The sequence below is a fragment of the Novosphingobium sp. genome (assembly GCF_025351285.1).
In the GTDB taxonomy this organism is placed as follows: Bacteria; Pseudomonadota; Alphaproteobacteria; order Sphingomonadales; family Sphingomonadaceae; genus Novosphingobium.
The window spans coordinates 1-57,671 of record NZ_JANXWG010000068.1 but is presented as its reverse complement, the minus strand read 5'-3'; the positions used below and the strand labels follow the sequence as shown (position 1 = coordinate 57,671).

43 protein-coding genes and 1 tRNA gene (1 of these 44 running past the window's edge) are annotated in these 57,671 nt (G+C 63.4%); 38 read left to right on the top strand and 6 right to left on the bottom strand.

Annotation, left to right across the window (positions count from 1 at the left end):
- The 5 genes from Q0R16_RS08400 to Q0R16_RS08380 all read left to right on the top strand — a co-directional run.
- On the top strand, positions 1 to 1,258 hold the 3' portion of the coding sequence (locus tag Q0R16_RS08400) for a mannitol dehydrogenase family protein (RefSeq protein ID WP_295634919.1). The gene continues 116 nt to the left of window position 1, outside the view; only the last 1,258 of its 1,374 coding nucleotides appear in the window; its start codon lies beyond the left edge, outside the window; its stop codon occupies positions 1,256 to 1,258.
- Positions 1,255 to 2,535: an MFS transporter gene (locus Q0R16_RS08395; RefSeq protein WP_295634916.1), complete on the top strand. Its 1,281-nt coding sequence runs from the start codon at positions 1,255 to 1,257 to the stop codon at positions 2,533 to 2,535. The genes Q0R16_RS08400 and Q0R16_RS08395 overlap by 4 nt, the downstream gene beginning before the upstream one ends.
- Positions 2,532 to 4,877: a glycoside hydrolase family 31 protein gene (locus Q0R16_RS08390; protein ID WP_295634914.1), complete on the top strand. Its 2,346-nt coding sequence runs from the start codon at positions 2,532 to 2,534 to the stop codon at positions 4,875 to 4,877. Before Q0R16_RS08395 ends, Q0R16_RS08390 begins: the two co-directional genes overlap by 4 nt.
- Positions 4,878 to 4,968: 91 nt before the next feature.
- Positions 4,969 to 5,625, top strand: coding sequence for a flavin reductase family protein (locus Q0R16_RS08385; RefSeq protein WP_295634911.1), 657 nt, complete (start codon positions 4,969 to 4,971; stop codon positions 5,623 to 5,625).
- A gap of 156 nt (positions 5,626 to 5,781) precedes the next feature.
- Positions 5,782 to 6,621, top strand: a complete 840-nt coding sequence (locus Q0R16_RS08380) for a type II CAAX endopeptidase family protein (RefSeq protein WP_295634908.1) — start codon at positions 5,782 to 5,784, stop codon at positions 6,619 to 6,621.
- Between the two features lie 24 nt (positions 6,622 to 6,645).
- Here the strand turns inward: Q0R16_RS08380 and Q0R16_RS08375 are convergent, their stop codons facing one another.
- Complete coding sequence (locus Q0R16_RS08375) at positions 6,646 to 7,974, bottom strand: M23 family metallopeptidase (RefSeq protein WP_295634905.1); 1,329 nt, start codon at positions 7,972 to 7,974, stop codon at positions 6,646 to 6,648.
- A gap of 138 nt (positions 7,975 to 8,112) precedes the next feature.
- Between Q0R16_RS08375 and Q0R16_RS08370 the strand changes: the two genes are divergently transcribed.
- The gene (locus Q0R16_RS08370) at positions 8,113 to 8,871 is read left to right on the top strand and encodes a protein phosphatase 2C domain-containing protein (protein WP_295634959.1); all 759 of its coding nucleotides are present in this window, start codon (positions 8,113 to 8,115) and stop codon (positions 8,869 to 8,871) included.
- Between the two features lie 281 nt (positions 8,872 to 9,152).
- Positions 9,153 to 10,973 (top strand): serine/threonine-protein kinase, encoded by a 1,821-nt coding sequence (locus tag Q0R16_RS08365; RefSeq protein ID WP_295634902.1) that lies wholly within the window; start codon positions 9,153 to 9,155, stop codon positions 10,971 to 10,973.
- Positions 10,974 to 11,048: 75 nt separating this feature from the next.
- On the opposite strand, the gene Q0R16_RS08360 is transcribed toward Q0R16_RS08365, so the two are convergent.
- Together Q0R16_RS08360 and Q0R16_RS08355 are read right to left on the bottom strand one after the other, a co-directional pair.
- On the bottom strand, positions 11,049 to 11,663 hold the full coding sequence (locus Q0R16_RS08360; protein ID WP_295634898.1) for a hypothetical protein: 615 nt from the start codon (positions 11,661 to 11,663) through the stop codon (positions 11,049 to 11,051).
- Positions 11,664 to 11,848: 185 nt separating this feature from the next.
- Positions 11,849 to 12,802 carry a type VI secretion system-associated FHA domain protein gene (locus tag Q0R16_RS08355; protein ID WP_295634895.1) on the bottom strand — a complete coding sequence of 318 codons (954 nt, stop codon included), beginning with the start codon at positions 12,800 to 12,802 and terminating at the stop codon, positions 11,849 to 11,851.
- A 198-nt stretch (positions 12,803 to 13,000) separates the two neighbouring features.
- Between Q0R16_RS08355 and Q0R16_RS08350 the strand changes: the two genes are divergently transcribed.
- The 19 genes from Q0R16_RS08350 (at position 13,001) to Q0R16_RS08260 (ending at position 43,066) form a co-directional block, all read left to right on the top strand.
- Positions 13,001 to 14,338: a class I SAM-dependent methyltransferase gene (locus tag Q0R16_RS08350; RefSeq protein ID WP_295634892.1), complete on the top strand. Its 1,338-nt coding sequence runs from the start codon at positions 13,001 to 13,003 to the stop codon at positions 14,336 to 14,338.
- 240 nt (positions 14,339 to 14,578) lie between these two features.
- Positions 14,579 to 15,736, top strand: coding sequence for a type VI secretion system ImpA family N-terminal domain-containing protein (locus Q0R16_RS08345; protein WP_295634889.1), 1,158 nt, complete (start codon positions 14,579 to 14,581; stop codon positions 15,734 to 15,736).
- A gap of 78 nt (positions 15,737 to 15,814) precedes the next feature.
- Positions 15,815 to 16,330, top strand: coding sequence for a type VI secretion system contractile sheath small subunit (tssB, locus tag Q0R16_RS08340; RefSeq protein WP_295634886.1), 516 nt, complete (start codon positions 15,815 to 15,817; stop codon positions 16,328 to 16,330).
- Between the two features lie 4 nt (positions 16,331 to 16,334).
- Positions 16,335 to 17,831, top strand: coding sequence for a type VI secretion system contractile sheath large subunit (gene tssC, locus Q0R16_RS08335; RefSeq protein WP_295634883.1), 1,497 nt, complete (start codon positions 16,335 to 16,337; stop codon positions 17,829 to 17,831).
- Positions 17,832 to 17,880: 49 nt separating this feature from the next.
- The gene (gene tssC, locus Q0R16_RS08330) at positions 17,881 to 19,377 is read left to right on the top strand and encodes a type VI secretion system contractile sheath large subunit (protein WP_295634880.1); all 1,497 of its coding nucleotides are present in this window, start codon (positions 17,881 to 17,883) and stop codon (positions 19,375 to 19,377) included.
- Positions 19,377 to 19,844 (top strand): type VI secretion system baseplate subunit TssE, encoded by a 468-nt coding sequence (gene tssE, locus Q0R16_RS08325; protein WP_295634877.1) that lies wholly within the window; start codon positions 19,377 to 19,379, stop codon positions 19,842 to 19,844. The genes tssC (Q0R16_RS08330) and tssE overlap by 1 nt, the downstream gene beginning before the upstream one ends.
- Positions 19,841 to 21,667: a type VI secretion system baseplate subunit TssF gene (gene tssF, locus Q0R16_RS08320; protein WP_295634873.1), complete on the top strand. Its 1,827-nt coding sequence runs from the start codon at positions 19,841 to 19,843 to the stop codon at positions 21,665 to 21,667. Before tssE ends, tssF begins: the two co-directional genes overlap by 4 nt.
- The gene (tssG, locus tag Q0R16_RS08315; protein WP_295634870.1) at positions 21,664 to 22,785 is read left to right on the top strand and encodes a type VI secretion system baseplate subunit TssG; all 1,122 of its coding nucleotides are present in this window, start codon (positions 21,664 to 21,666) and stop codon (positions 22,783 to 22,785) included. The genes tssF and tssG overlap by 4 nt, the downstream gene beginning before the upstream one ends.
- A gap of 171 nt (positions 22,786 to 22,956) precedes the next feature.
- Complete coding sequence (gene tssH / locus Q0R16_RS08310; RefSeq protein WP_295634867.1) at positions 22,957 to 25,608, top strand: type VI secretion system ATPase TssH; 2,652 nt, start codon at positions 22,957 to 22,959, stop codon at positions 25,606 to 25,608.
- 74 nt (positions 25,609 to 25,682) lie between these two features.
- Positions 25,683 to 26,159: a type VI secretion system tube protein Hcp gene (locus Q0R16_RS08305; protein WP_295634864.1), complete on the top strand. Its 477-nt coding sequence runs from the start codon at positions 25,683 to 25,685 to the stop codon at positions 26,157 to 26,159.
- 76 nt (positions 26,160 to 26,235) lie between these two features.
- Positions 26,236 to 28,131 carry a type VI secretion system tip protein TssI/VgrG gene (gene tssI / locus Q0R16_RS08300; RefSeq protein ID WP_295634861.1) on the top strand — a complete coding sequence of 632 codons (1,896 nt, stop codon included), beginning with the start codon at positions 26,236 to 26,238 and terminating at the stop codon, positions 28,129 to 28,131.
- Positions 28,132 to 28,229: 98 nt separating this feature from the next.
- On the top strand, positions 28,230 to 28,754 hold the full coding sequence (locus Q0R16_RS08295; RefSeq protein ID WP_295634858.1) for a hypothetical protein: 525 nt from the start codon (positions 28,230 to 28,232) through the stop codon (positions 28,752 to 28,754).
- A 4-nt stretch (positions 28,755 to 28,758) separates the two neighbouring features.
- Positions 28,759 to 30,243 (top strand): type VI secretion system-associated FHA domain protein TagH, encoded by a 1,485-nt coding sequence (gene tagH / locus Q0R16_RS08290; protein WP_295634855.1) that lies wholly within the window; start codon positions 28,759 to 28,761, stop codon positions 30,241 to 30,243.
- A gap of 27 nt (positions 30,244 to 30,270) precedes the next feature.
- Positions 30,271 to 31,614 (top strand): type VI secretion system baseplate subunit TssK, encoded by a 1,344-nt coding sequence (gene tssK, locus Q0R16_RS08285; protein ID WP_295634852.1) that lies wholly within the window; start codon positions 30,271 to 30,273, stop codon positions 31,612 to 31,614.
- Positions 31,611 to 33,044, top strand: a complete 1,434-nt coding sequence (icmH, locus tag Q0R16_RS08280) for a type IVB secretion system protein IcmH/DotU (RefSeq protein WP_295634849.1) — start codon at positions 31,611 to 31,613, stop codon at positions 33,042 to 33,044. The genes tssK and icmH overlap by 4 nt, the downstream gene beginning before the upstream one ends.
- Before the next feature lie 13 nt (positions 33,045 to 33,057).
- Entirely contained in the window at positions 33,058 to 36,498 is a 3,441-nt protein-coding gene (gene tssM / locus Q0R16_RS08275) for a type VI secretion system membrane subunit TssM (protein WP_295634846.1), read from the top strand.
- An 83-nt stretch (positions 36,499 to 36,581) separates the two neighbouring features.
- Positions 36,582 to 37,172 carry a hypothetical protein gene (locus Q0R16_RS08270; RefSeq protein WP_295634843.1) on the top strand — a complete coding sequence of 197 codons (591 nt, stop codon included), beginning with the start codon at positions 36,582 to 36,584 and terminating at the stop codon, positions 37,170 to 37,172.
- Positions 37,173 to 37,446: 274 nt separating this feature from the next.
- Positions 37,447 to 41,379, top strand: a complete 3,933-nt coding sequence (locus Q0R16_RS08265; RefSeq protein ID WP_295634840.1) for a CHAT domain-containing tetratricopeptide repeat protein — start codon at positions 37,447 to 37,449, stop codon at positions 41,377 to 41,379.
- An 886-nt stretch (positions 41,380 to 42,265) separates the two neighbouring features.
- Entirely contained in the window at positions 42,266 to 43,066 is an 801-nt protein-coding gene (locus Q0R16_RS08260) for a DNA methyltransferase (RefSeq protein ID WP_295634838.1), read from the top strand.
- Between the two features lie 668 nt (positions 43,067 to 43,734).
- Here Q0R16_RS08260 and Q0R16_RS08255 read toward each other — a convergent pair.
- Positions 43,735 to 43,950, bottom strand: coding sequence for a helix-turn-helix transcriptional regulator (locus Q0R16_RS08255; protein ID WP_295634835.1), 216 nt, complete (start codon positions 43,948 to 43,950; stop codon positions 43,735 to 43,737).
- 589 nt (positions 43,951 to 44,539) lie between these two features.
- Between Q0R16_RS08255 and Q0R16_RS08250 the strand changes: the two genes are divergently transcribed.
- From Q0R16_RS08250 to Q0R16_RS08240, 3 genes are all read left to right on the top strand, one after another.
- Positions 44,540 to 45,085 carry a recombinase family protein gene (locus Q0R16_RS08250; protein WP_295634831.1) on the top strand — a complete coding sequence of 182 codons (546 nt, stop codon included), beginning with the start codon at positions 44,540 to 44,542 and terminating at the stop codon, positions 45,083 to 45,085.
- A gap of 1,835 nt (positions 45,086 to 46,920) precedes the next feature.
- A complete protein-coding gene (locus tag Q0R16_RS08245) occupies positions 46,921 to 47,397 on the top strand; it encodes a hypothetical protein (protein ID WP_295634829.1) in 477 nt (158 codons plus the stop codon).
- The gene (locus Q0R16_RS08240; RefSeq protein WP_295634825.1) at positions 47,394 to 47,897 is read left to right on the top strand and encodes a hypothetical protein; all 504 of its coding nucleotides are present in this window, start codon (positions 47,394 to 47,396) and stop codon (positions 47,895 to 47,897) included. The genes Q0R16_RS08245 and Q0R16_RS08240 overlap by 4 nt, the downstream gene beginning before the upstream one ends.
- Here Q0R16_RS08240 and Q0R16_RS08235 read toward each other — a convergent pair.
- Positions 47,873 to 49,306, bottom strand: coding sequence for a DUF6538 domain-containing protein (locus Q0R16_RS08235; RefSeq protein ID WP_295634822.1), 1,434 nt, complete (start codon positions 49,304 to 49,306; stop codon positions 47,873 to 47,875). The genes Q0R16_RS08240 and Q0R16_RS08235 overlap by 25 nt on opposite strands.
- An 83-nt stretch (positions 49,307 to 49,389) precedes the next feature.
- Positions 49,390 to 49,464: transfer RNA gene (locus Q0R16_RS08230), tRNA-Thr, on the bottom strand.
- Positions 49,465 to 49,659: 195 nt separating this feature from the next.
- On the opposite strand from Q0R16_RS08230, the gene Q0R16_RS08225 reads away from it, so the two are divergent.
- Genes Q0R16_RS08225 through Q0R16_RS08185 form a run of 9 tightly spaced genes read left to right on the top strand, consistent with a single transcriptional unit; the run spans position 49,660 to position 57,614 of the window.
- Positions 49,660 to 49,854 carry a hypothetical protein gene (locus tag Q0R16_RS08225; RefSeq protein ID WP_295634819.1) on the top strand — a complete coding sequence of 65 codons (195 nt, stop codon included), beginning with the start codon at positions 49,660 to 49,662 and terminating at the stop codon, positions 49,852 to 49,854.
- Between the two features lie 50 nt (positions 49,855 to 49,904).
- Positions 49,905 to 50,591: a 2,3-diphosphoglycerate-dependent phosphoglycerate mutase gene (gene gpmA, locus Q0R16_RS08220; RefSeq protein ID WP_295634815.1), complete on the top strand. Its 687-nt coding sequence runs from the start codon at positions 49,905 to 49,907 to the stop codon at positions 50,589 to 50,591.
- A 21-nt stretch (positions 50,592 to 50,612) separates the two neighbouring features.
- Positions 50,613 to 51,119 (top strand): 5-(carboxyamino)imidazole ribonucleotide mutase, encoded by a 507-nt coding sequence (gene purE / locus Q0R16_RS08215; protein WP_295634811.1) that lies wholly within the window; start codon positions 50,613 to 50,615, stop codon positions 51,117 to 51,119.
- Positions 51,120 to 51,132: 13 nt separating this feature from the next.
- Positions 51,133 to 52,191 (top strand): 5-(carboxyamino)imidazole ribonucleotide synthase, encoded by a 1,059-nt coding sequence (locus Q0R16_RS08210; protein WP_295634808.1) that lies wholly within the window; start codon positions 51,133 to 51,135, stop codon positions 52,189 to 52,191.
- Entirely contained in the window at positions 52,188 to 52,673 is a 486-nt protein-coding gene (locus tag Q0R16_RS08205; RefSeq protein ID WP_295634805.1) for a dihydrofolate reductase, read from the top strand. Before Q0R16_RS08210 ends, Q0R16_RS08205 begins: the two co-directional genes overlap by 4 nt.
- On the top strand, positions 52,670 to 53,614 hold the full coding sequence (locus Q0R16_RS08200; protein ID WP_295634801.1) for a bifunctional riboflavin kinase/FAD synthetase: 945 nt from the start codon (positions 52,670 to 52,672) through the stop codon (positions 53,612 to 53,614). Before Q0R16_RS08205 ends, Q0R16_RS08200 begins: the two co-directional genes overlap by 4 nt.
- Positions 53,611 to 56,664, top strand: a complete 3,054-nt coding sequence (ileS, locus tag Q0R16_RS08195) for an isoleucine--tRNA ligase (RefSeq protein WP_295634798.1) — start codon at positions 53,611 to 53,613, stop codon at positions 56,662 to 56,664. The genes Q0R16_RS08200 and ileS overlap by 4 nt, the downstream gene beginning before the upstream one ends.
- Positions 56,661 to 57,170, top strand: coding sequence for a signal peptidase II (gene lspA, locus Q0R16_RS08190; RefSeq protein ID WP_295634794.1), 510 nt, complete (start codon positions 56,661 to 56,663; stop codon positions 57,168 to 57,170). Before ileS ends, lspA begins: the two co-directional genes overlap by 4 nt.
- Before the next feature lie 33 nt (positions 57,171 to 57,203).
- Positions 57,204 to 57,614: a DUF3035 domain-containing protein gene (locus tag Q0R16_RS08185; RefSeq protein ID WP_295634792.1), complete on the top strand. Its 411-nt coding sequence runs from the start codon at positions 57,204 to 57,206 to the stop codon at positions 57,612 to 57,614.
- Positions 57,615 to 57,671 lie beyond the last annotated feature (57 nt).

The following is a 57,671-nucleotide window of genomic DNA, read 5'->3' as shown; positions in this document are numbered from 1 at the left end:
CCAGGCGGCTTACACCGACGACGCGATGAACGCTGGAGACCGCGACTGGGCGATCACAGGAGTATCGCTGCGATCGGCGGGGGTGGCCGATCAGATGAACCCGCAGGACGGCCTTTATACGCTGTCCGAACGATCGGGCGAGCAGACTTCGGTGCGGCTGATCGGTGCGGTGAAGCAGGTGCTGGTGGCTTCGCAGCAGCGCGAGGAGGTGCTTGCCGCGATTGCTTCGTCCGACACGAAGATCATCAGCTTCACGATCACCGAGAAGGGCTATTGCCGCGCTCCCGATGGCAGCCTTGATTTCGCGTTGGCGGGACTGGGGAGCGTTTACGATTACCTTTACGCCGGTCTGGCCCGCCGCATGGCATCGGGGCGTGATGGATTGACCCTGTTGTCATGCGACAACCTTGCCGACAACGGCGCGCAACTGGCGCGGCTGCTTGCGGCGCACTTGCAGGCCCGCGATCCGGCGCTTGCAGAGTGGGTGCAGGCGCGATGCAAATGCCCGGCCACGATGGTCGACCGGATCGTTCCCGCCACCACCGACGCCGATCGCGACGGGCTCGAAAAGCTGGCCGGATTGCGTGACGAAGCCGCGGTGCTGACCGAACCGTTCACGCAATGGGTGATCGAGGACAGCTTCGCCGGCCCCCGCCCACGCTGGGAGATCGGCGGCGCGCAGTTCACCGCCGACGTGCGCCCGTTCGAGACCGCCAAGCTGCGCATGCTCAACGGCGCGCATTCGGCGCTGGCCTATCTCGGGCTCGCGCGCGGCCATACTTATGTTCACCAAGCCATTGCCGATCCAGCACTTTTGCCACTGATCGAGCGGCTGATGCGAACCGAAGCCGCCACCAGCCTCACCCCCGCACCGGGGCAGGACCTGGCGGCTTATGCCGCCTCGCTGGCTACCCGCTTCGGCAACACCGCGCTCAACCACAAGCTGCGCCAGATCGCGATGGACGGCAGCCAGAAGATCCCGCAACGCTGGCTCGAAACGCTGGCGTTCCACCAGCGCGAAGGCCGCCAATGCCCGGCGATCCTCGCAGCGATTTCGGCGTGGGTCGGCTTTGTCGGGAAGGAGGGCCTCAAGCTCGACGATCCGCTGGCCGAGGTGTTGCACCGGCTGTGGCAGGCGGAAGGCGCCAGCGGAATGCCGCTCGCGCTGTTCGGCGATCGTGGTCTGTTCGCGCAGCATTGGGTGGCGACCAAAGCCGACCTGGACCTGATCTGCGCCACGATCGGCCAGCCGGCATGATCGCCCTGCTGCGCCGCAATGTGCGCTGGCAGATCATCGCGGTGATTTTCGTCGGCACCGTGCTCAACTACCTTGCGCGCAATTCGCTCGGCGTGCTGGCACCCACGCTCAAGGCCACATTGTCGATCACGACCGCGCAATACAGCTACGTCGTAGGCGCGTTCCAACTGGCTTACACGCTGATGCTGCCCGTGTGCGGCCTGGTGATCGACCGCATCGGGCTGCGGGCCGGGTTCGCGCTGTTCGCGGCGATCTGGTCGCTGGCCAACATGCTCCACGCCTTCGCCGGCGGCTGGCTGAGCCTCGCGCTGTTCCGCGGAATTCTGGGGATGAGCGAAGCCGCGGTGATCCCGGCCGGGGTCAAGGCCTCGACTGAATGGTTCCCTGCACGCGAACGCTCGATGGCGATCGGCTGGGTCAACGTGGGCACCGCGATGGGCGCGGTGCTGGCGGTGCCGCTGGTTTCGGCGCTGGCGATCTGGTTCGATTGGCGCGCCGCGTTTCTGGTAACCGGCGGGCTGGGGCTGGTGTGGGCCGCCGCATGGTACTGGCTGTACCGCACTCCGGCCGAGCACCAGCGACTGACTGCGGGCGAGCGCGATTATATCGAGGCCGGGCAATTGCACTCCAGCCGGCGCAAGAAGCACAGCCTGGCCGAAGTGCGCGTGCTGCTGTCGCAACCCAAGTTCTGGACGATCGCGATCCCGCGCATGCTGGCCGAACCGGCGTGGCAAACCTTCAGCTTCTGGATCCCGCTCTATCTCGCCAAGGAGCGCGGCATGGACATCGCGCATATCGCCATGTTCGCGTGGATGCCGTTCCTGGCCGCCGATCTGGGCGGGTTGTGCGGCGGTTATGTCTCGCCGTTCATCGCGCGGGTGTTCGGGGTGCAACTTATCCGCAGCCGCGTGATCGGGGTGGGTCTGGCGGCGGTGTTGATGATCGCGCCGGGCTGCATCGGGCTGGTCGCTAGCCCCTATTGGGCGATCGTGTTCCTGTGCATCGGCGGGTTTGCGCACCAGACATTATCGGTGCTGATCAACACGCTGTCTGCCGATTGTTACGCCGCCGACGAAGTGGGCGTGGCCAATGGCTTCGTCAGCCAGGCGGGCTGGATCGGCGGGCTGCTGTTCAGCCTCGCGCTCGGGCAATTCGCCGACACCGTGGGCTATGGGCCGCTGTTCGGGTTCCTGGGCGTGTTCGACCTGATCGGCGCGGCAATCCTGTTCATTTTCATCCGCCAACTGATCGCCGCGCAGGAAGCGCGCGACGCATGAGGCGCGCCACGCTGACGCAGCCGCCGATCTTCGCAGTTTCCGAGCGGGGGCCGGGCCGGGTGACGCTTGCTTCGGACACCGGCGCGCTGGCGCACATTTTCGTGCTCGAACAGGATATTGTCCGCTTGCTGCTGCTCCCCGACGGTACGCTCCACGGCGGACCGAGCTGGTCGATCGCACCGGGCGCCGAAGACATTGCCGAACCCGGCCGCGACCGGATGAGTGTCGAAGGCTTTGCCTGCCCCGAGTTTGCGCTGAGCGAAAACGAGGGCGCGTTGCGGATCGAAACCACGCAACTGCGGCTCGATGTGATGTTGCGCGGGCTGCACTGCTCATGGTCGCTAAAGCAGGGAGATGGTTGGCAAGTCATGGCCGCCGATCGCCCCACGCAAGCCTATGATTTCGGTTGGTGGGACGGCGCGGTGCACCATTATCTCACCCGCCAACCCGGCGAGCGGTTCTATGCGCTGGGCGAACGCAGCGGGCCGATGGACCGCAGCGGGCGGCGCTTCCGGCTCACCAACCTCGACGCGATGGGCTACGATGCCGAGACCGGCGACCCGCTCTACAAGCACATTCCTTACGTGCTCGCCGCCGACGAAAGCGGCGCGTGCCATGGCGAATTCTACGACAACACCAGCGACATGGTGTTCGATTTCGGCGCCGAATTGGACAACTACCACGGCCACTATCGCCACGTCCGCGCGACGGCGGGCGATCTCGACTTGTGGATGATCGCCGGCCCCGATCCACTGGCGGTGACGCGGCGCTTCACCTGGCTGACCGGCCGCCCGGCGCTGATGCCGCGCTGGTCGCTCGGCTATTCGGGCTCGACCATGAGCTACACCGATGCGCCCGATGCGCAGGTGCAGATGGCGCAGTTCCTCGCGCATCTGGAAGAACAAGATATCGGGTGCAGCTCGTTCCACCTGTCGTCGGGCTACACCTCGATCGGGGCGAAGCGCTACGTGTTCCACTGGAACCGCGACAAGTTTCCCGATCCCGCTGCCTTCGTGCAATCGTACCTCGACGCGGGCGTGCGGCTGGTGGCGAATATCAAACCGGCCCTGCTGCTTGATCACCCGCGCTTTGCCGAAGTGGCCGCCAAGGGCCTGTTCATCGCGGATGATGAGGGCGCGCCGACCGAGATCCAGTACTGGGACGAGACGGGCGGCGCGCTCGATTTCACCAATCCCGACACCGCAGCATGGTGGCGCGATCAGGTGACCGATGCGCTGCTGCGCTATGGCATCGCCGCGACGTGGAACGACAACAACGAATGCGAAGTGTGGGACGCGCGCGCGCAGATTGCGAGCTTTGGCAAGGCTCGCCCGGCGTCCGATTCGCGCCCGCTCCAGCCGCTGTTGATGATGCGCGCCAGCCGTGCGGCGCAGATCGCGCACGCGCCGGACAAGGCGCCGTACGTGGTCACGCGTTCGGGCATGGCCGGGCTCCATCGCTACGCGCAGACCTGGACCGGCGACAATTGCACCAGCTGGAAGACGCTGCGCTACAACCTCAAGATGGGGCTGGGCCTGGCGTTGTCGGGCGTGTCCAACATGGGCCACGATGTCGGCGGATTTGCGGGACCGAAGCCCGATCCCGAACTGTTCTTACGCTGGGTGCAGGCGGGCGTGCTGATGCCGCGTTTCAGCATCCATTCGTGGAACGATGACGGCGCGGTCAATGAGCCGTGGATGCACCCCGAAGTGCTGCCCGCAATCCGCCGGCTGATGGCACTGCGGCAGACATTGGTGCCGTTTTTCGACGACCTGGCGTGCCGCTACGCGCATGATTTCGAGCCGATTGTGCGCCCGCTGTGGCTTGACCATCCGTCCGATCCGCCGGCATGGGCCGAAGGCGATGACCATCTGCTCGGGCGCAATCTGCTGGTGGCGCTGGTTGTGGAGCCGGGCGCGACGTCGCGCACCGTTCGCTTCCCGGGGACCGACCCTTGGTACGATGTGTGGACGGGCGAAACCTTCCAAGGTGGCAGTACTGCCGTCCTGCCCGCGCCACTCGATGGCTTGCCCTTGCTGTTCGCCCGCGCCGGATCGGCGATGATCGTCGATGCCGCAAGCCAAGGCTTCCGCCCCGAACCGCTCAAGCCCGCGCTGTGGCTGTTCCCTCCGGTGGGCGAGGGGGCGTTCCAGAGCGAGTGCGTCGATCCCGTCGCGCGATCGGGCGGGGGCCCTGCGCCGGTCGGCCAATGGCTGTTCGAAGGTTCTGCCAGCGCCGACACGATCACGCTGCACGTGCGGGGGCCGGGTTCGGCCGATCGGCTGGCGTTTGTCCTGCCGCCGACCGAAACGCGCCGGCTGGAGGTGACATTCCTGCAATAGCAGGCCCGCACCTTGATCCGCCTTCCGGTCAGCCGGGCAGGATGGTAGGCGCGGGGCCGGACGGGTGATTTCGCCTGGGAGTGTTGCGGGAATGCGCTACGACATGCAGGAATTGCCGCTGGCCCAGCGGTACAAGTTGATGACTTCGACCATCACGCCGCGGCCGATCGCGTGGGTTACCAGCCTGTCTGCCGACGGGGTGGTCAACGCGGCGCCTTACAGCTTCTTCAACGCGGTGGGCGTGGAGCCGCCGCTGGTGGTGCTTGGCCTGCTCAAGGACATGCGCACCGGCGCGCTCAAGGACACCGCGCGCAATGTGCTGGCCAATGGCGAATTCGTGGTCAACCTGGTCAGCGAGCACGATGCCGCGGCGATGAACCTGACCAGCGTCGACGCGCCGCCCGACGTCAGCGAGGTTGCTTATGCCGGGCTGGAAACCGTGCCCTCAAGCGTGGTGAAACCGCCGCGCATCGCCACTGCACCGGTCAGTTTCGAATGCCGCAAGGTGGTTGCGATGGACATCGGTGCGCTGCAGACCGTGCTGATCGGCGAAATTCTGGTGACTCACGTGGCCGACGAGTTAATCGCCGATCCGGAAAAGTTCTACCTCGATACCCCGGCGATGAACCTGATCGGCCGCACCCACGGTGCGGGCTGGTACGTGCGCAACACCGACAGCTTCGCGCTGGAACGGCCCCGGTTCGATCCCGAACTGGCGGCGCGCACATCGGGCGATGGAAGCAACTGACTTCGCCTGCCGGCATGGATCTTGATTGGATTGAACCGGATCGCGATCGCCTCTAACGTTTGCGGTGCGGCGCCTGCCGGTGTGAGCGCGGGCTGCTGTCATGCGGAGGTCAGGAATGGCGGCAGGCAGCGAGACGCATTTCGCCACGACCGTGCCATGCTGAGGGCAATCGGCCGACTGCTGCTGGCGCTGGGCCTTGCTATCGGTATGATATTTCTGGCGACGCACACCTTCAACCTGGCGCTGGCAAGCCCCGCGATCGGCGCGCTGCACCCGGCATTGCTGGAAAGCCTGTTCGATCTTGCCGTGTTCGGCCTGTTGGCGCTGGTCGCGTGGACCGGCCTCCGGATTGAAAAGCGCAAGGTCGGGTTCGGGCGGCCGTTGCCGGGCCTGGGCGCGATCGGGCTGGCGCTGGGCATCGCCGGTGTCGGCGCTGCGCTCGTGCTGTCCGGGATCGCCGGCGTCAACCATCGTGGGGCCAGCCACGCACCGGTCGTGCTGGCTTTTCTGGCGGGCATCGTAGCCACATTGGGGCAGACTGCCGCCGAAGAGTACTATTTCCGCGGCTGGCTCCAGCCCGGACTTCAGGCCGTCTGGGGTCGATGGCCGGGGATCGCGGTTTCGGCGATCGGGTTTGCGGCGGTGCACTTCTATGCCGCGGCAAAGGAACCGCTCGCCTTCGTCAATCTGGTGCTGGCCGGACTGTGGCTGGGGGTGCTGGCCAACCGGAGCGGTGGGCTGATGCTGCCGATTGCTGCGCATTTCGGCTGGAACGGGGCTGAGGAGCTGCTGTTCGGCGCCGCGCCCAACCCGGGCGTCGGCAGTTTCGGTGCGCTGTTCGATGTCGATCTGATCGGCAATCCGCTGTGGGGTGGCAGCGCGGAAGGGCTCAATGCCAGCTTGTCGACGGTGTTCGTGCTGGCGGCATTGCTGGCGGCCTGCGCCACCTGGCCGGCGTTCACGGCAAGGCGCGGGCGAAAGTTCGCGCTCGGCTGACGCGACGGAGAGCGTCCGGATCGATCATTGCTGCTGCTGCGCCCGCCCCACATCGACCCGATCGCGCATCGCTTCGAACGCAAGCAATTCCGGACCCGCCAGCACCTTGCCCGAATTGTCGGTCGGGATGCCAAGCGGATCGACGTGTTCGCCGTTGACCAGCGTTTCGTAATGGAGGTGCGGGCCGGTGGTGCAGGTCCCGGTCACCCCGACATAGCTGACCGTCTGCCCCTGCATCACATGCTGCCCGGCATGCAGCCCTTCGGCATAGCGGCTGGCATGGAAATAGCGCGTTTGCAGTCCCTTGTCGTGCTGGATCACCACCATATTGCCGCCGCACCCGGTCGGCGTGGCGCCGGTTACCGTGCCATCAGCCGCGGCATAGATCGGCGTTCCGATCGGCGCGGCGAAATCCACACCCTTGTGGAGACGGTTATAGTGCAACGTCGGGTGATAGCGCATGCCGAACTTCGAAGTGATGCGCGCGCCATCGATCGGCGTGCGCATCAGCGAACGGACGGCGCTGCGGCCCGAAGCGTCGAACCATTCCTCCTGCGCGCCGGGCGGTACGAAGCGGTAGACCGATGCCGATTTGCTGGCCGTTGTCAGCGAGGCGTACAGCAGCGTCGGCGCGCCGACAGCCTCGCCCGAGGCATTGACCTTTTGCGTATAGGCGGTCTCGAACGCATCGCCGGCGGCGACTTCGCGCTGGAAGTCGAAATCGAACGCCAGCGCCTTGGCAAAGACCGGGATCAGGCTGTTCGGGATGCCGACAGCGACCGCCGAGGAATAGAAGCTGTCCCCGTCCATCACACCGTGCTGGACGAAGATTTTCTCCGAAACTTGCGCAACCACGCGCGCAGTGGTGATCTGCCCGGCCGGATCGCGCCGGACCACGACCCCCGAACTGTCGGCATTCGATGCCTCGAGCCGGACAAAGCGCGGCTTCGGCGATGACGTATCGAGCACCAGCACCGCACGGACCTCGCCCGCGGGATCGAGCGCGGGCAGCGCGCTTGCGGCCAGTTGCTGCGACAGCGCGGGATCGATGCCTTGTGCCGTCAGCAGTTGCGGCAAGTCTGTTGCGCGCGAAATCACCAGCGTGCGCCGCACTTCGCCAGGGCCGGTCTGTTTCGCAGGAGTAGCGGCGGTGGTGGCACGCACCGGCGCGGCGGACGGCGCTTCGTGGAACATCCAGGCGGTTAGCGCGCCGGTTGTCAGGATGGCCGCGGCAAGGCCAAGCGCCAGCATTGGACTTGGGCGAGGGCCGTTGCCATGCGCCTGCGACTGGCGCAGTTCCCAGCTTTTGGCCCATTCACGAGGATCATAGGAATCGACGATGCCGCTTTGCACGGACCACGCTCCCTCACTCCGCGTGCTATTTGCCACGATTTAGCATCGCGCCAACAATCCAACCAAGTGAAAAAGTTGCAGGCAAGAGAATTCGGTGTCTATTGTTCGCAAGCATCATGGAAACGAGGCGTGACATCCATGCGACTGGAATGGCATGCGGCAACCAACGTCGGGGCCGTCCGCAAAGTGAATGAAGACGGCTATTTTGCTTCGGAGGCGCTTGGCCTGTGGGCGGTGGCCGATGGCATGGGCGGCATGTCGCGCGGGGATTGGGCTTCGGCGCAAGTGGTGGCGGCGCTCGGCGCCGTTTCCGACCAACCCGAACTCGAACCGATGATGGCGCAAGTGGCGCGCGCGCTGCAGCAGGCGAACGATACCATCCTGCGCGAAACCGAAACGAGCGGCGCCAGGATCGGTACGACTGCGGTGGCGTTGCTGGTGCGCGACGATCAGTTCGGCGTGTGCTGGGTGGGTGACAGTCGTGCCTATTTGCTGCGAGGCCGCCAAATCCATCAGCTTACCAAGGATCACAGCCAGGTTCAGGAGATGGTCGATCACGGCATCCTGGCGCCCGAGCAGATGGACACGCACCCCTTGCGCAACGCGCTGACGCGGGCGGTAGGCGTCATGCCCGAACTGGTGGTCGACGCGATCGTCGACCGGTTGGAGGATGAAGACGTGTTGTTGCTGTGCAGCGACGGCCTGCATGGCGTGATCGGCGATGACGAATTGCGCGACGTGTTGACGCAGATGCCGCTTTGCGATGCGGCGGAGGAGCTGATCGCCCGCTGCCATGCTCACGGAGCGCCTGACAATATCACCATGATCCTTGTTGCCAACGACGAAGTCACGCTGGTCAAGTTCGCCGAAAACTCGGATATCGGGCAAGGGCTGTGACCGACGTGAGCGACGACGAAAACGACCGCGACGATACGGTTTTCCGACCATCGGGCGCAACGCCGCCGCCGTCTCCCCCTGCTGGCACCGCCCACGCAATGCCCCCGGAATTTCCTGCGCCAGGGGGCTCGTCCCACCATCCCGGCGGCGGTCCCGCTGCCTATGGCGAGGGGGAGACCGTATTTTCCCCGAGCAACCCGCCGCTTTCGGCAATTTCCGGTCCGGCGCCCGAACCGGCGCCATACCCGGCTGCGACGCACCCGCCGCTAACGATGGCCGGCATGTCGAATACCGGTTTCGCGCCTGGAGCCGGCCGCATCAAGGAAGGCGACGTGCTCAACCACATGTTCGAGGTCACGCGCTTTATCGCGCGCGGCGGCATGGGCGAGGTGTTCGAAGGCCGCAACATCATGAGCGGCGAGCGGATGGCGATCAAGGTCATCCTGCCGGCGCTGGCGGCGGACCCCAAGGTTGCGGCGATGTTCCGCAAGGAAGCCAATGCGCTGCAAAGCGTGCAGCACGAAGCCGTGGTGCGCTACGTGGTGCAGGCGCGCGAACCGCAACTGGGCTGCGAATACATCGTCACCGGCTTCATCGAAGGCATAAGTTTGTCGGATGCGCTGGGCAAAATCCAGCCCGGGGTCGACGAACTGATCGCCCTGACCCGCCGCATCGCATCGGGGCTCAAGAAGGCGCACGACGTCGGCGTGGTGCATCGCGACATTTCGCCCGACAACATCCTGCTCGAAAACGATCGCCTCGATCGTGCGCGGGTCATCGATTTCGGCATCGTCAAGGACACCAATGCCGGCGCCCACACGATCATCGACAACGGCTTTGCCGGCAAGATGAAATTCGTGGCGCCCGAGCAATTGGGCGATTTCAGTCACTCGGTGGGCAACTGGTCGGACGTCTACAGCCTGGCGCTGGTGATCCTGGCGCTGGCGCAGGGCGAGCCGGCCGATCTTGCCGGCTCGCCCGTCGATGCGATCACCAAGCGCCGCAACGGCATCGACACCAACGCGGTGCCCGAACCACTGCGCGGTGTGCTCGATCGGATGCTGGTGCCCGATCCGGCCAATCGCCTGCGTTCGATGGACGAAGTCATCGCCGCGCTCGATCAGCTTGTGCTGCCGCAGGGCGGTGGCAAGGGGGCCCATCAGCGAGGCTCGGCCGCTGGTTTGGTGGCTGGCAAGGTCGTGGGCCAGAAGCCGGGCATGGCGGCTGGCGCGCTTGGCGCCGCGGTTCATGTGCCCCCGCGCAAGGTGTTGATCGGCGGCGGCGTTGCGGTGGGGGTGGCACTGCTGGCGGCGGCTGGTTTCATCGCATTCGGCGGAAAATCCCAATCTTCACAGTCGACGCCGACCGCGCTGCCGGCGGGCAAAACCGTAGCCTTAGGCGATGTCCAGCAAGCGATCCTGGCGAGCCTGCCCAATGTCACCTGTTCGTGGGTGGATGTTGCTGCACGCGCCGATGGAGGGGGTTTCAGCCTTGCCGGCGAAGGCGTTTCGAGCCAGCCGGCGCAAGTCGAAAGCCAGGTGTTCGACGCGGTCCGCCAGACGGGTGCCAAGTTGACCTCGTCCGATTTTGCCAAGGTTGCGCCAATCGATGCATCGTACTGCTCCACGCTCGATGCGCTGCGCGGGATTCGCGATACTGGCGCGCCGCGCCTGATGGCTTCGCAGCCGCGTTATGAACTCGCCAAAATCACGGAAGGCGAATTTACGGGAAAAGTCGGTGCGCAGATCGTCACCGATATATCGCTGGGCGGCGTAACCGACGACTTTGCTATGTATACGATCGAGAAGTCGAATGAAGTGTCCCTGCTCTTCGGATCCCGAGCGCAGTTCGTGGAAACGGCAAAAAGCAATTTTCCGCTCACCCAGATCGGCAAGGACAAGTACCGACTGACCATAATCGGCACAGTGCAGCCAGGCTGGTCCGGCGTGGTCCTGATCACCGGACGCGGCGGCTTTTCTGACAAGCTGCTCAGCGACCTCAGCTCAGTCGAGGGCCGGGCCCGGTTCAGCAAGGTGGCGCAGGCTAATGGTTGGAAAGCCAGCATCGCTTGGTACAAGTTTATCGACGATGTGCCGAATTGACCAAAAATCGAGCGATAGTGCCAATTTTACCCGAGGCCGTAACCTTAAGAAATGCAATTAGTTCAAATAGATATATTACTCTGAACAATAATTAATATCTTTTTGACTTTGCTTTGCGGTGAAATTAAATAGACCCACCGAACTACTGCTTAGCAACACAGCGCTTACACGCAATTGCGTATTTCCTGCCTTTGTGTTTTCGCTTGATTTTACAGCTTCTTGTATTGCATCTTGGCACGTGTTATTTGCAGACATGGCTTGCATAGTAAGGTATGCACTAGCCACCATTGCGGATGCGATAACTGAAAGTCCGATCGGTGCGCCCGCCCCAGAGGCGGTTGCCGCAGCGCCGATGCCAATGGCCGCATCAATGGTGGGGGCCAAAATTGCGGTATCCACTGCGAATCCTGCAAGTGCAAATACACAATCGACTGTTTTATTGCCAAGCATGGCAAATTGCTTCGAAAATTTCGTAACAAGAAAATCTATAAGCACTTGTTTTTCGACATGACCACCACTTTTTGCTGTGTCGATCATAAATACGACTGACGCGTAGATCATTTCAGTTAATAAAGCTAGACATTCTTTCGTCTTTTCGTCCTTAGGAAGTCCGGATTTGATTGCTGCCTCTACGACCAGTTCTGCAATCTTGTCGCGAACTTTGTCAGCAATTGGTTTGGCTAGGGGCATAAATATCCTCCCTAAATATCACCCATGACTTACGGCAGTCTAAATTACAGTTAGACCGTCAGGCGTTTAATGCGTTAACGGGTGTGCAAATGTCAACGAAAATGGCAATTTTGCAACCTGCGTTTTCGTGGACTATGAGTGAATCTGAATCTTCTCGAATTAATTGACTAATTATTCTTATGTTTTTAAATAGTTAAACCAGCATAGCTGCTCGCCAGTTCCTTAGCAAATACCTCAACAAACCCATCGTTGGCAGCAAAAGCCTTTTCATACGCCTTCCATGCCGCAGCGTCGCTCGATGCGCGCTGCTTGATGGCAGCCGGGGCGAACTGGTCGAGCGCATGGCCGAATGCCCCCTGCATCGCGCCGAGCGTTGCGCGCTGGTGCGCATCGATCTCGCGCGTTGCCACGGTCACGCAGTCGACCGCCTGGGCGGGCGGCAGTGCCAACAGACGCGCCAGCATGGCTTCCGCCTGATCGCTGCCAGCCAACAGCGGATTGCCATCGGCCGGCACGTCCGGGAGTTTGAGATCGCGCCGGGCTTGCTGCCGGTCGTGCGCCAGTTGGACGATGCCCGCGGTCATTGCGCGAAGAACCAGGCCAAGCGTCGTCGCCAGCGTGCCGCTGTCGTGGGCGATGGCATGGCGCGGAATGCCCGCCGATTGCAGCAACTGCGCCATCAAATCCGCAGGTTGCCCGCCGGTTTCGGCCATCGCCGGCGCCGCCGGGGCCGTGCCATGGCCAGCCGAGCGGCCCCAATTGTCGAGGTTCAGGTTGCGGGCACGGGCTGGTTCCGGTGGCGCCGCCGCCCGATTGCCCGACTGGCTGGCCGGCTGGCTGGCCAGTTCCACCACCAGTTCGGCATCGGCTACGGTGATGATATCCCCATCCCGCAGCAGCGGGCTGCCGACCACACGGCGCCCGTTGAGGAGCGTTCCGCTCGTGCTGGTATCGATCAATTGCCAGATCGCGCCGTTGCCACCGATCGTGCAATGCCGCCGCGAAACCATCGGATTGTCCAGTATCAGGCTGCATTCGGGTGCTCGTCCGATCACCAGGTCACCCGCGTCCAACCGCGCCATCGGAACGGCGCCCGCTGGGTCGGTGGCATTGGCGCGACGCTTGATGATCAGGGGCATCCGGATTCCACCTCCACGGCATCGTGATCTTATCCTCGCGGATCGGGTTGACAAGAGAACGATTACAAGCCGGATAAGCGGCACACGAAAGTTGGTGGCGAATGCGCCCGGTTTGGAGACCAGATGTCGGAACTGCCAACACACTACGATGAAGTTGCTTACCCTTCGGGCACGTTTTTCGCCACGGAGCCTGCGCACATGGCAGCGTTGGCCCGCATGCACGGACTGACCGCGCCTGCACCCGAAACGGCGCGCGTGCTCGAGATTGCGGGCGGCGACGGTGCCAACCTGATCGCCATGGCCGCGGCCTGGCCGAATGCACGGTTCCACAGCTTCGACCTGGCCGCAACCGCCATTGCCAACGGTGTGAAGCTGGCGGCGGAAGCCGGGTTGGACAATATCCGCATCACCGTAGACGACGTGCTGGCCGCCGCCGAAACACTCGAAGGTCCGTTCGACTACATTATCGCTCACGGCCTCTATGCGTGGGTGCCCGAACCGGTGCGCGAAGCGACGGTGCGGTTGATGGGCAGGCTGCTGTCGCCGGACGGGATCGCTTTCCTGAGCTATAACGCCAACCCTGGCGGCCACATGCGCACCGCGATTCGCGAGATGCTGCTGCACCGGCTGCGCGGCATCGTGGAGCCGGCAGAACGCATCGCCGGCGCACGCCAATTGCTGGGGGATTTCGCGATTGCGCGTGAGAACGATCCGCCGGTCCTTGCCGGGATGCGGGCAGTGGCCGCACCGATGCTGGACAAATCCGATGCCGTGCTGTTCCACGATGAACTGGGTGAGGTTTACGCGCCGCAATCGCTTTGCGACGTGGTTGCAGCGGCGGAGCGGCACGGACTCGCCTTTCTCAACGATGCCAATCCGTCGATGGTCCATGATGGTCTGCCCGGCGAAAATGTGGCCGAGGAGGACGTGGTCGCAATCGCGCAAGCTGATGACTACGCGGTGCTGGCGTTCTTTCACCAGACTTTGCTGGTCCGGCCCGGCCGCGCGCCGCGGCGCGGGGTCGGCGCCGGTGCGCTTGCGGGGATCTACGCTTCGACGCGGGTGCGGCGGACCGGGCCCGGGGCGTTCGCGCTCGACGGGCAGGAAGTCGAGCTGGACGATGCAGACATGGCCGAACTGCTGGGCCACCTTGTCGACATTGCCCCGCTGCGGCTGCTGCTGGACGAAATTGAGCTGTCCGTCGAACATTGCGTGGCGATCGTCCAGCTTTACCAGCGCGGCGTGATCTGGCTTTATGCGGTGCAATCTCCGTGTAGCCTCGAGCCGGGGGAGTTCGTTCGCGCCAGCCCCCTGGCGCTTGCGCAGCTCGCGCGGGGGCTGGCGACGGTGCACACGCTGGAATTGCGATCGATCGCATTTGTCGAGCCTGGCCCGCGGGCTTTCCTGGCGCTGCTGGACGGCACCCGCGACCGTGCCGCGCTGGCGCGCGATTGGGCCGGCAGCGGGCATGGCGACGAAGTGACGGTCGATGTTGCGCTGGCGCAACTGGCGGGCGCGGGGATGATTTCAGGCTGAGCAGCGGGCCGTGGGCTAGATGGTTGCCCGGTCGGCCGCCGACGATTCCCGTCGGGCAAGTGCGCCTGTCGTCAAGTCGCGAAGCTGGCGGCCTGATTGTCGTCGTCTGTTCCAATATGACCAGATAATCGTGGCGGGCTGTAAAAAAATGTGGAGTGCCGGGGCCAAGCCTGTAAGTTGCTGCCTGAACAGGTGGGAATGGGGCATCTTGTGCTGATCGATGAAGACACCCGGCTGGCGGTGCTTGCCCCGATCGATGATTCGGTCGGGATCGATGGGCGTGAGGATGAAGGCGCCGCCGGCAATCTTCTGAGGGAGATCCGTTCGCAACGCAAAGCACTGGTCCGGCTGGAGCAGGCCGCGGCGATGGTCGATGAAGACGTTGTGATCCCCGACGGCAGTTGGGATTGGGATACCATTGGCGAGAACGCCATCGAATACTTGAGCACGTTCGGAAAAGACCTCGAAGTCGCGGCCGTGCTGATCGAAGTTGCGGCCCGCAGAAAAGGCCTTGGCGATCTTGCGGAGGCGACCGAGGCGGTCGCCGACCTGGTCGAGGCGTTCTGGGACCAGGGCCTTTATCCGGCAGAGGATGAAGACGGCGTGGAAACGCGCTTCCAGCCGCTTTCGGGATTGAGCGGGAGCAGCCAGAGCGGTGACGGCGCGCTGATCAATCCGTTGCGCCGCAACGTGATCCTGCCCTCCGGCTTGCGCATGCTGGACAAGGTGAGGGGGGATTCGCTGATGCAATCGGCGCAGACCCTGACCGGCGATTCCAAGCGGGCCAAATCGGATGAAGCACGACAAGCTTATGCCGATGTCGAAGCGGCGGTGCGTCGGTCTTCGCCGGCCGGGCTTGCCGCCGCCGCCGCCTTGGCAGCACGGATCGAACTGGCGTGGAAGCGGTTGATTGCCTCCATTTCTGAACGAACCAAGCCGAAATATCCGTCCGCGTCTCGGTTGAACGAGGAATTGCGCACGCTCAATACCTGGCTTGCCGGGCTGGCGCCGAACGACGAGGCAGGTGGCGCGCCGGCCGGCGACGGTGCCGCAACGGACGATGACGGATCGTTCGGCCTGGGATCGTTCGGCCTGGGATCGTCCGGCTTGGGGTCGGCCGTTGGTGGCGGGGCCGGCACGGCTGGTTTCGTATCGGGCAGGATCTCGCGCAGGGAAGATGCGCTCAAGGCGGTTGCGGCTGCGGCCGAGTATTTTCAGGTGCATGAACCATTGTCGCCGATCGGGACAACCTTGCGTGAGGTTGACCGCCGGGCGAGAATGAGTCTTCATGAGTTGCTATCCGAATTGATTCCCGACGATTCGGCTCGGAATGATTTCTACTGGCGGTCCGGGATCCGGCCACCAGCCCCCGCAGAAGACGATGACAGCGGTAATTAGCGAGGGATTTTTGGGCTTGGTTATTGCAAACTGCCGGATCACCGGTCGTTGCAAGCGATGATGAAAAAGGAGGCTTAGATGGCTGACTCGGTACACGACAAGCTCAAGAGGGTTCGCAAACCGCGCGTCCACATTACTTACGATGTCGAAACCGAAGGGGCGCAAGTCTCGAAGGAATTGCCGTTTGTCGTGGGCGTTTTGGGTGATTTTTCGGGCGACAGCGAAATTGCCAAGAAGTCGCTGAAGGAACGCAAGTTCATCGACCTCAAGAAAGACAAGTTCGACCAGGTCATGTCGCGGATCGAACCCGGCGTGAAGATGAAGGTCGAAAACACCATCGAGAAAAACGGCAAGGAATTTGAAGTCAATCTCAAGTTCAGGTCGATGGACGATTTCGACCCTGAAAAGATTGTCGAGCAAGTCGAACCTTTGCGCAAGCTGATGGAAACCCGCAATCGCCTGCGCGACCTGATGGCGAAAGCAGACAGTTCCGAAGGCCTCGAAAACCTGCTCGAACAGATTTTGGCCGACCAGACCAAGCTTGGCGAACTACAAAAGCAGCTTGGCGCCGGCACCGATGACTCAGCGGAGTAAGACAATGGCCGACGGTGAAATCCAGGGCGCAGCAGGCGCGCAGACAACGACGATCGATGCCAAGGTCAGCCTGCTCGATGAGGCGATCAGCGTAACCAAGCAGACAGAACCAAAGCGCGTCGAGGAACTGATGCGTACGCTGGCCGAAGAGGCGATGAGCGGCACCGTACAGTTCAAGAAGAACATGACGGTTACCCTGCGCGAGGCCATCGCCAAGCTCGATGCGCAGATTTCCGAACAGCTTGCAGCGATCATGCACAACGAGAAGCTGAAGCGGCTCGAAGGTTCGTGGCGTGGGCTCAACTACCTGGTCAAGAACAGTGAAATCGGTGAAGGCCTGAAGATCCAGGTCCTCAACGTCACGAAGAAGGAAATATCGAACGACCTGTCGAAGGCAACCGACTTCGATCAGAGCACATTGTTCAAGAAGGTTTATGAAGATCAGTTCGGCACTGCCGGCGGCGCCCCGTTCGGCGCCCTGATCGGTGACTTCTATTTTGCCAAACACCCGGACGACATCGAGCTGCTGCAAAACATCTCCAGCGTCGCTGCAGCAGGATTCACCCCGTTCATTTCAGCAGCCGATTCAAAGCTGTTCGGAATGGATTCCTTCACCGAACTGTCGGCGCCGATGGATCTGAAACAGACCTTTGAAACCGCCGACTACATCAAGTGGAATTCTTTCCGGCAGTCGGAAGACTCGCGCTTCGTCACGCTGACGATGCCCAAGGTTCTGGCCCGCCTGCCGTATGGCAAGGACACCAAGCCAGTCGAAGCGTTCGACTATGAAGAAGCCCCGCGCGACAATGCCGGTGCGCCCAAGCCGATGGATCACGACGATTATTGCTGGATGAACGCGGCTTATGCGCTGGGTGCGCGGTTGACCGATGCGTTCGCCCAGAATGGCTGGTGTACCGCCATTCGCGGTGCCGAAGGTGGCGGTAAGGTTTCCAACCTGCCGACGCACATTTTTCAATCGGATGACGGCGATCTCGATTCAAAGTGCCCGACCGAGATCGGGATCACCGATCGGCGCGAAAAGGAATTGTCGGACCTCGGTTTCCTGCCGCTGTGCCATTACAAGGACACCGATTATTCGGTGTTCTTCGGAGCACAAACCACGCAGAAGCCGAAAAAGTACGACAAGCCCGAAGCCACCGGCAATGCCGCGATCTCGGCACGTTTGCCGTACATCATGGCAACAAGCCGCTTTGCACATTACCTGAAGGTGATGGCGCGCGACAAGATCGGCTCGTTCATGGAAGCCAGCGACTGCGAACTGTGGCTGAACAACTGGATCAGCCAGTACGTCAACGCCACCGAAGGCGCGGGCCAGGAATCGCGCGCCAAGTACCCGCTGCGCGATGCCATGATCCAGGTGCGCGAAGTCGAAGGTGCGCCCGGATCATATTCCGCCGTCGCGCACTTGCAGCCGTGGTTGCAGTTCGAGGAATTGACCACATCGATGCGCCTCGTCGCCCGCATTCCGAAGTCGGCGTAAAACCTGACAGGGTATGGATCCACAGTGCACCACAAGCGACAGTCCAGCGGTGCGCGATCGGGTTCCACCGGCGGTCGATCCCGGAGACCCCGGCACTGATCTGTGCGACTCGGCCGTTCCTTCGGGAACGGCCCCCGACGTTGCGGTAACGTTTGCGCCCGACACCGCTCCAGTCGCCGCGCTTGCAGATGTTCTGGACGAAGATCAGGCGCGACGCCGCCGCAGGGCCGTTGGTGAAGCCGTGCGGCTTGTGGCCATGCTCGACGCGGCGCTGAACCGCACACTCGATGCCGTGCTCCATCATCCGGAATTCCAGCGTATGGAGGCACTATGGCGCGGCGTGGCCTGGCTGGTTGCCGATAATGACGATCCGGCGGTGCGCATTCGCATCCTCGATATCCGCTGGACCGAAATTGCGCGCGACCTCGAACGCGCGCTCGATTTCGATCAATCGAAGCTTTACGACCTGATCTACAGCCAGGAATTCGGCATGCCGGGGGGCGAGCCTTTCGGTCTTGTAGTGATCGACCATGCGGTCACCCACCGGCTCGGCCGCGCCAGCAAGACCGACGATGTTGCGGTGCTCGAAGGCCTGGCCGATGTTGCCGCAGCGGCGTTCTGCCCGATCGTGGTCGGCGCCGATCCCAGCATCCTCGCGCTCGACCAGTTTTCTGAACTCGATCTGCGCCAGGACATCGCGGCGACCATGGAAGATCCCTCTTACGCGCGCTGGAAGCGGATGCGCCAGCGCCCGGACAGCCGGTTCCTGGGCGTGGTGATGCCGCGTCTGCTGATGCGCACGCTCCATCGCGGCCGCGATCACCCGCGTCTTGGCTTCGTCTATGACGAGAAGGCGCGGGGCAGCGCCGATATGCTGTGGGTCAACGGTGCGTTTGCGCTGGCCCATGTCACGGCGCGGGCGATGATCCGCAACCGCTGGCCGGCGGCGATCCGCGGAACGCTGCCGCGCGGCGAGGCGGGCCTGATCGACGGGCCGGTTCGCCAGTTCCTGCCCAGCGATCGGCAGGGTTTCGTTTCGCGGTTCGCGGTCGAGAACGCGGTTTCGGAAGCGCAGGAAGTCGCGCTCAACGAAGCGGGGCTGATGGCGATCCGGCAATTGCACCTCACCGACATGGCGGTGTTCCTCAACCTGCCGAGCCTGCACCGCCCGCCCCGTTACGATAGTGATGGTGCGCAGATGAACGCCAAGATGGGCGCGATGTTGCAGTACATCCTGTGCGTCGCAAGGTTTGCCCATTACATCAAGGTGATGGCGCGTGACTGGGTGGGCAAGTACACCGACAAGGACGAATGCAGCCACTTGTTGCAGACCTGGCTCGACAAGTTCGTCAACGGCAGCGAAGATACCACTCCCGAAGTTCGGGTGCGCTATCCGCTGCGCGAGGGGCGCGTGACGATGTTCGACATGCCGGGCAAGCCGGGCAGCTACGGGTGCGAAATCGCGATCCGGCCGCATTACCAGCTCGACCAGATCTCGTCCGAATTCCGGCTGACGACCATGATCAGTTCGGGCAGGAACGGCTAGTGTCGAAAACGATCACGCATTCGCTGCTCGACCGGTTGATCGACAACGAGCCCGATCAGGCGGTCGAAAGTGCCGAAACCGACGCGCAGGCGCTGCATCGCTACAAGATCGGCCTGCGTGCGGACCTGGAGGCGCTGCTCAATGCCAAGCGCCCCGACTTCGAAGCGTTCGATCGGTACCCGGCGCTCGACCAGACCATCATCGGTTTCGGGCTCCACGATATCAGCACCGAAGATCTCAGCACCGTCGGCGCGCGCGAACGGGTGCGCCGGATGGTGGCGCAGGCGGTCATGGCGCACGAATCCAGGCTCAGCCAGGTGGAAGTCGATATCGATGAAGGCCCGACCTCGAGCGGGATCCGGCTGCGGATTTCCGCGCAACTGACGCTCACGCGCAACCGCGACGTCGTGGTTTACGAGGCCAAGGTCAATCCCGGCGACCGGGTCATACAGGTTGATTTGAAGTGATCGACGAACTGATCGAATACTATGACCGCGAACGCACTTTCCTGCTGAACAATGCCGGCGCCTTTGCCGATGCCTATCCCAAGATCGCATCGCGCCTGCGCGTTACGCGTGAATCGCTCGAAGACCCGCATGTCGGACGGCTGATCGAATCGGTCGCGTTCCTCAATGCCCGGCTGCGCCACAAGCTCGACGAGGACTATGCGGAACTTTCCGACGCGCTGCTGCTGACACTGTACCCGCATCTGGTCCAGCCGCTGCCGTCACTGATGATCACGCAACTGGAACCGGGTGAAGATCTCGACAAGCCGGTGCTGGTGCCCGCCGGAACCCAGTTCATCACCGAGGAAGTCGATGGCGAACCGTGCCGCTACCGGCTCTGTTCGGATGTGCGACTGTTGCCGTTGCGGCTGGCCAGCGCGACGATGGTCGGCACCCCGTTCGATAGCCCGGCAGCGTTTTCGGCCTTGGGAATGGGCGCGGCGCGCGGGCTGTTGCGGTTGACGCTGGAGACCAGCAAGCCGGAAATCAGCATTGCTTCGCTCGAACTCGATTCCTTGCGATTCTTCATCAAGAGCGACGCTCGGCGCGCGCAGATCCTGCTCGAACAACTGGGCAACAACCTGATCGGCGTCGGCGTGTGCGCGAATGTGGCCGATCCACGCGCGGTGCTGTTGCCGGCGTCCTCGGTTAAGCTGATCGGCATCGAGGAGGATGGCCTGCTGCTGCCCCCGCGTCCGACCGACCAGAAATCCTACGCGCTGCTGCAGGAGCACTTCGCTTATCCGCACAAGCACCTGTTCTTCGAGATCGGCGGCTTGTCGCGGCGCACGCTCGAACTCGATGCGGGCCAACTCGAGCTGTTTTTCTTCTTCGATCGCCTCTCGCCCGAGCTGGAACGGGTGGTGCGGCCCGAGGATTTCGAACTCTATGCGGCGCCCGCGCTCAACCTGTTCGAACTCGATGCAGAACCGATCCACCTCGATCATTCGTCGATCGAATACCGCGTCATTCCCAGCGCTCACCGCGAGGATGCGATCGAAGTCCAGGCCGTGGTCGACGTTGCCTTGCAGACCGCGGGCGGCGAACGCATTCCCGCGCCATCGCTCTATTCGATCGATCGCGGCTCCCCGCGCAGGGGTGAATTCTTCCATGCGGTTTCGCGCCGCACCAGTTTCAGCCCGGGCGGTGGCGACGATGTGTTCCTGACGATCGCGGACCTTGAAGGGGCGTTGCTCCAGGACGATTCCACCGTCATCCAGGCCAGGATTCTCGCCACCAATCGTGACCTCCCTTCACGCCTGCCGTTCGGTGGCGGGCGGCCGACGCTGTCGCCGAGTGGCACCATCAACGGATTGGCCCAGCTCAAGGCACTGACCAAGCCGACCTCGACCCGTCGCCCCAGCCGGCGGCGCGGGGCGAACTGGAAGCTGCTCGGCCAGCTTTCGCTCAACTACCTCAGCTTCGTCGGCGGTGAAACCGGGGCGCGGGCCTTGCGCGAAGTCCTGGCATTGTACGACCTCGTCGATTCGGACGAAAGCGCGCACTTGCGCGAACGGCTGGTCGGAATTTCGGCGGCGCCCGGGGTCGCGCGGCTGCGCTTGCGCGGTCACACCGCCTTTGCTTCGGGCATCGACGTTACGCTGGAGATCGACGACGATCGCCTCTCGGGCTCGGGCAGCTTCCTGTTGTGCGCGGTGATCGAACGGTTCCTGGCCGGCGCCTGCGCGATGAACAGCTTCGTGCGGGTTTCGGCCAAGTTGCAGCAGGACGATGGCGTCTGGAAAACGTGGGCTCCGCGCTTCGGCGATCGGCAACTGGTGTGAAGGCGCCGCCGCTCAGCCCGGCTCGGCTTGAATCGCTGCGCCGGGCCACGCTGGACCAGGCTGCCCGGACGGTCGAGGAAGTGGCCTTGCGTAGCGGGCGACCGGGCGAAGTCGGCCACGATGCGGTGCCCGACGAGGAACCGATCCGGTTCTTTGCGTCCGAACGCATGTCGCTGGTCAGCAACGATCTGGCGGAAGTGGAACTTCGACCGACGCAAGCCAATTCCGGTCAGGTCAGGCCCGGCCAGGTCAAGATCGTCGCGAACATTCTGGGGCTGGCGGGCGCATCGCCGGTGCTGCCCCCGGCCTACAGCGAACTGCAGTTGAGCCGGCGCCGGCAGCGGGACAACGCGCTCGGCGATTTCCTCAATATCTTCGATCATCGCGCGTTGTCGTTCTTCTATCGGATTACCCGCAAGTTCCGCTGGCCGCTGCTCGCAGAACGGCACGGACACGCGCAAAGTCATGGCCACGCGCAGGGGCAGGGCGATCCGGTCGAAAAATTCCTGACCTCGCTGGTCGGCCTGGCGGTGCCGGGTATGCGCCAGCGGCTCGATATCGATGATGCGCTGCTGGTCACGCTGACCGCGCAACTGGCTGACAGCCGGCGCAGTGCGGCCAGTGTCGAAAGCGTGCTGCGCGCGCTGATCGGAATGCCGTTGCGCGTGATCGAGGCATGCCCGGTGTGGATGGACGTGCCGGCTTCGGAACAAACTCGGCTGGGCGGCTTGCACGGCCAGTTCGTCCAGCTTGGCACCGATCCTTCGGCCGATGAACGCGGCCAGGGCGAAGCGGCGATGATCGGCGCTGCGGTGCTCGACGTGCAGCACCACTATACGGTCGAGATCGGCCCGCTGACTTACACACAGTTGCACGGCCTGTGCGCCCGCCCGGAAAAGCGCAGGTTGATCAGCCAGTTATGCGTGCTGACCGCCGGGCTTGAGCATCGCCCCATCTTGCGGCTGTTGATCGACGAAAGCGAAATCCCGCCGCTGCGGCTGGGTGACGACGCAACCCCGGCGCTGCTCGGCTGGACCACCTGGTTGGGGACTCCCGAGACTTTCGACGGAACTGCGCGCGATTGCACGATCCCGGTCGACCTTGCCGCGCTGCACTGAAAAAACAAGTTGAGGCTTGTAAGGGTGTCCGTTAGTCTTTTGTCTGTTTCCGGTTCGCAATTGCCAAACTACGGATAAGCAAACACATTTCGATTTGCATGTTCAAATATTCTTGGACGCTGATTCGCGTCTTTCTGGCCGCTGAAGTCGGTTTGTTTTGAAGAGGGGCAGATGCAGTTCAACCTGAAGAACCTGATTGGTCGTCTGGACGATACCTGCCGGGCGGCACTTGAATCTGCGGCAGGCCTGGCGCTTTCGCGCACGAACTACGACGTCGAGGTCGAACACTGGCTGCTCAAGTTGCTCGACCGGCAGTCTTCGGACCTGACCATTGTTCTCAATCACTTTTCGGTCGATGTCGGCCGGCTGGCGCAGGATATCAATCGCCAGGTCGATCGCTTCAAGACCGGCAACGGCCGCGCCCCGGCCATCGCGCCGAATGTCGTCCGCCTGCTTCAGGAAGGGTGGCTGGTTGCCTCGCTCGAATACGGGGCGAGCGCGGTGCGGTCCGGCCACTTGCTGGTGGCGCTGCTCGGCAATGACGATTTGTCGCGCGTGGCAAAGGACGCCAGCACACAATTCGCCAAGGTCCCGTTCGAAGGTTTGAAGGGCTCGCTCGGCACGATTGCTGCTGCCTCCGAAGAAGCATCCGTGGCGACGAGCGCCGATGCCGCCACGCCGAGCGGTGGAGCGGCCCCCGGCGGCACCGGCGCCAGTGCCGGTGTCCACGCTGGCGGTTCGCTCGACAAGTTCACCATCGACCTGACCCAGCAGGCCCGCGACGGCAAGATCGATCCGATTTTCGGGCGCGATCCGGAAATCCGCCAGATCGTCGATATCCTCACCCGCCGCCGCCAGAACAACCCGATCCTGACCGGTGAGGCGGGCGTGGGCAAGACCGCGGTGGTCGAAGGCTTTGCCTTGCGCATCGTGCAGGGCGACGTGCCCGAAGCGCTGCGCAATATCCGCCTGCTCTCGCTCGATCTCGGCCTGCTGCAAGCGGGCGCCGGCATCAAGGGCGAATTCGAAAACCGGCTCAAGTCGGTGATCGACGAGGTCAAGAATTCGCCGACGCCGATCATCGTGTTCATCGATGAAGCGCACACGCTGATCGGGGCGGGCGGCGCCGAGGGACAGAACGATGCGGCCAACCTGCTCAAGCCCGCACTGGCGCGCGGCGAAATGCGCACGATCGCGGCGACGACTTGGGCCGAATACAAGAAATACTTCGAAAAAGATCCTGCACTGACCCGCCGCTTCCAGGTCGTGAAAGTGGAGGAACCGGTCGAATCACTGGCCGTGGCGATGTTGCGCGGATTGGTTCCGGTTCTGGAAAAGCACCACGGCGTGCGGATTCTGGGCGAAGCGCTGGAGGCCGCAGCCACGCTGTCTCACCGCTACATCACGGGCCGGCAATTGCCCGACAAGGCGATCTCGCTGCTCGATACCGCTTGCGCGCGCGTCGGCATCAGCCAGGTCGCCACCCCCGCGGTCGTCGAGGATCTGGAACGCAAGCTGGGCCTGCTCGCGTCGGAAGTCTCCATGCTCGAACGCGAAGGCCGGAGCGGGGTCGACGTTGTCGAGGCTCTGGCCGCCAAGGGCACCGAAAAGGACGAGATCGAGGCGAAAAAGGCCGAACTGTCCGCGCACTGGCAAACCGAACTGGCCGCGGTCAAGGCGGTGGCTGCCGCGCGCGACGCTGCCGAGGTGAAAAGCGGTGACCCTGCCACCGACGACGCAGCGGTGGCCGAACTTCGCAAGGCCCAGGCCGCACTCGCGGAAATCCAGGGCGAACACCCGATCGTATACGATGTCGTCGATCGCAACGTCGTCGCCGAAGTGCTTGCCGGATGGACCGGAATTCCGGTTGGCCGCATGGTCAGCAACGAAATTCGCGCTGTCCTGACGGTGGCCGACCGGTTGGGCGAACGGATCAAGGGCCAGCCCCACGCGCTCGACATCATCGCCGAAACCGTGCGCACCGGACGTGCTGGCCTGGCCGATCCACGCAAGCCTTTGGGCGTGTTCCTGTTCTGCGGCACTTCTGGCGTCGGCAAGACCGAGACGGCGCTGGCGCTGGCCGAGCTGCTTTATGGCGGTGAACAGAACGTCACCACCATCAACATGAGCGAATTCAAGGAAGAACATAAGGTATCGACGCTGGTCGGCGCCGCGCCGGGCTATGTCGGCTATGGCGAAGGCGGCGTCCTGACCGAGGCCGTGCGGCGCAAGCCCTATTCGGTGATCCTGCTCGACGAGATGGAAAAGGCGCATCCGGGGGTTCAGGATGTGTTCTACCAGGTGTTCGACAAGGGCATGCTCAAGGATGGGCAAGGCCGCGACATCGATTTCAAGAACACATTGATTATTATGACTTCCAACGCCGGGACCGATACGATCGAAGCGTTGTGCCGCGATGCCGAAGTGATGCCTGAGCCCGAGGATCTGGCGAAGGAACTGCGGCCCGCGCTGCTGGAATATTTCAAGCCGGCATTTCTCGGCCGTTTGGTGACGGTGCCGTACTTCCCGCTCCAGCCGCATATCATGCGCGAAATTGTCGTCATCAGCCTCGAACGGATCCGCAAGCGAGTGGTCAGCAATTACGCGGCTACATTTGCTTGGGATGATGACCTTCTTGACGCTTTAGTAGCAAGGTGTACTGAAGTGGAAAGCGGGGCGCGCAATATCGAAAACATTCTGAAGCGCGGTCTTTTGGCGGATCTGGCCGGACAATTGCTCGAACTGCGCGCGGAGGGCACGAATGTCACCCACGTGCAAGTCGCAGCAAGTCAGGATGCAGGCTACGCGATCACGATCACGTGATGTCCAAGTGTTTCCACCCCGCGACGGGCCGCCAATCCGGCATTGCCGCAAATTGATTTTTGAAGGAGGCGAAAATGGCTATTTTCCTGAAGTTTGCCGACGTTAAAGGCAATTCCACGGATTCCAAGTTCAAAGACCAGATCGTGATCGAAAGCTTCCAGTGGGGAGCCGGCCTGAGCGTCGGTTCGTCGAACGCCAAGGGTGCCGACCGCGCACTCGGCAAGGCGAGCGTCTCCGAGATCACCGTGACCAAACACTCCGACAAGTCGAGCCAGCTCCTGTTCAAGGCGCTGCTGATGGGCAAGCAGGACAACAAGGCAACAATCAGCTTCGTTGCTACTGCCAAGGGCGAATCGGTGGCTTACGCCGTGATCGATCTGGAAAATGTCATCGTCAGCGGCTTCAGCCAAAGCTCTGGCGGCGAAGTGCCGTCGGAATCGCTTTCGCTGAACTTCACCAAGTTCGACTGGACCTGGAACGATCGCGATTCAACCGGCAAGGCAACACCGACCCATCTGGTTTACGATCTGGCACAAGCCAAGACCAGCTAAGGCCGGTTTCAGGCCGATGGGCAGTGGTCGCTGCATGGCGCTGCTGCCCAACCCCTGTTGATGATTGCCAAGCACCATGCTGGAAAAACATCTCCTGAATCTCAAGGTGCTGGCTGACGCGCCGATCGATGAGTATGCGCTGCTGAGCGTTCACGCCCGCGAAGCGATTTCGGAACCGTTCGACTATACGATCGAACTGCTGACGACACAAAAGCCGGATCTTTCGTCCTGGATCGGCAAGCTTGCGGAATTCGAAATTGCCCAGGGCTGGAACGCGGCCCGTACTTTTGCCGGGCGCATCTATGCTGCGCGTAGGGTGGATGATGGCGGTTCGCCGCGCATCCAGGTCCATATCGGGCCAGCCTACCAGGCGCTCGCTTATTCGCGGGCAACGCAGTTCATCCAGGACAAATCCAGCATCGATATTTTCGAAGCGTTGACTGGTGAAGTAACGGGCCTCGTCAAATCGATCAACGTTGCCCCGCGCCCGCCCAAACGGGGCTATGCGGTTCGCTATGACGAAAGTGAACTTGAATTTCTTGCGCGCCAGCTTGCCCATGACGGGATCATGTACTTCTTCAAGTACGATCAGGGAGCGGGCAGTTTCCACCACAAGATGATCGTGACCAACAAGCCGGCCGATTATATCGATTTTCCCGGTGGCCCGGTGCGTTTCCTGCCGCATTCGACCACCGGCGCGATTACATCGCTCGAACGCCAGTATCGCGCCGCCCCGCGATCGTTCAATCACGTTTCGTTCAACCCCAACAAGCTCGACACGCCGTTCGTGGCGCATGGCACCGCCAGCGAGAAGTGGGGCGCGGTTTACACCCACGATCACGAGACCATCGGCTACGAAGCTTTGGCCAGCGGAGACGTGGCCACCCGGCAGGCTGCGCACGACCAGCAGTTTGCGAACGCTTCGGACGTGATCCACGGCAGCTCGACCGAACCCGGTTTCCAGGCCGGCGGTCGCGTCGAAATTCTCGAGGACGCACATTTCGTGCCGCGCCGGGTGGTACTCGCCAGCGTCGTTCACTCCGCCTACGATCCGTGGATGCTGCCCAATGCCGGCCCTGGCAGCTACAGCAACTTTTTCGAGGCAATCGATTCCACCAAGACCTGGCGGCCGCATGTCGCCACGCACGAACGGCTGGCGCGCGGGCCTGTGCTGGGCGTGATCGACGATGACGGCAGCACCGCGACCGGGCACATCAAGGTTGATGACCAGTTTCGGGTTCCTGTCAAAATCTCGAACGCCCGAGACTACAAGAAGCAGGGCTTGCCGCGCTTTGTCTGGCTGGCGGTGCAGCAGCAATGGGCCCACGGCAGCCACGGCGCGCAATTCCTGCCGCGGATCGGCACGCGGGTGATCGTCGATTTCCTTTACGGCAATCCGGATCTGCCGTTCATTGCCGGCACAATCTACACGCCGTCGCAGCATTATCCGTTCGATCCGCGCAAGACGCCCACCCAAAGCGGATGGCGGTCGATCACCGATGGCAACGGCAAAATCGTCCAGGAATTCCGGTTCGAGGACAAGCCCGGCAAGGAAGAAATCTACCTTTACACCGGCCGCGATTACCGCCGCATTGTCGATCAGGACGATTGGGGCACGGTAAAGCGCGACCAGACGCTCGCGGTCGAGCGCGACCAGAAGCTGACGGTCACGCGTGACCGCACCGTGAAGATCGATGGCAAGCATACCACCGACGTCAAGAAAACCCGGACGATCACGGTCGTCGACAAGAACACGCTTGAATCCAAGAAGGAAATCGAAATCCTTGTCGGTCCGTGCAGCATCAAGCTGACAATGTCGGGCATCCAGATCAAGGCTCCGAAAATCGAGATCACCGCCGATGCCAAACTTGACATGAAGGCCGGCGGGCAGGCAACATTGCAGGCTCCGATGACCCAGGTAACCGGTGACGCAACGCTCATCCTCAAGGGTGGCGTCGTTTTGATCAACTGACGACGGGATCGAGAATGGCAACAAGTCCTGCAATCCCGCTGCGTTTCCAACGTGCCGAATTCGAAGCCAAGGCCGATTTGTCACCGGCGGGACTGGGCATGCTCGCCAGCCATCCACACCCAATCCGTTACCTGGAAACACTGCGTGCGGCCCAATTGGATGAAGACGCCGTCCGCGCGCTGGTGCTGATGTTGCCGCATCGTGAGGTGGTCTGGCTGGGTTGCCTTGCTTCGCAGATCCTGCCCGGCCTCGACCAGCGCAAGGCCGATGCTGCGGCGGTGGAGGCCGCCGAGAAATGGGTGCGCAGCGCAAGCCATGACGATGCCGAATCTGCCGGTGAAGTCGCGGCCCGTGCCAACAACGATTTTGCCCCGGCCTGGGTTGCCACTGCTGCGTCCTGGGCGGGCCCCTCGCTGGTCGCCAGGGGTATGCCGCCGGTTGCGCCGCCGCCGCATCTGCCGGGCTTGGCGGTGCGTACCGCGCTGATCCTGCTGATGTCCGAACCGGCGTTGCAGGGCCGGGTGCGGTTTGCCGACTGGCTGGATCTGGGGGTGGCGCTGATGCAGGGGGGGAACGGAATCGCGGCGCAAACAGAACTGCGCCGACGCCTGTTCGAAGCCTGACGCGATGTGGACATTGCTGCTTTCCCGGCTGAGCGATCCCGCCGGCAATTATTTCGACCGCAGGCAATTCGATTCGGGCGAAATCAGGATCGGGCGCAGCGCGAAATCCTGCGACATCGTCCTGGCCAACGATGACGGCTTCGTCTCGCGCGAACACTGCACGATCATGGCGCGCGGACTTGACCTGTTTGTCACCGATATCAGCAAGAACGGCGTGGCGCTGAACGACCCGTCGGCGCGCATCGTCCCGCACCAGCCGGTGCAGGTTCGCCCGAACGATCGCCTGCTGATCAACGATTTCGTGATCACGATCATGACCATGGCCGACGCGCAGGGCGCCCGCCTGGCGCCGCCGCAATCGGGCCCGGCGCTCGGCGATTATGGCGCGGTCAACGATATCTGGTCGATCCCGGCGCCTGAGCCGTTCGGCAAAAACGATTTCGGGCTGGGCGACAACGCGATCCACGATTTCCTGGCGGGCGGAAATGCGTTTCTCGATACCAGGCCCCAGCGCGATGAGCCTGCGCCGTTTACGCCCCATTACGGGCTTGCCGAAGGCATGGGACAAGCGTTCCAGCGGCCGATCATGGCCGATCCGTCGAACCATTCGAACGATTTCGGCATTCCCGAGGATTGGGCAATCGCACCCGCCCGGCTCGATCCGGTGGCTCCCGATCTGCCGTTGCCCAGCAGAAGCGATCCGTTTGCAGACCCGTTTGCTCGGGCGACCGCCGCCCCTCCGGTTGCCGCGCCATTTCCGGCTGCGCAGCCCGGGTTCGATCCGTTTTCCCCCGGCGTGGCAGAACGGCCGCAATCCTTTGCCGATCCGTTCATGCCATCGGTCCCCGGCCGCTCTCCCGCTCCGGCCAACGCGAACCCGCCCGTACCGCAAGCGCGTTTGCCAGCCCCGGCAAGCGGGCCCGACTGGGCTGCGTTCTACGAAGGCGCGGGGTTGACGCCCGAAGACCTGGCGCTGCCGCCCGATGCCATGCACCGGCTCGGCGTGATGTATCGGCAAGTGGTGCTGGGATTGTGCGACATCCTGCAGGACCGGGCCGCGTTCAAGGACGAATTCCGGGTGGAACGCACCCAACTCAGCATCGGGCGCAACAACCCGCTCAAGCACCTTCCGGCGATCGACGCGGCCAAGGTGCTGCTCGGCCCGCCCTTGCCCGGCTTCATGGGCAGCGAGGACGCGTTGCGGACGTCGTTCGAGGACCTGAAGAAGCACCAGTTGGCGATGCTGGCGGGCGTCCAGCAGGCGATGATGGTGGCCTTCGACCGGCTGGCGCCCGCCGAAATCCAAAAGCTGACCGAAAAGGCCGGGGCCGGGAAAAAGGGGCTGCTGGGCCGCCGCTCGCCCGACACCTGGGCGATCTATGTCACGGTGTTCGAAGCGCTGAAACGCGATGCCACGTCGAATGCCAATGGCGTGATGAGCATGGCGTTCCGTGAAGGCTATGAAAAGTTCATGAAGTCCGTATTCTGATCGGGCAATTGACGGGGGTCATCACTTTTGACGTGGGAAAACAAGCCCGTCTGGTCGGAAGGAATGTTCCTTCGGCCACAACACTTCCAGCAGTTGGAGCGTTTTGTCGGCGCTCAACTGGAAGCGCGGGTGCGTCCGTTGATTTCGCACGGCTATGGGCTGGTCGAATTGCAGATCGCGCCCGGCCCGTTGCAGACCGGCAAGCTCGTGCTCACCCGCGCCGCCGGCATTTTCGAAGATGGCACCCCGTTCCGCGTGCCCGAGGAAGCCGCGGCGCCGGTGCATTTCGAAGTGTCGCGCGAGACGCGCGATTGCGTGATCCACTTGTGCATCCCCGAACGCCGCGCCGGCACCGCCGATGTCGCGCTCGATTCGACCACGCGCGCCGAACCGCGCTTTCGCGCCGAGGAATTCGAAGCTGCGGACACCGTCTATGGCGGCGCTTCGCGGGTGGCGCTGAATGTCGGCCGGCTGCAACTGTCTTTGCGCACCGAACAGGAAGGGCTCGAAGGCTATATCTCGCTGCCGATCGCGCGGGTGATCGAACGGCGCGCCGATGATACGATCACGCTCGATCCGGGGTTTATCCCGTGCGGCGTGGCGGTTGCGGCAGGATCTGTCCTGCCCGGTTTCCTCAACGAACTGGAAGGCATGCTGCACCAGCGGGGCGAGGCGATTGCCGGGCGGCTGGGCACTCCGGGCGCGAAGGCGGTGGCCGACATCACCGATTTCCTGATGCTGATGACGATCAACCGGGTCGAAGCCGAAATCAAGCACTTGCTGGTGATGCCTTCGGTCCACCCGGCCGATCTTTACGGGATGCTGTGCGGGCTGGCGGGCGAACTGTCCACTTTCACTGCTTCATCCAACCGCCCGCAGTTCATGCCGCTCTATGCACACCGCGAACAGCGCCTGTGCTTCGATGCGGTAATGGCGGACTTGCGCCGGTCGCTCAGCAAGGTGTTCGAGCAGACTGCGGTCGCCATCCCGCTCGAACCGCGCGCTTTCGGCATTTCGGTCGGCCAGATCCAGGATCGTTCGTTGTTCACGTCCGCGCAGTTCGTGCTGGCGGTGCGCGCCGGGAGCGATACCGAACAGCTTCGCGCCAACATGCCGCGGCGGACCAAGATCGGTTCGGTCGAACATATCCGCGACCTGGTGATGCGGCAGTTGCCGGGGGCCGATCTCTACCCGATGGCCGCCGAACCGCGCCAGATTCCGTTCCGCGCCAACACCGTCTACTTCAGCATCAACAGCCGCCACGAACAGTGGCAGGCCGTGCGCACGTCGGGTGCAGTCGCGCTGCACGTGGCGGGCGACGTTCCGGGGCTCGAACTCGAAATGTGGGCAATACGAGGCGCGCAGTCATGAGCGACGACAACGACGATGGCGATGCCACCGTATTTCGCCCCGGAGGCGGAACACCCCCCGGCGCGCCCCGGCCTGCGGCCCCGGCCGGCGGCTTCCCGCCTGCTTCTGCGCCTCCACCCTGGGGCGCTGCGAGTGCTACTGCCAATACAAGCGGCGGCTACGTCCCGCCGCAGCCGCGGTCGATCCAGCCCGAAGCCTTCGCAGGCAGTGGCGCTGCTCCGGCAGAGATCAACTTCACCGCCATCGAACCGACGTTGTACGGTCCGGAACCGCTGGTTGCCGCCGCCGGGCGGTTGATCCATCTTGCCAGCCATGTCCGATCGCTGCCGATCGGCCCCGCGCTCGAACCTTTGCGGCGGCTGGCAACAAACGAACTCGAAGCCTTCACCGGCCGCGCGCGTGCACTGGGGCTGGAGCAGAAATCGGTTCAACTGGGCCACTATATCCTGTGTGCGTTCCTCGATGATGCGGTTATGTCGACGCCGTGGGGCGCCAGCAGCCCGTGGTCGCGGCAGAGCCTGCTGGTGGCCTATCACAACGACAGCCAGGGCGGCGATCGCATGTTCAGCATCGCCGAACAGATGGAGCGCGACCCCGGCCGCGAACCGCGCCTGGTCGAACTGTTGTACCAGTGCCTTTCATTGGGCTTCGAAGGCCGCGCCGCGCTGGACCCCAGGGGCCAGTCGCTGTTGAACGATCGCCGTTCACGGCTGGCGGCCGTGATCCAGCGGCAACGCAGCGCCCAGGCGGCCGACTTGTCGCCGCAATGGCGCGGGCAGACGATCGCCAGCGGGCCGTTTGCGCCGCCGGTGCCGTTGTGGGCGATCCTTTCGGGCATTGCGCTGGTTGCGCTGCTGATTTTTGCCGCGCTGCTGTTCCGCCTTTCGGGCAAGGCCGATGCGGCCATCGACGGTCTGGACCGCGCGGTCGGCCGCCGGGTCGCGCAAGTTCCCGCACCCCCGCCCCAAAGCGCGACGCCCACATTCGAACGCATCCGTCAGATCCTCAAGCCCGATATCGACGATGGCCGGCTCGAACTGCTGCGCGAAGGCAGCGACATCGTCATCCGCCTGCACAACCAGGGGCTGTTCGCCTCTGCTCAGGCGGAGGCATCGAGCAGTTGGAACGACACGTTCGGCCGGCTGAGCGAAGCGGCCAACCTCACCAAGGGCCGCATCAAGGTGGAGGGCCACACCGACGATCAGGCGATTCGATCATCGCTGGCCTTCCCGTCGAATCAGGAACTTTCGGTGGCGCGCGCCGAATCGGTGGCGCGTGCGCTCAAGGGCGCAGGTCTTGCCGATGCCGGTCGGCTCGCGACGGCAGGGTTCGGTTCGACCCGGCCGGTTGGGGAGAACACGACAGAAGACGGGCGCCGCGAAAACCGGCGCGTAGAGCTTCGCGTGCAGAACAGCATCGCATGGCGCTAGCAGGGGGCTTGCAATGAGTTCGGTCAAGGATCTGCTGCGCAACCGCTGGTTCTGGCGCATCGTCGGCGCGCTGGCGCTGGGCGTGTTCATCTGGTTCGTCGGCCCGTTGATCGCGGTCGGCGGCTGGCGGCCGTTAGCGTGGTGGCCGGTGACGCTGTTGTGCGCGCTGCTGCCGCTGGTTGTGGTCGGCGTACTGGCCTTGCTCGCCCGCCGTCGCGACCGGGCGCAGAACGAAGCGCTGATGGACGCGCTCAAGCCCGATGCCCTGGCGGCCGAACGCAGCGAAGTGGCCGAAAAGCTCGACCAGGCGCTGGGCATGCTCAAGGCCACCAAGCTGGGCACCCGTCAGGCTTATGCGTACCAATTGCCGTGGTACGTGATCATCGGGCCTTCGGGCGCGGGCAAGACCACCGCTCTGCTCAATTGCGGGCTCAATTTCCCCACCGCGGTCGCCGGCGAATACCGCGCGCTGCGGGGCCAGCCGATCACGCCCAACTGCGATTGGTGGTTCACCGACGAGGCGGTGCTGATCGACACCGCGGGCCGCTACGTCACGCAGGACATCGACGCCAAGGCCGATGGCGAAGGCTGGAAAAGCTTCCTCGACCTGCTCAAGGTCCACCGCCCGCTGCAACCGCTCAACGGCATCGTCGTCGCCATTCCAGCGACTGACCTGGCCGACCCGCGCCTGATGGCCAGCCACGCCGAAAACGTGCGCGCGCGGCTGGCTGAGATCGGTGGCACGCTCGGGCAGGACTTGCCGGTCTACCTGCTGCTGACCAAGGCAGACCTGCTCGCCGGTTTCCGCGAATACTTCGCCCGCGCCACCGACAGTGAATCCGATCAGGTGCTGGGCGTCACGGTTCCCGGCACCGACCCCGATGCAAATGCGGTGCTGAGCGGTTTCGATGCGCTTGTAACAAGCATTTCGTCGCGCGTGGTCGATCGCATGCAGGGCGAATCGCAGATGCACTTGCGCGCGCAAGTCGCCGCGTTCCCGGCGCAACTGGCATCGCTGCGCGCGCCGATCGCCGCGCTGATCACCGCGTTGGGCCAGAAGAGCCGGTTCGACCTTCCGGCACGATTGCGCGGCGTGTACCTTGCCTCGGCGATCCAGACCGGCAACCCGGTCGACCGCATCCTGCTCAGCGCCGGCGCTCCCGCCAGCGCCTCGGCGTTCGGCGTGGGGCAGGGCCGCAGCTACTTTCTCAAGCGGTTCTTTTCCGATCTGGTCATCCCCGAACAGGGCATGGCGGGCCGCAGTCCCGCTGCGGAAAAGCGCACCCGACAACGCTACATGGTGTCCTGCGCCGCGGCAGCAGGGGCCTTTGTCCTGCTGTTGTCAGTCTGGACCTGGGGCTATTTCCGCAATGCCGAACTGATCGACAAAGTCGACAGGACCACCGCCGAATACAGCGATATCACGCACCAGATCAGCGGGCTCGACCAGGATCTTGCCGCGCTGGGCGCGCTCGGCAAGGCAGAGAACGACATGCGCAACGCCCCCAGCTTCGTGCTGGGGCTTGGGCAGGGCGGCAGGTTGGCGGGCGATATCAAGGGCATCTACGGCCGAGACTTGCAGATGCGGCTGACCCCGCTGCTCGCCGATCTTGCCGAAAAGCAACTGGCAGCCAACACTGGCGCGCCGACCGCGCTTTACGACGACCTGAAGTCGTATCTGATCCTGGGCGGACGCGGGCCGAGCCAGGGCGAACAGGTGGTCGCCTGGGTGCAATCGGCGTGGGTCGCTCGCGGTGGCGCGGGTTCGGAAGTGCAGGCGGCCGACTTGGCCAGGCACACCACCGCCTTGTTCGATGGCGCGTTCAAGCCGATCGCGATCGATGATCAACGCGTGGAATCCGCGCGCGCCGTGATCCGCACCCAGCCGGCAGCGGTGCGCGTCTATGGGCGGCTCAAGTCCAGGGCGATGGCATCGGGTTCGGGCATGTGGACCGCGCGCGAGAACGCCGGCCCGCAACCCGACCTGTTCTTTGCCGCCACCGGGGCATTCGCGCCGGGCGCCGGCGTGCCTGCGCTGTTCACGCGCAACGGCTATGACAAGCTGTTCGTGCCGATCGTGGCGAAAGGCGCGCAATTGCTCGAGGAAGAAAAGTGGGTGGTGGGCGACGCCGGCACGCCGCAGATGTCCGCAACCGAACTGATCGCCTTGAAGGGGGGGCTGGAACAGCTCTACTTCGGTGAATTTGTCACTAGATGGCAGGGTTATCTGGCTTCGATTCAACTCAAGCCCGTGGCATCGCTTTCCGATAACGTCCAGCGCCTGCGCAATGGCGCTGGCCCGTTATCGCCGATCAAGCCGCTCCTGAAGGCGATCGCCAAGGCCACCGACATGACGGCGCTTGGCGAACCGATCCGCGCGCCAACCGGCCTCGCCGGCCAGGTGATGAACCGGGCCGGCCTGGTGCCCGGGCCTGCGGGTGGGCGCTCGGAAGCGGTGACGGCCTTCCTGCCGCTGCGCTCGTTCATCGGCACCGGCGATGGCAGCCCGGCCGATGGACTGCTGCAAACGATGAACCAACTGGCTGAAAAGCTGAACCTGATCTCGGTGATGCCCGGCGGTGGCGGCGATGCGGGATCGCAGCAGAGCACCGAAGCCAAGGCGTTGATCCAGAGCCTTGACCAGTCCGGTAGCAGCCTGCCGCTGCCGGCGGGGGTGTGGGCCAAATCTGTTGCAAGCGATGCCAACGTCTCGCTGGGAGGGGCGCGGATCGCGCAGATGGGCGCCGCGCTCAGCGCCAGTTTCGGCGATGCCTGCGGGCAGACGCTGATGCGCGCGTTCCCGGTCCAGCCGGGCACCGCGACAGACCTGGCCATTGCCGATTTCACAGTTTTTTTTTCAACTCAAGGCCGGTTTGCCAAGTTCGTCACGGATGAAGTCGGCGGCTATATCGACCGCGCCGGGCCGTTCTGGGCAGCCAAGCCCAACGCTGCCGATGTGGGGCTGACCGAAGCCAATGTCCGCGCCTTGCAGGCCGCCGATACCATCACCCACACCTTTTTCGCCAGCGATCCCAATTCGGCGCGGCTGTCATACCAGATCGAACCAGTGGCGCTGTCCGGCGCCGGATCGGTTACGCTCGAGATCGACGGCCAGTCGATGACTTTCGACGGCAAATCACCGATCCCGGCCACGTTCAACTGGCCAGGGTCGGGTGGCGCTTCGGTGAAGTTTACCCCGGTCGCCACCGGCGGCGCGGCGCAAGTGCGGACCTGGGCCGGTTCCTGGGCGGTGTTTCGCCTGGCCAAAGTGGCCGCGATCCGCCCCGGGGCCAGTTCGGTGATCGGCGAGGGCAGTCTGACCCAGGGCGGGGCACGCTTCGATTTCCGCATTCGCACCTTTGCCGGCAGCAACCCGTTCGTGCTCGATCCGTTCGTGAAAGTCGCCTGCCCCAGTTCACCCTCGGCGCCGGGCAAGACGACAGGGGCGGCGTGAGAAAAATGTCCATGAAGTACACCCCGCACGCATGACCTTGGAATTGCTTGCGAGGCAGGCGCGGGAAAACAGGAGAAGGCATCGTGGAAACTCCCCATTCCTGGACGGCGAACAAGCTTTTCGTCACCGACGACGACGAAAAGCTGGTCTCCGGAATCGACAACCCGTCGATTTCGCTGACTACCGCCGGCACCAGCCTTTACCGCGCCGGCCATCGATTCAAATTCAACAGGGAGAGCAAGACATTCGACGTAGCCGATCCGGATTCGGTCTTCGCCAGCCCATGGTGGGCAACCTGCGACGATTTCAACCGGGTAACCTGGGCAGCCGCCTGCGCTCCGCACGAACAGGCCGAATCGGCCCGCGCGGCGTTTGCCGTCCACCCCGGCTGGGGCGGCGATTGTTCGATGTTCGCGTCGATCGTCACCACCGTGGACCTGACCGTATGGTATGGCCTCGGCAAAAGCGTGATCGCGGCCGATTTGTTCAGCGGGCAAATGTCGATCGCCTTCGCTTCGCAAGAGATCCTGCAGGTCTATATCCCGGGTTTCAGCAAAAACGGCATGCAATGGAGCGATCGGCGCCAGGTGATCAGCATGGGCGATACTTGGGGCAACGGCATCGGCCACCAGGGCAACTTGCCGCACGACATCACCAACGCCGCCCGGCCATGACCGATCTGGCGGTGGTTCGATCCTGATATTTGCACCCCTTGCGGGCAAGCGCCGGAACGAATGTAGAAATCCATCCACCAGGTGATCCGATATCGCTGCATCGGGTGTGAGGATGGTCGCGTCGGCCATCGCATCTTTCTGTCCCGACAAGGTGTCCAGGCTCTGCAACCATTTGAAGTACCGATGTGATTGGTGCTTAGGTCGCTTTGTTGCGCAAACGACAAAAGGGACTGATGTGAGGCTTGATCGGAAGCGTGACGTTCGCCGCACAGCGATGATTGTGCTGGTTCTGTGTGCCGCGATGCCGCAGGCGGCCGTGGCCGGGCCCGATGCCACCGGGGCAGAGTCCACCACTTCCACTACCGGACAAGGCCATGTCGCGCTTTACCGGGCCGGCCTCATCGATCGGGCGTGCGACGCCCTGTCGCGCGAAAAGGCGGGCAGCAACCAGATCGGGAGCGCGATGGCTCGGCTGCTCAACGAAGCCGTGATCATCGAGACAGCCTGTGGGCGGCTGGCCGAAGCGGCTGCCGATGGGCGGGCGGCGCTTGCCATTGCAGGGCTGTCCGAAGCCGACAAGTTGATCGTTGAGGGCAACCTCGCGCTGGCCACCCTGCGCAGCGGCAAGGCGGATCAGGCAGTCTCGGTTCTGCAACGCGTGTCCGATCGGCAGGACGGGCTGGGCCTCGCGAAAGCCGCAGCGCTGACGCGGGCAAACCTTGCCATTGCGCTGTGGCAGGCCGATCGGCTTGATGAGGCCGCCACGGTGCTCGACGGCGCCATTGCCGCCTTGCCCGATGCATCGGCCGCGCGCCTGGCGGCGCTCGCGAACCAGACCGCGATCGCGACGATGACGCTGCGCTATGGCCAGGCGTTCGATGCCGCCGCCCAGGCCGCGGCAATCGATGCGGGCGGCGATCGCCCACTGGCGTTGCGCATCGCCCTGACGCGCGCCCGGGCCGGCTATCTCGGCACCAACTGGCAGGATGTCGAAAATGCGAATCCCGCGATGCGCAAGGCGGCAAGTGCCATCATCGAGGCCCAACCGGCGGACGGCGCGCATGGCGTGTTCGATTACATCCCGCTCGTTGCCGATGGGGCCGCACCCGCGCAAGGCCTGGCGTTGCTGGCCGGGCCCGAGGTCAAGGGCTTCATCGAACAGGTGCGCCTGCAAGCCACTTATGCCGAACCGGCCCAGGGCATCCGCGCGTTCGATCTGATCCGCCCGCTGGAGGAGCAATTGGGTGCAACGAACCTGCTCGGCCACGATCTCGAAGCGGCGGCGCGCCACCGTGAAGCGCTGGGCGAAAGCGCCGTGGCGATTGCGCTGGCAAGGCGATCGGGGGACCTTTCGCTGGCGCAGTTCGATGTCGACACGATTGTCAATCGCGACGCCCTGACCGCGCTGGCGGATCGGCTCGAAAAGGCCGGGCAGGCGAAGGATGCCACGATGCTGCGCGACCGCATCGCGCGCGCGCCGGCCATTCTCGCCCGCGCCAGGGCGATCGAGGATCGCTATTATGCCGATCGACGCGGGCCGGCGGATAACCTCGTGCTGGTCGAACAGGCGCTGCGCATCCTCGAAGGCTATCCGGGCCCGAACACGCATTTCTACGCCAGCCAGCTCGACATGAAGGCGGTGTTCCTGCTCGAGGCGGGGCGGCCCGACGAGGGCATTCCGGTCTTGCAGCGGGCGATCGAGATCAACCGCGCAACGCTGGGTGCGCACAGCGACGACGTGGTGCGCCAACTGGTATTCCTGGCCGACCTTTTGCGCCTATCCGGGCGCAGCGATGAAGCGCGCGCGCAGCTTGCCAAACTGGTTCGCATCGCCGGCGAGACCGATGCGAACACCCAGGATACCTTCGACAGCTATATCGCGGCGCTTGGCGAAAGCGGTCACGGCCGCGAGGGCGTGGAATGGGCCACGCGCCGGATCGAGGTAATCGAGCGGGTCCGGTTGCTGGCCGCTTCACAAGCGCAGCATTCCAGGGAAATGTATGCGAACGGGCAAGTCGGCAACATCCCCACGCTGGCACCCGACATGAAGCCCGTGCTGTTGGAGCGCGCGCGGATACTGCTGTCGCTGGGCAAGCCCGACGATGCCGCGCGCGATGCCCGCGCGGTGCTGGCGACGATCGCGACCTACAAGGACCCGATGACCGCGAGTTGGGATTACCCCAACGCGCACATCCTGCTCGGCCAGGCGCTGCTGGCGACGGGCAAGGGCGCGCAGGCCCGCGTGGAAGCCGATGCCGCCACCGCGATCCTGGCCAGGATGCGCGGTATCGATCCGCTCGTGACCAACGCCGCGGCGGTGCTGCAAACGCGCGCAAGGCTCGCCGATGCGCCCGTCGCGGCTACTGCGCTCGACGCATTGCGACCGCTGACGACCGCGGCGCTTGCCAACCCGGTTTCGGAAAGCCTGCCGCTGCCGGGCCGGCTCGCCGCGGCAACCGGGGCGATCTCGCGCGTCGATCTGTTCGCGCTCGAACTCGATGCACGGTGGGCGGCCAAAGGTGCCGAGCATGATCCGCAGGCGGCCTTTGCCGCCGTGCAACGCGCGCTGGCAACTTCCGCCAGCCAGGCGGTGGCGCTCGCAGCCGGCCGGCGCTTGGCCGCTGCGGGAAAGCCGGCGCTTGGCGAACTGGCGCGCGAGCGCGAGGATCTGGTCGGGCGGTTCCTGGCCGCCGATCGTCGATATGCCGAAGCCGCGTCGGGCACCGATGCCGCCGCCGGCCTGGCGCGCAGCGATGCCGATGCGGCCAAGCAGGCGATCCTGGCGCGGTTCGCGGCCATCGACGTGGCCTTGCGCAACGACGCGCCCGGCTATTTTGCTCTCGTCCGCCAGGATCCGCTGGCGCTGGCACAGGCGCAGGCCACGCTCGATGAGGACGAGGCGGTGCTGATCGTCGAGCCTGGTGAATTCGGCACGCACTTGTTCGCGCTGACCAGGACCGCGCTGACCTGGCAGCGATCCGACTGGAACCGCAACCAGATAGCGCAGGCCACGCGCCGGTTGCTGTGGTTCGCCAGCGCCAACGTGACGGCCAGTGATGTCGAAATCGCCACTTGGACCGGAGAGGTAGGCGGCGGCGAAAATGGCTTCGACCGCAAGACCGCCTACACGCTGTGGCAGCAGGTGATCGCCCCCGTCGCAGCCACGCTCGCGGGCCACAAGCGGCTGTTCGTGATCGGCGGCGGCGCGCTGTCCTCGCTGCCCTTCGCCATGCTCGTCGCCGCACCGCCCGAAGGCGCCGACGATGATCCGGCGGCGCTGCGCGCGACGCATTGGTTCGGCGATGATCACGCCTTGACCCAGTTGCCATCGCTGCAGTCGCTCGCATTGCTGCGCAACCGGCCAGAAGGCAGCGCCACTGGCGGAAACCGCAGCTTCGTCGGCTTCGGTGATCCGGTGCTCGATCCGCCCGCGGCCGTGTTGGTGCCGATGGCCGATCGCGGCGACGGCGGCCGGCGGCGGGGAGGACTGCGCAGCGGGCCCGGACTTGCGGCCGGCGTGGTCGGGTTTCGCGCCGGTGAGACGGTGCCGCTCGCCGATCCGGTCGAACTGCGCGGTCTCAAGCGCATCCCGGGTACCGCGATCGAGCTCAATGCCATGGCCAAAGTGCTCGGCGTGTCAGCCGACCGGCTGTTCCTGGGTGCAAACGATCGCGAAACCACCTTCCGCGCGTCGCCGCTGCTGCGCGATGCGGGGATCATTTCACTGGCAACGCATGGCCTGCTCGGCGGATCGCTGTCGACTGTGGCCGAACCAGGGCTGGTTTTCACACCCCCCGCAACGCCAGGCGCGGCCGATGACGGCTACCTGACCAGTTCAGAGGTTGCCGCATTGTCGTTGCGCGCGGACTGGGTCATCCTGTCGGCCTGCAATACTGCGGCCGGCGACGGCACCGCAGGTGCGCCGGGCCTGTCGGGCCTGGCGCGCGCCTTCTTCCATGCCGGCGCGCGCAATCTGCTGGTGTCGAACTGGCCGGTGCGAGACGACGTGGCGCCCAGCCTCACCGTCGGCGCGATCGAGCGCGTGCTGCAGAATCCGGCGCTGAACCGGGCCGAAGCGCTTCAGCAGGCGGTAAAGGCGGTTCGCGACAACGGAGTGGCGGACAAGGTCATGCAACAGGGCATAAGCCAGACCTGGGCCCATCCGTCAGCCTGGGCGCCGTTTTCGCTGGTCGGCGACGGACGGTAGCGGCGCTTTGCCGGGGCACTGCCAAGATATCGTTCGGCAGCGCGAGGCGCGCGACACGGCCAGCCGCAGCCTTGCCGATCGCCGGCATCATCGATAGCGTTTCTGGGCCTATCGCTTGCGCAGACCGCGCATCGTCATTGAGGGTGTCGGTTTCGGGCACGCTGGGCTGCTGGAAATGCTTGGCTTTTTCTCGGAATTCGGTGCCAAGCCTGCGCTTCGATTTCTTGCACTGCTCGCTCGTGACCGTGGTGAACCACCCGAGCAAGTCCTTGGCGCACCGCACGAGGGAAATAGCAGGGCGCTTCGGATTTATCGAGGTGGTCGCACACGCTCCGCTCCTGTTACGACTGTAACAGACGGCTGCAAAAACCCGCTTATTTCCAACACATTGGCCGTCTTCCGGGGGCGGAATGGTGCTGCTGGGGAGGATTGAACTCGCATCCCCGAGAGCCATCATACTGAAACTAAGCGGTATTTTTCATCCGCCGCCTTTGCTGTAATGGGCCAATGTAACGGTTTCGGCAAGCGGCAATACGATGCCCATACCTCGCGGGGGAAAAGGGCACCCCTGCACCTCGTAATCCTCGCCGTACTCGGCAACAGTGCTGGGGGTCCGGGATGGCTCCGCACGTCGTGCCTGTTGCCCCGGCTGTCTGACTTGGCTAGGTAGAACGTACAAAGAACATTGAGCCGCAAGGCCCAGTGGAGAGCTTAGCGCAATGCGATCAATGTGAGAGCACACTGCCGACTAGGGCCTGTCGTTCAACAAGTGGTGGGTAGGCACGCCGCCCTACTTCCCTGTTGCGGTTATGCGGCCTACCTTGTGCTTGACACTGCGGAGGCAAGCCCTCTACGATGACTATAAGTAGCATTAAGGATTTCACAGATGAACGACATGCTCCCCCTCATAGTGCCAGACGAGGACGAGAGCCCCGCCGTTCGTCGGAGACAAGCGAGGGGGGTTTCGACCTCAAATGTTGTCGTCTCGGCCCACCTTGCAGACAACGCGGAAGTGTTTCCCCAAGTGCTGGCCCTGCACGTTGAAAAGGGTGCGACCGTTGCTGACCTGACTTATGGCAAGGGGGTGTTCTGGAAAAGGATACCTACAGAGGATTATGTGCTGCTCGCATCTGATTTGAAGGTGGGCCAGTGCTGGACCGAGTTGCCGTATGAGAACCAGTCCGTCGATGCCGTGGTCTTTGACCCCCCATACATGGAGGGCCTCTACAGGACGACCAAAGCGGCCCTTGCTGGCTCTGGTACCCATGCAGCCTTTCAGGAGGCCTACTCAAATAGTTCCTTGCAGAAGGGCAAGAAAGTACGCAAATACCACGACGCGGTACTCGAAGCCTATCTGTCAGTGATACCAGAAGTTAAGAGGATACTGCGTCCCGGCGGTCGATTTATTGTCAAGTGCCAGGACGAAGTTTCTGCCAACCGACAAAAACTTACCCATGTTGAACTAATCTGGGCATACGAGAAGCAAGGCTTCTACTGCAAGGACCTGTTTGTCGTAGTGCGGCGCAACGCTCCGGTTATTTCACGCCTATTAAAGCAAGAGCATGCGCGGAAGAACCACTCCTACTTCCTAGTCTTTCAGCGGCAGGATCATCGCCCCCGTCTCGACTATTCGAACTTCTCCGGATGGCTCCGTGATGACATCGGGGGCGGCGACGGGACTTCCTGATCGATCATCTAGGAGGTCTATGAGATTGGTATGCCAATCGTCAGTCAGTGGCCACGTAATGTTTTCGGTAGTCGCAAGTAACTGCGATGCTTGAAAAGCCGTGTATTTATTGGACGATGAGGCACGGCAATCCTCATTGCGCTTGTATGCAAAGTCCCAAGTCCCTGTGAATGGAAACAGGGGGGCGGCAAGTATGTCATACTCACCCCGGACGTAACAGGTTGTCGTGATGATCGAACCGTCGGCTAGGCGTACATCCCTTCGGTCGGATGCGTCATTCTGTATAACTGCTTGCAGGTAACCACCGGCAATGTTCATACAGATGGATGCAGTTTGTAGTGACTTGAGTTGGATGCCGTAGCGACGTCCACCATAGGTAACTGTTCGGTCCGACTTATTGACCTTCCTGTCATGGTCGTCGTGGGCTTCGATGTGCTCAGAAAGGATCATGTGGTACCGCTCGGGCAGGTGCTTCTCGAACATCTCCTCTGCAATGTAGCCCAGTATCATCCCCCGCAAGCTGGGTGCGCGCTTGATAGACGCCACCAAGTCTTCGGGAGGGATAGCGTCAATCATAGTCATAACCCGATCGCGGGCGGTCTGTGCATCGACATGCAGCCTATCGACCTTGCTCCTGCTGACCCGAACACCGCTAGTTCCTAAAGCCACTATTGCTCACTCCCGATTAAGAGAGAGGGCTCTGTGCCTAGCGCCGAAGCAATACGTTCGAGTGATGCTAAGGTGATGTTGCGCTCACCCCGTTCAATCCCCCCGATATAGGTCCGGTGAAGCCCGCTCCGCTCGGCAAGTTCTTCTTGGGACACGCCCAATGCCGCTCGGAGGCGCTTTACGTTTGCCGCTAATGTGGCCTGCAAGTCCCTCATAAAGCTTGCCTACATGCAGTGGAGCACCGTCCGCGACAGACTATAAGTAGCATGAAGGGTTTTGATGCCAACCATCCCCAGCAGTCTAAGCCTCATGCAGCAGGGTCGGGCCATCATCTTTGCTTCGTTGATCGTGATCGCGTTCTGACAAGGGTAGATGGGGGTTGGACATGCCTGCCCAGCGCGATTGCCGCGACCTGAAATCGCCATCCCCACGCGAGGGGGTGCTTCCAATCAGACATGCACCGTTTACCCCCATGCCCCCCACCTGCTGACAAGTTTGGCCCAGCCGGTGCTCATGATCCAACCCGCACCCCCGCGCGCAGCGCAGCGACGACGCCCAGCCTGCCAGCCGCAAGGCCAAGGCGCGGAACCCCTGCCAGTCACACCTAATGACAACCGGGTGCCCCCGTGGCCCCCGGCGTCTCCCCGGCCCCGCCTTGGCACCGCAAAACCGCTGTCCGCTAAGGGTATAGTCTAACCGGGCGTCCTATCCGATGCCCCACGGTGTACGAATAGGGTTGACTTACACCTTATCGGACGTATTAGGCAAGAGGTCTACACCCAAATAGGACACAGGAACACACACATGGCCCTCATTGGTTACGCCCGCGTATCGTCCATCGGACAGAGCCTAGAGCTTCAAGTTGCCGCCCTAGAGGAAGCGGGGTGCTATCCCATCTTTGCCGAAAAGAAGAGCGGACGCAGCGCCAGCGACCGGGAACAACTTGCCCTGGCATTGGACTACATACGCGACAAGCAAGACACCCTGATAGTAACCCGGTTGGACCGTCTAGCCCGGTCCGTGATTGACCTGCACCAGATTATCGCCCGTGTGACCGCCAAGGACGCTGCGTTCCGGGTGCTGCAACAATCGGGTATCGACACCTCCACCTCCACCGGGAAGCTGACAATGGCAGTGCTGGCAGCGGTGGCGGAGTTCGAGACGGACATTCGAGCGGAGCGCCAGCGGGACGGGATCAACGCAGCGAAAGCCAACGGCGTCTATCAGGGCCGCAAGCCCACCGTTGACGCGGCGGGGATCAAGGCTGCCCTTGCGGCGGGAGAGCGCCCGGCTGCCCTTGCAAAGCGGCTTGGGGTCGCCCGCAGCACTGTCTATCGGCTGGCGGGGTGACCGGGCGCGGCTGGTGGCCTTGCAAACGCGGGGGCCATCTGTCTCATTTTCGGCGCTCCCCAAGCCCACACCCTGAAATGCCCTAGGAGGCCCTGTCAGCGCGTCCGGGGGAAATGGGCATTGCTCTGCCAGATTGCACGGGAGCGGCTTGGGTGCCCGGCTGTGCCCCGTGGGCCGGGCATCCCCCCTCTGCGCCGGGGTCCAACTAGCGGGGCTGGTCAAGCTCGCGCCGGTGGCCCGGTGCCCATTGGTACCGCTAAGAAGCAACAGGCGTTTCTGCGCTGCCCATTTGAACCGTTAAGAAGCAAGAGGCAGTTTCTGCGCCGCTCATTCGATACCGATAGAAAGGTGAAGGCGTTTCGGCGCTCTCATTCCGTTACCGATACAACAAAATGCACCCACGCCTGCCCCACGGCAGGAAGCGTCCTCACGGGCGGGATGGGCACTGATCCGAAAGAACCGGCCCTTGGGCTGCCGATCAGTGTTGGATGCGCAAGGGTGTTCTCCTCACCGCGACCGAAGGAACTCAAGGAAACGCCATACCGGCGGACCAGCCCACACCGGGCCGAGCCTCGCAAGCACAATACGAAACCCATTTCGGGCTACTGCATCATTCCGATGTGGGGCTGTCGATGCCAATCTATACCTGCCTCACACGCAAGTATTAGCCGGAAATGGGTAACCTTGGGGGGTAGGGGGGCCTCTTCTTAAGGGGGCCTCTTCTTAAGGGGGGATGGTCAAGGGTGATCCTACCGCTTCACTCTGGTAATCTAAGGAAATGCTATAGGGTATTAGGGTATAACCATTTTACCACGGGTTTGTCCCGTAGGGACCGTGGGTACTCCCCTACTGTAAACCCTTTATCATACAGCTTGATAATGGATTTATCCCCTAATGACATAATGGTCTAATAGGTATGATACCCCTTTATCATAATGGTCTGATATGGGTGACAAGCTGTTTCCATACATCATCGCCATTATCGTCTGCTATGTCCCCGGTATTGCATAGGGGCTCCGCCACATTACCCGCCAACTTGTATGAGGTTGCTCTAGTGATCCCACTAGGTCACTAACCAATGTAGCTAGGGCTATCTCACATAAGTTCCCCATTATAACCCCTAGGGGTCAATAAGAGTTACACCAATGATTGTCACTGTTGACACCGCCAAGCTTACTACCCCCGAACTGATGGCCCGTTATACGCGGGGTCGTGACCATCCCCACTGTCAAGGTATGCGGCATGTTATGGACTTGCTCGGCATTGATCTCCCGGAGCCCCTACAGCGTCGCCCCAGTGGGTGTAAGCGTAGTGCGAACCCATCACGCATGACCCTCTGGCGTGACAAGCAGAAAGCCAAGCAGGCGGGGCAATGAGCAACCACACAATGCCCCGCCGTACTGTCCGCCGCTTCCCCAAGCGCATCCTATCCGATGCTGACATTGCTTTCGAGGCCAGCCGCAAAGCTTCCTTCGATGCCATGCTAGAGGATACGCGAGTGCGCAGCGCACTACACGGCATGAAACCATAATCTCGACACGTGCCCCCGCCCGCTTCACGGGGGCCTGTTGTGAGCCCTTGGAAATACCGAGAGTTCATAACAGGCACATCACTTGCCATTCCATCTAACCAAACGCCTTGCTGATTGCTTCTTGTCCTTGTGGCAGCAATTGCGCGGCCCCCTTGTGTCTGCGGCTTATGCCGGTGGTCAGATGCAGGGGGCCTTATCTTTCCTTGGGCCTGCGCATTACCGCGCGGTACTGGTCCCCCTCCCTGTATGTCGCACTCCGGGGAGGGGGAGTTCATCAACCTAGTGCGGCACCGAGTGCGATTACATGACCTTACCAAAGATTGCCCAAAAGCTTGACGATGCCCGCCGGGATGTTGCCAAGCTCACCCGCCTACAAGATGCCCGGAACCGCCTCGCAAGCGTGGAGATCGAATACGACGCCGCCGTGGCCCAAGCGGACATTGATGCGGCTGCCAAGGCTGTCGCTGCCCGTGAGGCCTTGATGGCCGGTATTGTGGACGTGACGGTTTCGGACGCTTCCCCGGCTGCGGCAGGCGGTGACCTGTTGAGCCGTAGGTTCGCTATCACCTACACCCGCCCGACATACGACTATAACACCCGGACCAGCCCGACCAAGCCATCCACCATCAATGGTTTCAGTGCCGTGCCCGGTGGCGTGATGCTGTTTCTGCTAGAGAAGCGCCCGGATCAAATCCCGGCTGCGATCATGGCCCTTGCCCCCGACAATCCATCGCTTGCGTTCGAACGGTATGCGGTAGCTCGCCAGCGGGGTCACCTGTGAAACTGTCGGCAAGGGATCGCGCAAAGGTCAACGGTGCGCTCTGCATGATCCGGGATGCCGGACACAATGCAGACGCCATCACCGGCGTTGCCTCCGACATTATGAGCACGGGCACGCCGATCAAGCTGGCGTACCAAAGAGCCCTCGACAAGTTCGTGGAACAAGTCCCGGCTTTCCGGGCACCGCTGCAACGGTTGGGGCAACTGGTGGACGCCAGCGACATTCCCACCCTCGCCGGTTACAACGTGGCGCTCTCCCGCTACATCGAAACCGGGGACGCTGTTGACCTGCAACCCATCATGGCCACGGTCACGCGGGACGCGGGGGAAATGGCTGCCCGAACGGGTGACGCCGGGTTTGCCGATGGCCTTGGCCTTGCTGACACCTCACCTGCACCCGTTGCCGTTGACACCGTTCCCGATGTTGTCCCGGCACGTCCGGGCTGGGGTCCTACGGGGTTCCGGGCTGTGGACATTCAAGCGGCTACCCCCACAGAATAGCGGGGCATACTCGCAATCGCATCATGTAGGGTGGCAAGGGGTTTAAGCCCGTACTTGCCGCCCTCATTGCTTGGGGCATGGCCTTGGGCACGTTCGGCCAGATACTCCGGGACGCCAGCGGCTCTTGCCATAGTTTTGAAGCGGTGACGCCAACCATGATTGGGCTGCGGTGCTGTGACGCCGAGGGACCGAACCCACTTGGCTAGATCGGCTGCCCTGATTTTAGACCCCGGATTGATCCCATTGCCCGCCCCCTCATTGTAGAACAGAGTGGCAACGTCGTCCTTGGCCAGTTTCAGTATGCCCTGTTCGATCAAGTGGGGATGCAGGGGGACAGACCTTGCCTCATACGTCTTCACGGACCCCGCGTCCGGTGTGATGTGGACAACCCAAATCCCGCCCTCTTGCCGAATGTCTTTGGCCCGAAGCTGGGTGATCTCCCCAACCCGTGCCCCCGTGTAGGCGCACAGCCACGGCACCCACCGCCTAGCAAGGGCGTGCTTCACAGCCAGCCCGGCAGGTTGCGGCCCCAGTGCGGCCCCTAGGATGGTCATGGCTTCATCATCGGTCAGGTCACGTTCCCGGAGCTTCACAGCCTTGGGCGCTCGCACCTTCAATGCACTGGCAGGGTTAGCCGGGATAACCCCGTCATCATGGGCAATCGCCAGTGCGACCCGGACGGCGGGGAGATACCCGTCAATGATGGTTTTCTTGGCCAGCCCCTTGCCGACAAGCCCCTCTATCCACCTATTCAGGTCCGCGCGGGTTACCCGGCTGGCATCATCATGGCCAAGGAAGCCGACAAGGTTCACGAGACGGGCACGCCACTTGCGGACAGTCTTTGGATTAGCCGCACCGGATGCTGCATACCGATCGAACAGGGCGTGCAAGCTTGATGCAGTGGGGGCACGGTTCGTAGTGACCCGGTTGGCAACTTCGGTTTCCATGACCGCCACGGCGCTGCGCAGTGCGTCAAGCTCTGCATCCCGCTCGCGGATCAAATCCACCGCTGCCGCCTGATCCGGGGATAACTCCGCCGTGGCCATCTTGCGCCGTTGCCGCCAGAGCATCCGCAGTTCGGCCCGTGCTTCCCGCCGCGCCGCGCTGGCAGCCTCTAGGGCAGCTTGGGCCTGTTGCTCCTCGCGCTCCCGCGCGGTGCCTGTAAGCTCCTCTGTGGGCGTTCCTGGGGCTATGCCGATCGCGGTCCGGGCATCATCAATGAGCTTGTCGGTTTCGGTCGTGTGGGGGCGTAGGAGGCGCTTGGCTTCTTCCCGGTCCTTGGTGCCAAGGCTGCGCTTCCATTCCTTGCGCGGCTTGCCCGTGGCCGTGGTGAAACACCCGATCAAATCCACGGGGACAAGTCTGCGGAAATAGTAGGTCGCACCGGTCTTATCGAGGTGGGTACACATGCGCCGCTCCTATTACAGGTGTAACAGTCGGCTGTAAAATCCCGCTTATTTCCAGTGCTTTCCCGGATTTCCGGGGTGCGGAATGGTGCTGCTGGGGAGGATTGAACTCCCGACCTCAGCCTTACCAAGGATGCGCTCTACCACTGAGCTACAGCAGCACACCATTCCGCAAAGCCCGCAAAAATCGCGGCAAACGCCGGCGGGCAGGGGCGGGCTATTGGCGGGCAGGGAGGGCTTTGTCAACCCACGGCTCAGACCGCAAGCGCGTGCCGTCGTCCGCCCGGACTTGCCTTGGTTTGCCCGACGCGGCAAAGCATCGGCACCGGGTGGCTGCGGCAGTGCAAGGAGCGGCAATGGACAACGCAAAACCTTCGGCCAAGCTTACCCGCGAGGAGCGACTGGCTGCCCAGTTGCGCGCCAACTTGCGCCGCCGCAAGCAACAGGCCCGCACGCTGGGGCAGCAACAGCCCGCAGCCGTCGCCGGTGAGACTGCTGACAAACCGGCACAGGTAAAACCGACGCTGGCCAAACAAGCGGGGGATGGCTAGGGCCTGCGCTTCGTTTCCGGCCCAACCTTATAGCCCGCAGGTCCTTGCCGATGCCCCGCCTGATCCTGATCCGCCACGGCCAATCGCAGTGGAACCTTGAAAACCGCTTCACCGGCTGGTGGGATGTCGACGTGACCGAGAAGGGCGCTGCCGAAGCGGTCGCCGCCGGGCATCTTTTGCGTGACCGAGGTGTGCTGCCGACCACGGCGTTCACTTCGCTCCAGACTCGCGCGATCAAGACCTTGCACCTGGCGCTCGAAGGCTGCGGCCGGCTGTGGGTGCCAGAGGACAAGGACTGGCGACTTAACGAACGGCATTACGGGGGACTCACGGGGCTCGACAAGGCCGAGACCGCGGCGAAGCATGGCGATGACCAGGTCAAGGTGTGGCGCCGCAGCTTCGATGTGCCGCCGCCGGTGCTCGAAAAGGGCAGCGAATTCGATCTCTCGGCGGATCCGCGCTATGCCGGGATCACCGTGCCGCAGACCGAAAGCCTCAAGGATACGATCGCGCGCGTGCTGCCGTGCTGGGAGGAAAAGCTCGCCCCCGCGCTGCGTTCGGGCGAAACGGTGTTGGTGGCGGCGCACGGCAATTCATTGCGCGCGCTGGTCAAGCACTTGTCGGGCATTTCGGACGACGAGATCACCGGGCTTGAAATCCCGACCGGACAGCCGATCATCTACGAACTTGACGATGCGCTTGGCGAAGTGGAGCGCTACTATCTCGCCGATCGCTAAGACGGCCGCGGGACCGGGGGGATGGCCCAGGGGGACAGAACTGTGAGTGAAAAGCCATTGGTCGCCATCGTAATGGGCAGCCAGAGCGATTGGGAGACGATGAAGCTTGCAGCGGAAGCGCTTGATAAGCTTGGCATTGTGCATGATTGCAGGATCGTTTCGGCGCACCGCACCCCCGATCGGCTGGTGTCGTTTGCGCAAGGCGCGGCGGATGCTGGCTTCAAGGTGGTGATCGCGGGTGCGGGCGGCGCGGCGCATTTGCCGGGCATGGTGGCGAGCATGACGCACTTGCCGGTGCTGGGCGTGCCGGTGCAATCAAAGGCGCTGTCGGGCATGGATAGCCTGCTGTCGATCGTGCAGATGCCCGCAGGGATCCCGGTCGGCACGCTGGCGATCGGTGCGGCGGGGGCGACCAATGCGGGGCTGCTGGCGGCGGCGATCCTGGCCACCTCGGACCCGGAATTGGCGATCCGGCTCAAGGCTTTGCGCGCCGCACAGACCAGTGCAGTCGCTGAAAAGCCGGCATGATTCCGCTGACATCATGATCCCCCCGGGCGAAACCATCGGTATTCTCGGCGGCGGCCAGCTTGGCCGGATGCTGGCGCTGGCGGCCGCCAATCTGGGCTATCGCTGCCACGTCTATGCGCCCGAGCCCGAAAGCATTGCCGCCGACGTCTGCGCGGAATTCACTTGCGCCGGCTGGCACGACCTGGCCGCGCTCGAACGGTTCGCCAGTCAATGCGCGGTGGTGACGTACGAATTCGAGAACGTGCCGGTCGAACCCTTGGCTGTTGTGCGCGCCGCAACGCGGTTGCAACCGCATTGCAAGGCGCTCGAAGTGGCGCAAGACCGGGTTGCAGAGAAGTCCTTCGTCGAACCGATGGGCGGGCGGCCCGCGCCGTGGGCGCCGGTCGCCGACATGGCCGGGCTTGCCATCGCGATAGACACGATCGGCGCGCCCGGCATCCTCAAGACCCGGCGCGACGGGTATGACGGCAAGGGCCAGTGGCGGATCATGACCCCGGCCGATATCGACAACGTGCCCGAAATCGATCGCGCGCTGGTCTATGAAGGCCTGGTGCGGTTCGAGGCGGAGTTTTCGGTGCTGCTGGTGCGCGGGGCCGATGGCGACGTGCGGTTCTGGGATAGCCCGGAAAACAGGCACAATCGCGGCATCCTCGCCCGCTCCACCGTCCCGGCATCGCCGCTGATCGGCAGCCAGATCGCGGAAGCGCGCGCGCTGGCGGGCAAGATCGCGGCGGAACTCGATTACGTCGGCGTGCTGGCGGTCGAATTCTTCGCCACCGAAGCCGGCCCGGTGTTCAACGAAATGGCGCCGCGCGTCCACAATTCGGGGCACTGGACGATCGAGGGCGCGCTCACCAGCCAGTTCGAGAATCACATCCGCGCGATCTGCGGGCTGCCGCTGGGCGATTGCGCGCTGGCGGCCAGGGGCGTGGTGATGGACAACCTGATCGGCGACGATGCGCACGATTGGCACCAGATCCTGTCCGATCCGTGCAACCACTTGCACCTCTACGGCAAGGCCGCGGTGCGGCCCGGGCGCAAGATGGGCCACGTGACGCGGTTGGTGCTGTGACGCAGACTGTCGTGCTGATTGCCGCGCGCGCCCGCAACGGCACGATTGGCCGCGATGGCGCGCTGCCATGGCGCTTGCCGCTCGACCTCAAGCACTTCAAGACGCTGACCATGGGCAAAGCGATGATCATGGGGCGGAAGACGTTCGAGAGCTTTCCCGCGCCCTTGCCAGGCCGCCGCCATATCGTGCTGACGCGCGATGCCGGCTGGCGGGCCGATGGGGCCGAGGTTGTGCACGATCCCGATGCCGCGCTCGCGCTGGCGGGTGAGGGCGAGGTGATGGTGATCGGCGGGGCGCAAGTCTATGCGCTGTTTGGCGATCGGGCCGATCGGTTTGAATTGACCGAAGTTCATGCCGACGTCCTCGGTGACACCACAATGCCCACACCCGGCGCGGACTGGCGCGAAGTGGCGCGCGAGGAACACCCGGCAGTTGGCGATCGGCCCGGTTTTGCCTTCGTGACGCTGGAGCGCGCGACGTGAGGCTCGACGCGCGCAACCCCATCCCCGATTCCTTGCGCGGTGCTATCATCGCGCTCGGCAACTTCGATGGGTTCCACCTCGGCCACCAGGCGGTGGTGGGCGAGGCGGTGCGGTGGGCACGGGCCGAAGGCCGCCCCGCGATCGTCGCCACTTTCGATCCGCACCCGGTGCGCTATTTCAAGCCCGAGGCCGCGCCGTTCCGGCTGACTTCGCTCGACCAGCGCGAGGAATTGTTCGCCGGCGCCGGGGCCGATGCGATGCTGGTGTTCACCTTCGACGCCGAATTTGCCGCCATCACCGCCGAGGGCTTCGTCGAAGGTCTGCTGCGCGATCATCTGGGCGCAGCGGGCGTGGTAACCGGCGTGGACTTCACCTTCGGCAAGGGGCGCGGCGGCAACTTGCAACTGCTGTCGGAACTTGGCGCCACCTGCGGGCTGAAAGCGCGCGCGGTCGGCCCGGTCGAGGAGGGGGGCGAGGTCGTCTCCTCCAGCCGCATCCGCCAGGCGCTGCAATCGGGCGATTGCGCCACCGCCGAACGCCTGATGACGCGGCCTTTCGCGATCCGCGGCACGGTGCAGCACGGCGACAAGCTGGGGCGGACGATCAACTTCCCCACCGCCAACCTCGATATCGGCAGCTATCTGCGCCCGCGCTACGGCATCTATGCGGTGACCGCCAAAATACCTGATGAACGCTTGCCCGGCGGCGTGGAAGTGCAAGGCGCGGCCAATGTCGGCATCAGGCCCACGTTCGATCCGCCCAAGGAATTGCTCGAACCCTATTTCTTCGACTGGTCGGGCGATCTTTACGGGGCCGAGATCGAGGTGGCTTTCCACCACTTCCTGCGGCCCGAGGCGAAGTTCGACAGCCTCGATGACCTCACCAGGCAGATGGCCAAGGATTGCGAAGAGGCGAAGAGGCTCCTAAGCGGCCGGGCATGACCGAGCCGACAGCCAAGCGCGACTACCGCGATACCGTCTTCCTGCCGAAGACGCCGTTCCCGATGAAAGCCGGCCTTCCGCAGAAGGAGCCGGGCATTCTCGCGCGCTGGCAGGACCAGGACTTGTATCGCACGCTGCGCGAAACCCGCGCGGGTGCGGAAAAGTTCATCCTCCACGATGGCCCGCCTTACGCCAATGGCGACATGCACATCGGCCACGCGCTCAACCACATCCTCAAGGACATGGTCTGCCGCACGCAATCGCTGCTGGGCAAGGATGCGCCCTACGTGCCCGGCTGGGATTGCCACGGCTTGCCCATCGAATGGAAGGTCGAAGAGGAATACCGCAAGAAGAAGCTCAACAAGGACGAGGTCGATCCGGTCGAGTTTCGCGCCGAATGCCGCGCTTATGCGCAGAAATGGGTCGATGTTCAGCGCGAGCAGTTGAAGCGGCTCGGCATCAATGGCGATTGGGACCATCCCTACCTGACGATGGACGCCGAGGCCGAAGGCACGATCGTTGCCGAACTGATGAAGTTCGCCGAGAGCGGCCAGATGTATCGCGGCGCCAAGCCGGTGATGTGGTCGCCGGTCGAAAAGACCGCGCTGGCTGAGGCCGAGGTCGAGTACGAGGATATCGTCTCGACGCAGATCGACGTGGCGTTCGAGATTGTTGACTCGCCGATTGCGGAGCTGGTCGGCGCTTATGCGGTGATCTGGACGACCACGCCGTGGACGATCCCGGTGAACCAAGCGATCGCTTATGGGCCGGACATTGAATACGTCGCGGTCGAATCAATCGGCGTAAAAGATGTTCACGACATGGAGCTTCGGCCGGTCCTGATTGCGAAGGATTTGCTCGCCCAGGTTTCTGGTCGGACTCAGCTTGGGTTTATCGGCGATTGTGTCGTGTGGCGCGGCAAAGGCTCCGACCTCGCCGGCACCATCGCCCGCCACCCGATGGCCAACCATTTCCGTCAGCCCGCACTTGATGCGGGCCTAGGCGTCTCTTCGGACGTCGGTAAAGGAGCAAGCCAAGCCCCGGATCAAGTCCGGGACGACGAATTTGCGAAAATGGCCGAATTCTTCCTCCGCCCGCGCCCGTTCCTGCCCGGCGATTTCGTCACCACCGACAGCGGCACGGGCCTGGTCCATATGGCGCCCGATCACGGCGAGGACGATTTCGCGCTGTGCAAGGCGCACGGGCTCGAACCGGTGTTCGCGGTCGAGGGCGATGGCAAGTATCGCGCGGACTGGGCTTGGCTGGGCGGGCAGGGTTCGGTCATCAACGCCAAGTTCAATGCGCCCGATGGGCCGATCTGTTCGGATTTGCGCGAGGCGGGCGGGCTGTTGGCGGCGAGTGCCGAATACAAGCACAGCTATCCGCATTCGTGGCGATCGAAGGCCAAGGTGATCTATCGCTGCACGCCGCAGTGGTTCGTGCCGATGGATCGGGAACTGGGCGCGGAAGAAAAGAGCCCACCCCTAACCCCTCCCGCAAGCGGGCGGGGGACTCTTAGGGAAACCGCGATGGCCGCCATCGCCGCCACGCGCTTCGTGCCCGAAAAGGGTCGTAACCGTATCGGTGCGATGGTCGAGGGGCGGCCCGATTGGGTGCTGTCGCGCCAGCGTGCCTGGGGTGTGCCGATCACGCTGTTCGTGAAGAAGGGCACCAACCAGTACCTCGCCGATCCGGCGGTCAACGCGCGGATCGTGGCGGCGATCAAGGCCGAGGGTGTGGACGCCTGGACCGATGAGCGCGCGCAAGAATACCTTGGGAGCGATTACGCGGCCGAGGATTACGAGCGCGTCACCGACATTCTCGATGTGTGGTTCGATTCGGGCTGCACACACGCATTCGTGCTCGAATCGGGGCGCTGGCCCGACTTGCTCCGCCCCGAGGGCTGGACCGGCCCGAAGGCCGATCTGTATCTCGAAGGCAGCGACCAGCATCGCGGGTGGTTCCAGTCGTCGCTGTTGGAATCCTGCGCCACGCGCGGCCACGCGCCGTACAAGGCGGTGCTGACGCACGGCTTCACGATGGACGCCAAGGGCATGAAGATGTCCAAGTCGCTGGGCAACACCATCAACCCGCTCGACCTGATGCGCGATTATGGCGCCGATATCCTGCGGCTGTGGGCGCTGTCGGTCGATTTTACCGAGGACCACCGCATCGGCAAGGAAATCCTGGCCGGAGTGGCGGACCAGTACCGCAAGTTGCGCAACACGTTCCGTTATCTGCTGGGCGCTTTGGACGGGTTCGACGAGAGCGAGCGGGTGGCCGACGTGGCCGCTATGCCCGAGTTGGAACGCTACATGCTGGCGCTGCTCGCGAAGCTGGACGGCACGCTTGATGCGGCGGTAAAGGCGTTCGATTTCAACACATACGTCCGCGCGCTGACCGACTTCTGCAGCGAGGACTTGTCGGCGTTCTTCTTCGATATCCGCAAGGATTGTTTGTATTGCGACGCGGCAACCGATCCCAAGCGGCGGGCGTATCGGACGGTGCTGGACACGCTGTTCCATGCGCTGGTGAGGTATGCCGCGCCGGTGCTGGTGTTTACGGCTGAGGAGGTCTGGGGCACGCGGTTTCCCGAGGCGGGGAGCGTGCATCTGCTGGTTTGGCCGGAGGTTGCGGGCGCCCCAACTCTCCGTCACCCCGGCGAAGGCCGGGGTTCGGCTTCTTCATCCGACGGCGAAGAAAGCAGCCAAACCCCGGATCAAGTCCGGGGCGACGAATTGGTGGAGCGGTGGACTGCATTGCGCGAAGTCCGGATGGCCGTGAACGAGGCCATCGAGCCTTATCGACGCAACAAGGATATCCGTTCAAGCCTCGAAGCAGAAGTCTGGATCAACCACTCGTACCCCGGCGTCGACTTATCCGAACTGTTTATCTCGGCCGAAGTTCACCAAGGCGAGCACGAAAATGTTATCCGTACCTCGCAACCCAAGTGCGAGCGGTGCTGGCGCCACCTTCCCAAAGCTAAGGAAGGCGGCGATCTCTGTTCACGGTGCGATCAGGTCGTGTCGGGCATGGACGCGGTTGCATGACCCTGCTCACTCCCCTGCGCGCTCGCGGGCTGGCGCTTGCGCTGGCGATTTTCGCAGTCGATCGCGGGGTGAAGTGGCTGTTGACCGGGCCGCTGGAACTGCCCTTCAAGGGCCCGTTCCATGTGCTGCCGATCTATGCGTTCCGCTATACCGAAAACTACGGCGTCTCGCTCGGCATGTTCACCGCGGATTCGCCGCAGCAGCGCTGGTTGCTGGTCGCGGTTACCGCCGCGATCGCAATCGGCGTTGTCGTGTGGCTGCTGCGCGAGAAGGCGTGGGGCGAGATCGGCGGCCTTGCGCTGATCCTGGGCGGGGCGATGGGCAATATCTGGGACCGGGCGTTTTCGGGCTACGTGATCGATTACGCCGATCTGCACTTCGGCGAATGGCGCCCGTTCCTGATCTTCAACCTGGCCGATGCCGCGATCACCTGCGGCGTGCTGATACTGCTTGCCCGCTCGCTGCTTCTGCGCGAAAAGCCCGCCACTTCCGGACAGAGCGCGTAAGCGCCTGGCCCACGGTTTCTGAAGGACTATAGAATGCGCAAAGTCGCCACCATCCTCGTCCTGGCATCGGCCGCAACGGTGCTGTCCGCGTGCGGCAGCAGCGGCTTGCTCAACCGCGCGCGGCCCGACGAATTTGCGGTGACCCGCGCCGCGCCGCTAGTGGTGCCGCCCGATTTCGCGCTCAACCCGCCATCGCCCGGCGCGCCGCGTCCGCAGGATGCCGATGCCGCGAACCAGGCGCTCGACGCATTGTTCGGCGGATCGGCCCCGCGCAGCGAGATCGAGAAATCGACGCTGGGCAAGGCCGGCGCCGCCGAAACCAGCATCCGCAGCAAGGTTGGCGATCCCGAGACGCAGACCGTGGCCAAGGGCAACGTGACGCAGAACATCCTGGCCGCGCCGCAGGGCGATGGGCGCGAGGCGCAGGCGGTTACGCCGGGCTGAGAGAGCGTCCGCCCCCAAAGGAACCGTTCGCCCTGAGCTTGTCGAAGGGCTGCCTTT

Coding starts and splice junctions, on each gene's coding strand:
- Q0R16_RS08295 (WP_295634858.1), top strand. CDS start 28,230: ATGCTCGCCAGCCATCCACACCCAATCCGTTACCTGGAAACACTGCGT.
- Q0R16_RS08385 (WP_295634911.1), top strand. CDS start 4,969: ATGCGCTACGACATGCAGGAATTGCCGCTGGCCCAGCGGTACAAGTTG.
- Q0R16_RS08245 (WP_295634829.1), top strand. CDS start 46,921: ATGACCTTACCAAAGATTGCCCAAAAGCTTGACGATGCCCGCCGGGAT.
- Q0R16_RS08225 (WP_295634819.1), top strand. CDS start 49,660: ATGGACAACGCAAAACCTTCGGCCAAGCTTACCCGCGAGGAGCGACTG.
- Q0R16_RS08355 (WP_295634895.1), bottom strand. CDS start 12,802: ATGCCCCTGATCATCAAGCGTCGCGCCAATGCCACCGACCCAGCGGGC.
- Q0R16_RS08255 (WP_295634835.1), bottom strand. CDS start 43,950: ATGAGGGACTTGCAGGCCACATTAGCGGCAAACGTAAAGCGCCTCCGA.
- tssC (WP_295634883.1), top strand. CDS start 16,335: ATGGCCGACGGTGAAATCCAGGGCGCAGCAGGCGCGCAGACAACGACG.
- tssB (WP_295634886.1), top strand. CDS start 15,815: ATGGCTGACTCGGTACACGACAAGCTCAAGAGGGTTCGCAAACCGCGC.
- tssM (WP_295634846.1), top strand. CDS start 33,058: ATGAGTTCGGTCAAGGATCTGCTGCGCAACCGCTGGTTCTGGCGCATC.
- purE (WP_295634811.1), top strand. CDS start 50,613: ATGGCCCAGGGGGACAGAACTGTGAGTGAAAAGCCATTGGTCGCCATC.
- Q0R16_RS08185 (WP_295634792.1), top strand. CDS start 57,204: ATGCGCAAAGTCGCCACCATCCTCGTCCTGGCATCGGCCGCAACGGTG.
- Q0R16_RS08235 (WP_295634822.1), bottom strand. CDS start 49,306: ATGTGTACCCACCTCGATAAGACCGGTGCGACCTACTATTTCCGCAGA.
- Q0R16_RS08360 (WP_295634898.1), bottom strand. CDS start 11,663: ATGCCCCTAGCCAAACCAATTGCTGACAAAGTTCGCGACAAGATTGCA.
- Q0R16_RS08390 (WP_295634914.1), top strand. CDS start 2,532: ATGAGGCGCGCCACGCTGACGCAGCCGCCGATCTTCGCAGTTTCCGAG.
- tagH (WP_295634855.1), top strand. CDS start 28,759: ATGTGGACATTGCTGCTTTCCCGGCTGAGCGATCCCGCCGGCAATTAT.
- Q0R16_RS08265 (WP_295634840.1), top strand. CDS start 37,447: ATGATTGTGCTGGTTCTGTGTGCCGCGATGCCGCAGGCGGCCGTGGCC.
- Q0R16_RS08260 (WP_295634838.1), top strand. CDS start 42,266: ATGAACGACATGCTCCCCCTCATAGTGCCAGACGAGGACGAGAGCCCC.
- Q0R16_RS08305 (WP_295634864.1), top strand. CDS start 25,683: ATGGCTATTTTCCTGAAGTTTGCCGACGTTAAAGGCAATTCCACGGAT.
- Q0R16_RS08250 (WP_295634831.1), top strand. CDS start 44,540: ATGGCCCTCATTGGTTACGCCCGCGTATCGTCCATCGGACAGAGCCTA.
- Q0R16_RS08210 (WP_295634808.1), top strand. CDS start 51,133: ATGATCCCCCCGGGCGAAACCATCGGTATTCTCGGCGGCGGCCAGCTT.
- Q0R16_RS08370 (WP_295634959.1), top strand. CDS start 8,113: ATGCGACTGGAATGGCATGCGGCAACCAACGTCGGGGCCGTCCGCAAA.
- Q0R16_RS08395 (WP_295634916.1), top strand. CDS start 1,255: ATGATCGCCCTGCTGCGCCGCAATGTGCGCTGGCAGATCATCGCGGTG.
- tssH (WP_295634867.1), top strand. CDS start 22,957: ATGCAGTTCAACCTGAAGAACCTGATTGGTCGTCTGGACGATACCTGC.
- tssI (WP_295634861.1), top strand. CDS start 26,236: ATGCTGGAAAAACATCTCCTGAATCTCAAGGTGCTGGCTGACGCGCCG.
- gpmA (WP_295634815.1), top strand. CDS start 49,905: ATGCCCCGCCTGATCCTGATCCGCCACGGCCAATCGCAGTGGAACCTT.
- icmH (WP_295634849.1), top strand. CDS start 31,611: ATGAGCGACGACAACGACGATGGCGATGCCACCGTATTTCGCCCCGGA.
- ileS (WP_295634798.1), top strand. CDS start 53,611: ATGACCGAGCCGACAGCCAAGCGCGACTACCGCGATACCGTCTTCCTG.
- Q0R16_RS08380 (WP_295634908.1), top strand. CDS start 5,782: ATGCTGAGGGCAATCGGCCGACTGCTGCTGGCGCTGGGCCTTGCTATC.
- lspA (WP_295634794.1), top strand. CDS start 56,661: ATGACCCTGCTCACTCCCCTGCGCGCTCGCGGGCTGGCGCTTGCGCTG.
- Q0R16_RS08365 (WP_295634902.1), top strand. CDS start 9,153: ATGTCGAATACCGGTTTCGCGCCTGGAGCCGGCCGCATCAAGGAAGGC.
- Q0R16_RS08350 (WP_295634892.1), top strand. CDS start 13,001: ATGGCAGCGTTGGCCCGCATGCACGGACTGACCGCGCCTGCACCCGAA.